Annotated in this window: 45 protein-coding genes and 1 tRNA gene (1 of these 46 running past the window's edge); 27 read left to right on the forward strand and 19 right to left on the reverse strand. The window is 71.9% G+C overall.

All coding sequences use genetic code 11. The features are described from left to right. The 4 genes from MUE36_13505 to MUE36_13520 form a co-directional block, all read left to right on the forward strand. Positions 1–438 (forward strand): hypothetical protein (locus tag MUE36_13505; protein ID MCU0311948.1); only part of this gene is annotated, 438 nt, incomplete at its 5' end. 171 nt (positions 439–609) lie between these two features. Then, on the forward strand, positions 610–2,640 hold the full coding sequence (locus MUE36_13510; protein ID MCU0311949.1) for a hypothetical protein: 2,031 nt from the start codon (positions 610–612) through the stop codon (positions 2,638–2,640). Between the two features lie 155 nt (positions 2,641–2,795). Further along, complete coding sequence (locus tag MUE36_13515; GenBank protein ID MCU0311950.1) at positions 2,796–3,890, forward strand: DUF916 domain-containing protein; 1,095 nt, start codon at positions 2,796–2,798, stop codon at positions 3,888–3,890. Continuing rightward, positions 3,887–4,921 (forward strand): hypothetical protein, encoded by a 1,035-nt coding sequence (locus MUE36_13520; GenBank protein MCU0311951.1) that lies wholly within the window; start codon positions 3,887–3,889, stop codon positions 4,919–4,921. The genes MUE36_13515 and MUE36_13520 overlap by 4 nt, the downstream gene beginning before the upstream one ends. A 43-nt stretch (positions 4,922–4,964) precedes the next feature. On the opposite strand, the gene MUE36_13525 is transcribed toward MUE36_13520, so the two are convergent. Next, entirely contained in the window at positions 4,965–6,344 is a 1,380-nt protein-coding gene (locus MUE36_13525) for a wax ester/triacylglycerol synthase family O-acyltransferase (protein ID MCU0311952.1), read from the reverse strand. A 132-nt stretch (positions 6,345–6,476) separates the two neighbouring features. Here MUE36_13525 and MUE36_13530 point away from each other — a divergent pair, with 132 nt between their 5' ends. Then, positions 6,477–9,149 (forward strand): AMP-binding protein, encoded by a 2,673-nt coding sequence (locus MUE36_13530; GenBank protein ID MCU0311953.1) that lies wholly within the window; start codon positions 6,477–6,479, stop codon positions 9,147–9,149. On the opposite strand, the gene MUE36_13535 is transcribed toward MUE36_13530, so the two are convergent. The 4 genes from MUE36_13535 to MUE36_13550 form a co-directional block, all read right to left on the reverse strand. Further along, positions 9,142–11,061 carry an ABC transporter ATP-binding protein/permease gene (locus tag MUE36_13535; protein ID MCU0311954.1) on the reverse strand — a complete coding sequence of 640 codons (1,920 nt, stop codon included), beginning with the start codon at positions 11,059–11,061 and terminating at the stop codon, positions 9,142–9,144. The genes MUE36_13530 and MUE36_13535 overlap by 8 nt on opposite strands. Continuing rightward, the gene (locus tag MUE36_13540; GenBank protein ID MCU0311955.1) at positions 11,058–12,791 is read right to left on the reverse strand and encodes an ABC transporter ATP-binding protein/permease; all 1,734 of its coding nucleotides are present in this window, start codon (positions 12,789–12,791) and stop codon (positions 11,058–11,060) included. Before MUE36_13540 ends, MUE36_13535 begins: the two co-directional genes overlap by 4 nt. Before the next feature lie 116 nt (positions 12,792–12,907). Then, complete coding sequence (locus MUE36_13545) at positions 12,908–13,789, reverse strand: polysaccharide deacetylase family protein (GenBank protein ID MCU0311956.1); 882 nt, start codon at positions 13,787–13,789, stop codon at positions 12,908–12,910. Between the two features lie 178 nt (positions 13,790–13,967). Then, on the reverse strand, positions 13,968–15,584 hold the full coding sequence (locus MUE36_13550) for an MFS transporter (protein ID MCU0311957.1): 1,617 nt from the start codon (positions 15,582–15,584) through the stop codon (positions 13,968–13,970). Between the two features lie 15 nt (positions 15,585–15,599). Here MUE36_13550 and MUE36_13555 point away from each other — a divergent pair, with 15 nt between their 5' ends. After that, positions 15,600–16,616, forward strand: a complete 1,017-nt coding sequence (locus MUE36_13555) for a hypothetical protein (protein ID MCU0311958.1) — start codon at positions 15,600–15,602, stop codon at positions 16,614–16,616. Between the two features lie 61 nt (positions 16,617–16,677). On the opposite strand, the gene MUE36_13560 is transcribed toward MUE36_13555, so the two are convergent. Both MUE36_13560 and MUE36_13565 read right to left on the reverse strand, forming a co-directional pair. Further along, positions 16,678–17,523 (reverse strand): hypothetical protein, encoded by an 846-nt coding sequence (locus MUE36_13560; protein MCU0311959.1) that lies wholly within the window; start codon positions 17,521–17,523, stop codon positions 16,678–16,680. A 190-nt stretch (positions 17,524–17,713) separates the two neighbouring features. Then, positions 17,714–18,553, reverse strand: a complete 840-nt coding sequence (locus tag MUE36_13565; protein MCU0311960.1) for a DUF4397 domain-containing protein — start codon at positions 18,551–18,553, stop codon at positions 17,714–17,716. A 244-nt stretch (positions 18,554–18,797) separates the two neighbouring features. On the opposite strand from MUE36_13565, the gene MUE36_13570 reads away from it, so the two are divergent. Both MUE36_13570 and MUE36_13575 read left to right on the forward strand, forming a co-directional pair. Beyond that, positions 18,798–19,724, forward strand: a complete 927-nt coding sequence (locus tag MUE36_13570) for an ABC transporter ATP-binding protein (GenBank protein ID MCU0311961.1) — start codon at positions 18,798–18,800, stop codon at positions 19,722–19,724. Beyond that, a complete protein-coding gene (locus tag MUE36_13575; GenBank protein MCU0311962.1) occupies positions 19,721–21,379 on the forward strand; it encodes a hypothetical protein in 1,659 nt (552 codons plus the stop codon). The genes MUE36_13570 and MUE36_13575 overlap by 4 nt, the downstream gene beginning before the upstream one ends. Positions 21,380–21,404: 25 nt before the next feature. On the opposite strand, the gene MUE36_13580 is transcribed toward MUE36_13575, so the two are convergent. Further along, positions 21,405–22,070, reverse strand: coding sequence for a TetR/AcrR family transcriptional regulator (locus tag MUE36_13580; GenBank protein ID MCU0311963.1), 666 nt, complete (start codon positions 22,068–22,070; stop codon positions 21,405–21,407). A gap of 86 nt (positions 22,071–22,156) precedes the next feature. On the opposite strand from MUE36_13580, the gene MUE36_13585 reads away from it, so the two are divergent. From MUE36_13585 to MUE36_13595, 3 genes are all read left to right on the forward strand, one after another. Beyond that, positions 22,157–23,194, forward strand: coding sequence for an NAD(P)-dependent alcohol dehydrogenase (locus tag MUE36_13585; protein ID MCU0311964.1), 1,038 nt, complete (start codon positions 22,157–22,159; stop codon positions 23,192–23,194). Positions 23,195–23,304: 110 nt separating this feature from the next. Beyond that, entirely contained in the window at positions 23,305–24,255 is a 951-nt protein-coding gene (locus MUE36_13590; protein MCU0311965.1) for an ATP-binding cassette domain-containing protein, read from the forward strand. Continuing rightward, entirely contained in the window at positions 24,252–25,085 is an 834-nt protein-coding gene (locus MUE36_13595; protein ID MCU0311966.1) for an ABC transporter permease, read from the forward strand. The genes MUE36_13590 and MUE36_13595 overlap by 4 nt, the downstream gene beginning before the upstream one ends. A gap of 7 nt (positions 25,086–25,092) precedes the next feature. Here the strand turns inward: MUE36_13595 and MUE36_13600 are convergent, their stop codons facing one another. Together MUE36_13600 and MUE36_13605 are read right to left on the reverse strand one after the other, a co-directional pair. Next, complete coding sequence (locus MUE36_13600) at positions 25,093–25,974, reverse strand: flippase-like domain-containing protein (protein ID MCU0311967.1); 882 nt, start codon at positions 25,972–25,974, stop codon at positions 25,093–25,095. 261 nt (positions 25,975–26,235) lie between these two features. After that, positions 26,236–26,309: transfer RNA gene (locus MUE36_13605), tRNA-Gly, on the reverse strand. A 116-nt stretch (positions 26,310–26,425) separates the two neighbouring features. Here MUE36_13605 and MUE36_13610 point away from each other — a divergent pair. The 3 genes from MUE36_13610 to dcd all read left to right on the forward strand — a co-directional run bounded on the left by MUE36_13610 (position 26,426) and on the right by dcd (position 28,484). After that, positions 26,426–26,872, forward strand: a complete 447-nt coding sequence (locus tag MUE36_13610) for a nuclear transport factor 2 family protein (GenBank protein MCU0311968.1) — start codon at positions 26,426–26,428, stop codon at positions 26,870–26,872. Positions 26,873–26,897: 25 nt separating this feature from the next. Next, the gene (locus MUE36_13615) at positions 26,898–27,839 is read left to right on the forward strand and encodes a hypothetical protein (protein ID MCU0311969.1); all 942 of its coding nucleotides are present in this window, start codon (positions 26,898–26,900) and stop codon (positions 27,837–27,839) included. A 78-nt stretch (positions 27,840–27,917) separates the two neighbouring features. Further along, positions 27,918–28,484 (forward strand): dCTP deaminase, encoded by a 567-nt coding sequence (gene dcd, locus MUE36_13620; GenBank protein MCU0311970.1) that lies wholly within the window; start codon positions 27,918–27,920, stop codon positions 28,482–28,484. 28 nt (positions 28,485–28,512) lie between these two features. Here dcd and MUE36_13625 read toward each other — a convergent pair whose 3' ends face one another. The 3 genes from MUE36_13625 to MUE36_13635 all read right to left on the reverse strand — a co-directional run bounded on the left by MUE36_13625 (position 28,513) and on the right by MUE36_13635 (position 31,665). Continuing rightward, positions 28,513–28,977, reverse strand: a complete 465-nt coding sequence (locus MUE36_13625) for a response regulator (GenBank protein ID MCU0311971.1) — start codon at positions 28,975–28,977, stop codon at positions 28,513–28,515. Beyond that, positions 28,955–31,168, reverse strand: a complete 2,214-nt coding sequence (locus MUE36_13630) for a heterodisulfide reductase-related iron-sulfur binding cluster (protein ID MCU0311972.1) — start codon at positions 31,166–31,168, stop codon at positions 28,955–28,957. The genes MUE36_13625 and MUE36_13630 overlap by 23 nt, the downstream gene beginning before the upstream one ends. A gap of 74 nt (positions 31,169–31,242) precedes the next feature. Beyond that, positions 31,243–31,665 (reverse strand): cyclic nucleotide-binding domain-containing protein, encoded by a 423-nt coding sequence (locus MUE36_13635; protein ID MCU0311973.1) that lies wholly within the window; start codon positions 31,663–31,665, stop codon positions 31,243–31,245. 141 nt (positions 31,666–31,806) lie between these two features. Between MUE36_13635 and MUE36_13640 the strand changes: the two genes are divergently transcribed. The 3 genes from MUE36_13640 (at position 31,807) to MUE36_13650 (ending at position 34,343) form a co-directional block, all read left to right on the forward strand. Further along, positions 31,807–32,349: a winged helix-turn-helix domain-containing protein gene (locus tag MUE36_13640; GenBank protein MCU0311974.1), complete on the forward strand. Its 543-nt coding sequence runs from the start codon at positions 31,807–31,809 to the stop codon at positions 32,347–32,349. Positions 32,350–32,549: 200 nt separating this feature from the next. Continuing rightward, positions 32,550–33,992, forward strand: a complete 1,443-nt coding sequence (locus tag MUE36_13645) for an ammonium transporter (protein MCU0311975.1) — start codon at positions 32,550–32,552, stop codon at positions 33,990–33,992. Positions 33,993–34,001: 9 nt separating this feature from the next. Continuing rightward, positions 34,002–34,343 (forward strand): P-II family nitrogen regulator, encoded by a 342-nt coding sequence (locus tag MUE36_13650; protein ID MCU0311976.1) that lies wholly within the window; start codon positions 34,002–34,004, stop codon positions 34,341–34,343. Between the two features lie 110 nt (positions 34,344–34,453). On the opposite strand, the gene MUE36_13655 is transcribed toward MUE36_13650, so the two are convergent. Continuing rightward, entirely contained in the window at positions 34,454–35,212 is a 759-nt protein-coding gene (locus MUE36_13655; GenBank protein MCU0311977.1) for a phosphoglyceromutase, read from the reverse strand. Positions 35,213–35,455: 243 nt separating this feature from the next. On the opposite strand from MUE36_13655, the gene dnaK reads away from it, so the two are divergent. From dnaK to MUE36_13675, 4 genes are all read left to right on the forward strand, one after another. Further along, complete coding sequence (gene dnaK / locus MUE36_13660) at positions 35,456–37,297, forward strand: molecular chaperone DnaK (protein MCU0311978.1); 1,842 nt, start codon at positions 35,456–35,458, stop codon at positions 37,295–37,297. Then, complete coding sequence (locus MUE36_13665) at positions 37,294–37,851, forward strand: nucleotide exchange factor GrpE (protein ID MCU0311979.1); 558 nt, start codon at positions 37,294–37,296, stop codon at positions 37,849–37,851. Before dnaK ends, MUE36_13665 begins: the two co-directional genes overlap by 4 nt. 65 nt (positions 37,852–37,916) lie before the next feature. Continuing rightward, the gene (dnaJ, locus tag MUE36_13670; GenBank protein MCU0311980.1) at positions 37,917–39,053 is read left to right on the forward strand and encodes a molecular chaperone DnaJ; all 1,137 of its coding nucleotides are present in this window, start codon (positions 37,917–37,919) and stop codon (positions 39,051–39,053) included. A gap of 2 nt (positions 39,054–39,055) precedes the next feature. Then, positions 39,056–39,466, forward strand: a complete 411-nt coding sequence (locus tag MUE36_13675; protein ID MCU0311981.1) for a MerR family transcriptional regulator — start codon at positions 39,056–39,058, stop codon at positions 39,464–39,466. On the opposite strand, the gene egtD is transcribed toward MUE36_13675, so the two are convergent. Beyond that, positions 39,467–40,459, reverse strand: a complete 993-nt coding sequence (egtD, locus tag MUE36_13680; GenBank protein ID MCU0311982.1) for an L-histidine N(alpha)-methyltransferase — start codon at positions 40,457–40,459, stop codon at positions 39,467–39,469. It abuts the gene before it with no gap. Beyond that, on the reverse strand, positions 40,452–41,705 hold the full coding sequence (gene egtB, locus MUE36_13685; GenBank protein ID MCU0311983.1) for an ergothioneine biosynthesis protein EgtB: 1,254 nt from the start codon (positions 41,703–41,705) through the stop codon (positions 40,452–40,454). Before egtB ends, egtD begins: the two co-directional genes overlap by 8 nt. A 166-nt stretch (positions 41,706–41,871) precedes the next feature. Here egtB and MUE36_13690 point away from each other — a divergent pair, with 166 nt between their 5' ends. The 5 genes from MUE36_13690 to MUE36_13710 all read left to right on the forward strand — a co-directional run bounded on the left by MUE36_13690 (position 41,872) and on the right by MUE36_13710 (position 50,908). Then, a complete protein-coding gene (locus MUE36_13690) occupies positions 41,872–44,361 on the forward strand; it encodes an AAA family ATPase (protein MCU0311984.1) in 2,490 nt (829 codons plus the stop codon). 232 nt (positions 44,362–44,593) lie between these two features. After that, positions 44,594–46,069: a hypothetical protein gene (locus tag MUE36_13695; GenBank protein ID MCU0311985.1), complete on the forward strand. Its 1,476-nt coding sequence runs from the start codon at positions 44,594–44,596 to the stop codon at positions 46,067–46,069. A 75-nt stretch (positions 46,070–46,144) separates the two neighbouring features. After that, the gene (locus MUE36_13700; protein MCU0311986.1) at positions 46,145–47,131 is read left to right on the forward strand and encodes an LPXTG cell wall anchor domain-containing protein; all 987 of its coding nucleotides are present in this window, start codon (positions 46,145–46,147) and stop codon (positions 47,129–47,131) included. A 169-nt stretch (positions 47,132–47,300) separates the two neighbouring features. Further along, positions 47,301–49,415 (forward strand): acyltransferase, encoded by a 2,115-nt coding sequence (locus MUE36_13705; protein MCU0311987.1) that lies wholly within the window; start codon positions 47,301–47,303, stop codon positions 49,413–49,415. A gap of 44 nt (positions 49,416–49,459) precedes the next feature. Further along, positions 49,460–50,908, forward strand: a complete 1,449-nt coding sequence (locus MUE36_13710) for a glycosyltransferase family 39 protein (protein ID MCU0311988.1) — start codon at positions 49,460–49,462, stop codon at positions 50,906–50,908. Here MUE36_13710 and MUE36_13715 read toward each other — a convergent pair. Both MUE36_13715 and MUE36_13720 read right to left on the reverse strand, forming a co-directional pair. Next, complete coding sequence (locus MUE36_13715) at positions 50,815–52,866, reverse strand: acyltransferase (GenBank protein MCU0311989.1); 2,052 nt, start codon at positions 52,864–52,866, stop codon at positions 50,815–50,817. The genes MUE36_13710 and MUE36_13715 overlap by 94 nt on opposite strands. Before the next feature lie 84 nt (positions 52,867–52,950). Then, positions 52,951–54,564 carry a DUF2142 domain-containing protein gene (locus tag MUE36_13720; GenBank protein MCU0311990.1) on the reverse strand — a complete coding sequence of 538 codons (1,614 nt, stop codon included), beginning with the start codon at positions 54,562–54,564 and terminating at the stop codon, positions 52,951–52,953. A gap of 205 nt (positions 54,565–54,769) precedes the next feature. On the opposite strand from MUE36_13720, the gene MUE36_13725 reads away from it, so the two are divergent. Continuing rightward, positions 54,770–56,779, forward strand: a complete 2,010-nt coding sequence (locus MUE36_13725; protein MCU0311991.1) for a hypothetical protein — start codon at positions 54,770–54,772, stop codon at positions 56,777–56,779. On the opposite strand, the gene MUE36_13730 is transcribed toward MUE36_13725, so the two are convergent. After that, a protein-coding gene (locus MUE36_13730) for a bifunctional glycosyltransferase/class I SAM-dependent methyltransferase (protein ID MCU0311992.1) crosses the window boundary here: on the reverse strand, positions 56,694–57,671 show its 3' portion. 549 nt of this gene lie beyond the right edge of the window; 978 of the gene's 1,527 nt are visible here — the last part of the coding sequence; its start codon lies off the right edge, out of view; the stop codon is at positions 56,694–56,696. The two genes, MUE36_13725 and MUE36_13730, sit on opposite strands and share 86 nt — an antisense overlap.

Below are 57,671 nucleotides of genomic sequence, written 5' to 3' on the forward strand. Positions count from 1 at the left end.
ATGGTGATCATCGGGTACTCGGCGGCGAACTTCATCTCGTCGTCGAACCAGGTGACCAAGTCCACCCTGGTCCCCGGGGTCCAGATGGGCAACATCAGCACCATCGTGCCCAACAACGACCCGAACCGCCTCCCGGTGGTGGGTACCGCCCCGAACCTGACCCCGAACACCGCGTACTACGCCAATGCGACCTTCGGGCGTGACGTGTACAACGTGTTCGACGCGTCGCTGTTCGACCCCCTCTTCCCGAGCGCCAACCAGGACATCAAGACGATCTTCGGGGTCGGGGGAGCGATCTGCAACGTGGGCACCGGCACCTTCGCCAACCCGCAGGCCGGAACGCCGCAGGCGACCAGGGCCACCTTCGGCTTCGGTCCGTCGGTGGACACGTGTGGCGGCACCACGAACACGTCGGCCTTCGGCACCGGCACCGTCTAGGCACTCTCTTCTGGCTCTTCGAGCCACGCCGCTGCGACCCGGGGAGCCGCCCGGCTCCCCGGGTCCACGGCAGACCACGAGGTCGCCGGGCGCATCCCCGACTGACTCGACCATGCAGTAGCCGCCGTCCAGGCGGAGTCCATCAATGAACGAACCTTCGAAAGGATTCGAATGAGATTCAATCTCAAGAAGACCCTGGCGGGAGCGGCAGCCATCGCTGTCGTCGCCACGGTCGCCCCCTTCGTGAGCCCGGGCGTCGCCTCGGCCGCGACCAACAACGGCGGAGCCGTCGTGAACCCTCCAGGTGGGGGCGCAGCGGCGACGACGCCCTTCCAGATCGTACTCCCCCCCGGAGCTGCCTGCCCGGGTGACTCGGCGAGTGCGTCCGCCTGGCGGGTGCACAGCTTCATCGCCCCGGCGTCGGCCAACCTCGATGCCGACCTCTCCTTCTTGGGCACGGGCTCGCCGGCACCAGTGGCCGGCCAGATCCGGGCGAACCTCTTCAGAGCAGACACGCTGGGGTTCGCGCGGAACTTCTCCACCGACCTCGCCGTCCCGCCAGCGGTGACCGGGCAGATCTCGGGCCTCCCGAGCTTCACCCTTTCTCCGTTCGCGCCCGGCTTCTTCCCTGACGGTGCCTACCGGGTGGGCCTCGCCTGTGTCCCCACCGGTGGCACCCCGCCCAACACCACGGCCAACACCTTCTACTGGTCGAAGCTGATCACCCTCACCAACCCCGGTGGGAACCTCACCTGGGCCAACGGTGCGGCTGCGGTGGCACCGACGGTGATCGCACCGACGCTGGGCGGACCCAGCCTGAACGGCAACGGGCAGGTCACGGTGGCCTTCACCCCGGGGGCGTCTGACCCGGCGGTGCCGGCTGGTGGCTTCACGGCCACCGCCACCCCGCCGGTCGGTCCGGCCATCACCGCGACGGGCTCCGGCTCGCCGATCGTGATCCCCGGCCTGACCAACGGCACGACCTACGCGGTGACCGTCAGCGCCAACAACGGCGTGGGCTCTCCCGCCGTCAGCGCGCCGGTCAACTTCACCCCGACGCTGCCCCTCGCTCCTCCGGTCACCAACCTCAACGCGGTTGGCAGCCCGGCGGGCGTGACGGTGACGTGGACGCCGGCCGCCTCGGGTCCCACCCCGACCGGCTACAGCGTGGCCGTCACCTCCGGTGCCCTCCCGGGCACCCCGGTGGCCGGCTCGCCGTTCACCGTGCCGTTCGGCACCAACACCTTCACCCAGACCGGCCCGGCCGGGACGGCGTTCAACTTCACGGTGACGCCGACCTTCCCCGCTCCCCAGCTCGGCACCTCGGCCGGTCCGGTGAGCGGCGCCGTGCAGTCGGCCCAGGTGCTCAACCAGGTCATCACCACGACCCGTCCCAACGGTGCGCTCGTGCTGACCCAGGTGTGCGGCCGCTACGGCACCCTCGACGCCGAGCCGGCGCAGCTGGGCTTCCCGACCGGCATCCCTCTTGCGGGTCCGGTCAACGACGGTGACAACCCCAACCCCGTGCTGGGCACCGCCCCGTACCTCACCCAGAGCGGCGTGCCGCTGACCTTCCCGGGTGCCAACCCCGACGTCGCGACGTCGCCGGCCGGCCCCCAGGACGGGCAGTTCCCCGGCTACCCGTACCCGGACGACCCCACCACCGGTGAGGCCACCCCGACGTACCCGACGTGGTGCGGCATCGAGCTGGGCGCCGCCCGGTTCGTGGGTACCGGCGACCCGGCGTTCGGTCAGGGCCAGTTCTACGCCGCTGCTGGGCGCATGAACCAGGTCACCGTCGTCGACACCCGTGACACCGACCCCGGCTTCAACATCGCCGGCCAGGTCACCGACTTCACCGCTCCCGGCGGCAAGGTCTTCTCCGGCAACCAGCTGGGGTGGACGCCGCGGGTGAACCGTGACACCGGTCCCTTCACCGACGCCCTGGGCAACACCTACAACCAGACGGTCGTGGCCGGTCCCGGCTCCGTCCAGAACAACCCGGTGGGCCTCACGGCCATCCCGGCCCCGGGTGCGGCCAACGCCAACACCCTGGTCACCGCGGCCGCCCGTGCGGGCACGGCGCCCACCTTCACCGGCGGCCTCGGCATCGCCGTGATGGACGCCCGCCTCAAGCTGGCCATCCCGGTCACCGCCCTGTCGGGCAACTACACCGCAGTCCTCACCATCTCGGCCATCTGATCCGAGACGGTTCGCACCACCTCCCGGGAGGGAGCGGGACCCGTCCCGCCTCCTCCCGGGAGCACCACCCGCAGTAGCGTCGGCGAGCGGTACCGGGCAGTTCCGTCCGGTACCGCTCCCGTCGTTTCCCTCCCCCTTCGCACGGAGTCCTCCCGATGACCACCTGGCGCCGAGCTCTCGCCGTCACCACCCTGCTCGCCACCGTCGTGCTCGCTCCCGCGGCCCCCGGTCAGGCCCAGGAGCAACCCCCCCTGCCGGCGCCGCCGGCCCCCGAGGACCAGATCGTGCAGAGCTGGGCGCTGTTCCCCACCGGCTCCGACGACCCCGACCAGCCGAGCAACCGGCCCAACCTCTCCTACGAGGTCCCGGCCGGTGAGACCATCGAGGACTCCGTCACCGTCGCCAACTACGGCAGCGTGCCCCTGACGCTGCGTATCTACGCCTCCGACGCCTTCAACAACCCCGAAGGCGGCTTCGACGTCCTCTCCGGTGACGAGGTCCCCACCGGCGCAGGCTCCTGGGTGAGCGTGCTCACCGAGTTCGTCACCGTCCCGGCCGGTACGCAGTCCATCGTGCCGATCACGATCACCGTCCCGATCGACGCCTCGCCCGGCGACCACGTCGGCGCCGTGCTGGCCTCCCTGCGGGTCCCCGGCACCGCCCCCGACGGCAACACCGTCACCCTCGACCAGCGCACCGGCACCCGGCTCTACATGCGCGTGGACGGGCCGCTGAACCCCGAGCTGGCCGTCGAGAACCTCCAGACCGACTACAACCCCACCGCCAACCCGCTGTCGGGCAGCGCCGACGTGAGCTACCGGATCGTGAACCGGGGCAACGTGCGCCTCCAGGGCACCCAGCAGCTCAGCGTCGGCGGGCCCTTCGGCATCGGGCGCACCACCCTGCCCGCCGAGGACATCCCCGAGCTGCTCCCCGGCGAGGGCTACGACGTCACCGCCACCGTCGAGGGCGTCCCCGCCACCGTCGCCGCGTTCACCGAGGTGACGCTCACCCCCGAGGCCCTCGGTCCGGACGTGGGCGAGCTCTCCGAGTCGAAGGGCACGTCGATCAGCCTGGCCCTCCCGGTCACCGTGCTGGCGATCCTCCTCGCCCTGGGCCTGGCCTGGTACGCCCGGCGGGCCTACCTCCGCCACCGCCGTGAGGGCACCCCGCCGTCCGGTCCGCCCCGCGGCGACACCCTGCCGCCCGCCCCCGCCCCGCCGCCCACCCCGGTGGGCCAGTCGTCGTGATCCGCACCGTCGTCCGGGTGGCGGTCCTCGCCGCCGTGATCGCCCTCCTCGCCGGCCTCGGTCCCGGCGCGTCGGCCCAGGAGCCGGCCTCCGCCGACGCCCCCCGCACGCCCACCGCCGGCCAGGTCTCGGGCGAGTCGATCACCCTCGAGACCAACGTCGTCCAACCCGGTCAGCGCATCCTCATCACCTTCAACGACTGGCAGGCCCGCACCGCCAGCATCGTGGTGTGCGCCAACCTCGCCAAGCGCGGCTCGGCGGACTGCAACCAGGTGCAGGGCCAGGGCGTCACCATCTCCGGGCTCGGCAAGACCGGCCCGGTGGCGTCCTTCGTCGTCAACCCGCCCGCCGGCACCTGCCCGTGCCTCATCAAGGCCACCGGGCTCGACAGCGACGAGTCGGCCGTGGCCCCCATCGAGATCATCGGTCACCCGACCGGCCCGATCGTCGACCCGTTCACCGGCGACCTGATCGCCGTGACCATGGAACCGGAACGGGCCGCCGTCGGACTGCTGGCCGCGTTGCGTTCCGAGCTGGGCGGCCCCACCGAGTACGACGTCACCGTCACCGTCGAGAACCTCACCACCGAGACCCTCCTCGCCGTCGACATCTTCGGCTCGGTCGGGCGCAGCGCCACCGAGGACCTCGACATCTTCGAGATGGTCCCCGGCGAGCTCGGACCGGGGCTCACCTGGACCGGCGAGGCCCGGGTCACGCTGCCCTCCCCCGTCTACGGCGACTACCGCTGGGAGGTCGTCGCCTCCGGGGCCGGACCCGTGGTGCGCGCCGAGGAGACCATCCGAGTGGTCCCGTGGCTGTTGTTGCTGTTGATCCTCGTCCTGGTCGGCGACCTCACCATGATCCTCGTGCGCTACCTGCAACGCCGCCGCCGACGCGCCGACGACCAGCTCCTCGCCGACGCCGATCCCCCCGACGACGGCGACTGGGCCGACGAGGAGCAGTGGGTCCCGGTGCCCGGCGCGTCGGTTCCCCACGCCGACCTGCCGCCTCCGCCCGTGCCGGTGCGCTGAGCACGTTTCCGGTCGACCGGGCCCGGCCGCGGACGGCGGGTGATCAGCGGGCCGCGAGCTCGTCGAAGGCCCGCTCGATGCCGGCCACCAGCACGTCGGCGTCGGGGCAGGCGTCGGGGTCCACGGTGATGCCGAGGTCGAGCCGGCCGTCATAGGACAGGATGGCGATGCCGACGGTGGTGTTGCCGCTCAGCGGCACGTACGGCAGGCACTCGGTCATCCGGGCCCCCAGCAGGTAGAGCGGCGCCTGCACCCCCGGGACGTTGGTGATCACCAGGTTCACGAGCGGCTGGTGGTTCACGGTGGCGTCGCTCAGCACGGACAGCACCCCCGGTGGCAGCCAGTCGGCCGACCCCAACAGCGCAGCCACGAGCTCGGTCTCGTGGCTGCCCTTGTGGCGGGCCATCTGGTCGGCCACCGACCGCAGGGCGGCGGCCGGGTCGTCCAGGTCGACGGGCAACGACGCCAGGATGGCGCTCACCTTGTTGCCGAGCCCCAGGTGCTCGTCGTCGCCCCGGGTCGACACCGGCACCAGCGCCACCAGGTGGTCGAGGTGGCCCAGCTCGCCCCGTTCGGCCATCAGGTCGTGCAGGCCCCCGGTCACGGCGGCCAGCACCACGTCGTTCACCTTCGTGCCGGTGGCGTGGGCCACGGCCTTCACGTCGTCGAGGGCGAGGCGGATCGGCCGGTAGTCGCGGCGGGGCCCGACGGCGACGTTGAGCGAGCACCGGGGCGCGGTGCGCTCGGCGCGGAGGGCGTGGGCGGCGCTGCGCACCACGTCGACGAGATCGCCGGGCGCCCGGGCGAGCCCGGCGAGGCCCCGGGCGGCCGCGCCGGGCAGGTGGGCCAGCGCACCGAGGGCCTCGGCCACCTGGTGCACGGCGTCGGGCCCGGCCTCGGGCTCCCACCCCACCGGCTCGGGGATCGGTGCGGCGGGGTCGGGGTCGAGCATCGCGACCAGTGACTCCGAGCCCGAGACCCCGTCGACCAGGGCGTGGTGGGCGCGGTCGACGAGGACCACCGACCCGTCGGCGAGCCCGTCGAGGAACGTGAGGTCCCAGAGCGGGCGGCGGCGGTCGAGGGCCTCGCGCTGGATGCCCATCACCGTGGCCCACACCTCGGCGTCGCCGCCCGGGTCGGGCACGGTCACGGCGTGCACGTGGGCGGCGATGTCGAAGTGCTCGTCGTCGACCCACAGCGGGAGCGTGGCGTTGAGCGGCGTCGACTGGAGGCGTCGTCGGAAGCGGGGGATCGCGGCCAGGTGGGCCTCCACCACCCGGCGGATCTCGTCGATGCGCACCCGCCCGTCGCCGTCGAGCAGCGGGCCCCCCTCGAAGCGGGCGATGCCCCCGATGTGCAGCGGCACCCCCGGCCGCTCGGCGGCGAGGAAGCTGGCGTCGAGGGCGCTGAGGTGCTCGCTCATGGGAGAGCATCGTCCTACCGGGGCGGCCGTCCGTCCAGCGCCGCCCGCCGACGGCCACCCGGATCCGACGCGCCCACCGGGTGGCGGTCAGTCCTCTTGCCGAACAATGTTAGGTCTGCCTAACATCGCGCCGTGACACCGCCCCCCCCGACCTCGGCCGGGACGACCCTGCCGCCGCTCGCCACTCCCGGTCCCACGGCCCCTTCCGGTCCGGGTGATCCCACCCCCGGGCGTCGGGTCGTCGGCTTCGCCGCCGGGTTGGCGGGCCACGGTGGGCGTCCCGCCTTCGTCGACCTCGACGGCCGGACGATCACCTACGCCGAGCTCGCCGGGCTCGTGGCCGCGGCCCGCGAGGCGCTCGGCCCGACCCGCCGCCTCGTGATGGTCGAGGGGGCCAGCACCGTCGACGCCGTCGTCGCCTACCTCGGGGCGCTGGCCGGCGGGCACCCCGTCCTCCTCGTCCCCCCGGGCGACGACCGGCCGTGGCGAGACGTCTACGCCCCCGACGTCGTGTCCGACGCGGGCGGCGGCTGGGCCTACGACGAGCTGCGCCCCGGCACGGCCCACGACCTGCACCCCGAGCTGGCGCTGCTGCTCACCACCTCCGGCAGCACCGGGTCGCCCAAGCTGGTCCGGCTCTCCCACACCAACCTCGAGTCCAACGCCGCGGCCATCGCCGAGTACCTGGGGCTGCACCCCGGCGACCGTGCGATCACCAGCCTCCCGCTGCACTACTGCTACGGCCTCTCCCAGCTCCACAGCCACCTCACCGTCGGCGCGACCGTCGTGCTCACCGACCTCTCGGTCACCGATCCGTGCTTCTGGACCCGGGTCCGCGACACCGGCGTCACCGGCCTCGCCGGGGTGCCCTACACCTTCGAGCTCCTCGACCGCGTCGGCTTCGCCGAGATGGACCTGCCCCACCTGCGCTACGTCACCCAGGCCGGCGGGCGCCTCCGCCCCGACCGGGTCCGCCGGTGGGCCGAGGTCGGCGCCCGTCACGGCTGGGACCTCTACGTCATGTACGGCCAGACCGAGGCCACGGCCCGCATGGCCTACCTGCCCCCCGACCAGGCCCTCGTCCGGCCCGGGTCCGTCGGCCGAGCCGTCCCCGGCGGCGAGCTGCGCGTCGACCGCGCCCCCGGCGCCGGCCCCCACGATCCCGGCGAGGTCGTCTACCGCGGTCCCAACGTGATGCTCGGCTACGCCGAGCGCCCCGCTGACCTCGCCCTCGGCCGCACCGTCACCGAGCTGCGCACCGGCGACCTCGGCCGCCTCGACGACGACGGCCACCTCCACCTCGTCGGGCGGGCCCACCGCTTCGTGAAGCTGTTCGGGCTGCGCATCGACCTCGACGCCGCCGAGGCCCTCCTCGCCGAGCACGGCACCGAGGCCGTGTGCACCGGCGACGACGAGGTCCTCGTCGTCGGCGTCGAACGCACCCCGGGTGCGCCCGCACCCGACCCCGACCGGATCCGGACCACCCTGGCCGGCGCCCTCGGCCTCCCCCGTGCCGCTGTGGCCGTGTGGGTGACCGACGAGCTCCCCCGCCTCCCCGGCGGCAAGCCCGACCTCCTCGCCCTGCGCAGGAGCGCCGTCCCCGAGCCGGCCCTGCACGTCCCCGCCCCCACGGGCTCGGCGCCCGGCTCCGTCGCCGCCGCCTTCGCCGAGGTGCTCGACCGGCCCCTCGCCGACGTCACCCCCGACGCCACCTTCGTCGCCCTCGGCGGCGACTCGCTCTCCTACGTCGAGGTGTCGCTGCTGCTCGACGGGCTCCTCACCCGGGTGCCCGACGCCTGGCACCTCACCCCCGTCGCCGACCTCCAGGCCCTCGCCGTCACCCCGTCGGACACCGCCGCCACCGGCGGGGTGCGCCACGTCCCCCGGACCATGGAGACCGGGGTGGTGCTGCGGGCGGTGGCCATCACCCTCGTCGTCGGCACCCACAGCGGCGCGTTCCTCCTGCAGGGCGGTGCTCACGTGCTGCTGGCGGTGGCCGGCTACAACTTCGCCCGGTTCCGCCTCTTCGCCACCTCCACCGCCGAGCACCTCCGCGCCGCCGGCGCCGCCGTCGCCCGCATCGCCGTGCCCACGGCGATCTGGCTGGCCGTGCAGTTCACCTACGCCGAGCCGTTCACCCTCTCCCGGGTGCTGTTCGCCAACAACTACCTGGGCACCGGCCTCTGGGAGTACTGGTACCTCGAGGCGCTGCTCCAGATCCTGGTGGTGTTCACCCTCGTCTTCGCCGTCCCGGCGGTGCGGGCCGTCGAACGGCGCCACCCCTTCGGCGTGGCGCTCGGGGTGCTGGTCGCGGCCACGCTGCTGCGCCACGACGCCCTCGGCATCGCCGACGCCACCCACCCCATGTACATGCCCGACACGCTGGTGTGGTGCTTCGCCCTCGGGTGGGCCGCCCAGCGGGCCACCACCTGGCCGCGCCGGGCCGTGGTCAGCGCTGTCGGGCTGGTGGCCCTGCTCGACTTCTTCGACACCACCCCCCGGGGGGTCCTCGTCGGTGTCGGGCTGGCCGCCCTGGTGTGGCTGCCGCGGCTCCCCGTCCCGACCTTCCTGCGACCGGTCGTGGCGGGCCTCGCCGCCGCCTCGCTGTGGATCTACCTCACCCACTGGGCGGTGCTGTCCCCGTTGCGGGGCGTCCTCCCGCCCGTCGCCGTGGCGGCGGTGGCGCTCGGGGTCGGCGTGGTCGCCGCCCTGCTGGCCGCCCGGGTCGAGCGGGCCCTCGTCGGGTGGTGGCGGGCGCGATCGGCGTCGCCCTCCCGGCCGGCGGACGCCGTCGACGTCAGCTGACCTCGGTGGCGGCGGCTGCGAATTGGGCCATGTACAGCGCCGCGTAGGCCCCGCCCCGGGCCAACAGCTCCTCGTGGTCGCCCTGCTCGACGATGCGGCCGTCCTCCATCACCAGGATGATGTCGGCGTCGCGGATCGTGGAGAGGCGGTGGGCGATCACGAAGCTCGTCCGGTCGGAGCGCAGCGCGGCCATCGCCCGCTGGATCAACACCTCGGTGCGGGTGTCGACCGAGCTGGTGGCCTCGTCGAGGATGAGGATCGCCGGGTCGGCCAGGAACGCCCGGGCGATGGTCAACAGCTGCTTCTCGCCGGCGCTCACCGCCGTGCCGTCGTCGTCGAGCACCGTGTCGTAGCCGTCGGGCAGCGAGTGCACGAAACGGTCGACGTAGGTGGCCCGGGCGGCGGTCCGGATCTCGTCCTCGGTGGCCCCGGGCCGCCCGTAGGCGATGTTCTCGCGGATCGTGCCCCCGAAGAGCCAGGTGTCCTGGAGCACCATCCCCATCATCGAGCGCAGGTCGCGTCGGCGCATGGTGGCGATGTCCCGCCCGTCGACGGTGATGCGCCCCGCGTCGAGCTCGTAGAACCGCATGAGCAGGTTGACGAGCGTGGTCTTGCCGGCCCCGGTGGGCCCGACGATGGCGATCGTCTGCCCGGGCTCGGCCACCAGCGACAGCTCGGTGATGAGGGTCCGGTCGGGGTCGTAGGAGAAGGTCACGTCCTCGAAGGCCACCCGGCCGAGGACGGTCCCGTCGAGCGGGGCGTGGTCGTCGTCGGGCTCCTGCTCCTCGGCGTCGAGCAGGTCGAAGACCCGCTCGGCCGACGCGATGCCCGACTGGAACACGTTGAACATCGACGCCACCTGGGTGAGCGGCATCGAGAACTGGCGGGAGTACTGGATGAACGCCTGCACGTCGCCAAGGCTCATCTGCCCCGACGCCACCCGCAGCCCGCCGAGCACGGCGATGATGACGAAGTTCAGGTTGCCGAGCAGGAACATCAGCGGCTGGATGATGCCCGACACGAACTGGGCGCCGAAGCTGGCGCGGTAGAGTTTCTCGTTGTCGTCGCGGAACCGGGCCTCGACCTCCGGCGCCTGGCCGAAGGCCTTGACGATGGCGTGACCGGTGATGGCCTCCTCGACGAGGGCGTTCAGGGAACCGGTGTGGTTCCACTGGGCCACGAACCGCTTCTTCGAGTGGCTGGCCACGAGCTTCACCATCAGCAACGAGAGGGGGATGGTGACGAGCGCGACGAGCGACAGCAGCGGCGAGATGACGACCATCATCGTGACGACGCCGATGAGGGTGAGCGTCGCGGTGAGCATCTGGCTGAGGGTCTGTTGGAGGCTCTGGGCGATGTTGTCGATGTCGTTGGTGACCCGGCTCAACAGATCGCCGCGGGGGGTGCGGTCGACGTAGCTGAGCGGGAGCCGGTCGAGCTTCTCCTCGACGTCGGTGCGCAGCTGGTGCATGGCGCCCTGCACCATGCCGGCGAGCAGCCACGCCTGGAGGTAGGTGAGCGCCGACGCCCCGACGTACAGCCCGAGGGCCAGGAGCAGCCACCGGTGCAGCGTGGTGAAGTCGATCCCCGCGGCGGGGTCGGTGACCCCGGCGTAGAGCACGTTCGTGGCGTTGCCGAGCACCTTGGGCCCCACCACCTGCATGCTGACGGCCACCACCGTGAGCGCCACGATCAGCACCAGGCTGCCGCGCCGGCGTTGCAGGCGCCCGAGCATGCGCCGCCACGTGGCCCGGAAGTCACGGGTCCGCTCGACCGGCATGCCCGGACCGCCGAAGCGGCCGACGCCGCCCATGCTCGTCGTCGGGGGCGTCGGGGTCCCGTCGTCGTCGCTCGCCGCACCGGTGTCGTCGGCGCGGCCCAGGGGCTCGGCGGGGCGGGTGGGGGCGCTCATCCGGCCACCCCGGCAGTGGTCTGCGACGCCACGATCTCGGCGTAGGTCGGGCAGCGCTCCAGCAGCTCCTCGTGACGCCCGAGGCCGACCACCCGGCCGTCCTCGAGCACGATGATCTGGTCGGCCTCCGCGATGGTCGACACCCGCTGGGCGACGACGACCACCGTGGCGTCCTCGGTCCAGGGCTTCAGCGCGGCCCGCAGGCGGGCGTCGGTGGCCAGGTCGAGAGCCGAGAACGAGTCGTCGAACAGGTAGATCTCGGGTCGGCGGACCAGGGCCCGGGCGATGGCGAGGCGCTGGCGCTGCCCGCCGGACACGTTGCTGCCGCCCTGGGCGATGCGGGCGTCGAGCCCACCGGGCATGGCGGCCACGAACTCGTCGGCCTGGGCGACGCGCAGCGCCGCCCACAGCTCGTCGTCGGTGGCGTCGCTGCGCCCGTAGCGCAGGTTGGTGGCCACCGTCCCCGTGAACAGGTACGGCTTCTGGGGCACGAGGCCCACCCGGCTCCACAGGGCCTGGGGCTCGAGGTCGCGCACGTCGACCCCGTCGACGAGCACCGACCCCGAGGTGGCGTCGAACAGGCGGGGGACGAGGTTCAACAGCGTCGTCTTGCCCGAGCCGGTGCTCCCGATGACGGCCGTGGTCTGCCCGGCGAGGGAGGTGAAGGAGACGTCGGCGAGGACCGGGGCCTCGGCGCCCGGGTACGCGAAGCCCACGCCGCGCAGCTCGAGCGCACCGTGGGTGGTGACGTGGGTGACCGGGTCGGCGGCGATGACCACCGAGGTCTCGGTGTCGAGCACCTCCACGATCCGGTCGGCGCTCACCGCCGCCCGCGGGGCCATCATGGCCACGAAGGTGGCCATCATGATCGACATCAGGATGATGGTGAAGTAGCTGATGAACGCGACCATCGTGCCGATCGTGAGCTCGCCGTCGGACACGAGGTTCGAGCCGAACCAGATCACCCCGACGCTCGACGCGTTGACGACGAGCAGCACCACCGGGAAGAGCAGCGCCATCAGGCGCCCCGCGGTGAGGGAGGTGTCGGTGAGATCGCGGTTCACGGCCTCGAAGCGCACGGCCTCCTCGGGCTGGCGCACGAAGGCCCGCACGACGCGCATGCCGGTGATCTGCTCGCGCAGCACCCGGTTGACGTTGTCGATGCGCTCCTGCATCAGGCGGAACTGGGGGATCATGCGCCGGATGATGATCGTGAGCACGAGCATCAGCGTGGGGATGCTCACCACCAGCAGCAGCGAGAGCTGGAGGTCGGCGTTGACCGCCATGATGATCCCGCCGACCGCCGTGATCGGGGCGGCGACGGCCATCGTCATGCCCATCACGACGAGCATCTGCACCTGTTGCACGTCGTTGGTGATCCGGGTGATCAGCGACGGGGTGCCGAGGAGGTTGACCTCCTTCTGCGAGAACGAGGTCACCTGGTGGAACAGGTCGCTGCGCACGTCGCGCCCGAACGCCATGGCCGTCTTCGCCCCGAAGTAGACCGCCGTGATCGAGAACGCGATCTGCAGCAGCGTGACCCCCAACATGAGGGCACCGGTGCGCCAGATGTAGGCCGTGTCGCCGGTCAGCACGCCGTTGTCGATGATCTTGGCGTTCAGGTTGGGCAGGTAGAGGTTGGCCGCGGCCTGACCGGTCTGGAGCACCAGCACGGCGACGAGCAGCCGCCGGTACGGCCTGAGGTGCGTGCGGAGGAGGCGGAGGAGCAAGGGGGACTCTCGGAGGGACGGCCCGACGGGCAATTACGAAACGACGTAGTTTCGATTCTGCCCCACCGGACCCGCAAATGCACCACCCGACCGATCGACCGGTGCCGGTCGGTCCGTCAGGCGGGGAGGTAGTCGTCCAGGCGGGCGATGCGCAGCCCGGCGGCGTCGGCCTGGCGCTTGAGCTCCTGGAGGCTGACCAGCAGGTCGGGCGTGAAGTGGGTGACGATCACGTCGCCGGGCTTCAACGGCGGCTCCTGGAGGGTGACCACGCCGTCGGCGAGCGTGCCGGTCCACTGGACCGTGGCCCGCAGCCCGCAGCTGGCGGCCTGCTGGCGCACGCCCAGGTTGTACCGGCCGAACGGCGCCCGGAACAGCCCGCCGCTGGTGCCGTAGGTCTCGTTCAACAGGTCGACCATCCCGCAGATCTCGGCGCGCTGCTGCTCGGGGGACAGCGCCGGCAGGCTCTTGTGGCCGAGGGTGTGGCTGTTGACCGTGTTGCCCATCTGGCGCAGCGCCTCGAAGAACTCCGGGTGGGTGCGCACCGGCCCCTCGTTCAGGAACATGGTGATCGGCATGCCCGTGGTGCGCAGGTACTCGAGCACCGCGGGGTCGGCGACGGTGCCGTCGTCGATCGTCACGAAGATGACCGGGTCCGTGGTGTCGATGCCGAAGACCTCGGGCGCGGCGCCGTCGACGGCGGCGATCGGCGCCACCGTGGCGCTCGGGCCGGGGACCATGGGAGCCGGCGCGGCGGTGGTCGTCGTTTCGGGGGGCAGCGTGGTGGTCTCGAGCATCGACTCGGTGACCGCGGCGAGGGTGGTGTCGGTGGCGGCGCTGGCCGTCTCGGCGGTCACGGGCCCGTCGTCGGGGTTGGCGAGGGCGAAGGCCCCGACGCCCACGAGGACGACGAACACCGCGATCAACGGCCAGGCCCGCCAGGTCGGACGGGGTTCGGGCGCGTCGGGAGTCCGCTCCGGGGCCCCGCTCCCTTCGTCCACCATCGGTACCTCGAGATCTCGTCGTCGGGGCCCACCCCGATCCGGGCGCCTCCCGGACCGACCCGGAGAGGATACTCCCCGAGGCGGAGCTCGCGACCTCAGGGACCGGGCCGGCGATGCCGCGGCTGGTGAGGTGGGATCGGCGATGACCCGGTGCGGCGGGCCGGGTCGGTCCGCATTACGCGCTGCTGCTCGGCACCGGACCGGCGACGGCCTCGGTGTCGTCGGCGACGGTGCTCGGGAGGCCCCGGGTCGAGGCCAGCGAGACGAGGGCCAGCCCCGCCGCGGCCAGGAGGCCCGCCTTGAGCGCACGGAGCTGGGCTTCCTCGTAGTCGTCGACGATGGCGTCGGCGGTGGCGTCGTCGAGCCCGGCGTCGCGGGCCAGGGCACCGATCTGGTCGGAATCGACGAAGTCGACGCCCGTGCCGGCGGCGACGCCCACCTGGGCGGCGACCTCGGGGGCGATGCGCTCGTCGGCCTCGATCCCCTGCACGAACGCGGCCGTCAGCCCGCCGAGCACGATGGCGCCGATGAGGGCCACGCCCAGGGAGGACCCGAGCTGCTGGCCCGTGTACTGGAGTCCGCCGGCCTCGCCGCGCCCCGAGGCGTCGACCGACGACTGCACCACGTTGCCGAGCTGGGACACGATGAGGCCCATCCCGACCCCGAGCACCCCCATGCCGACCGCGAAGGCGGCGTCGTCGAGCGTCGGTTCCACGTTGGCCAACAGGACCAGGACGCCGGCGATGGTGATCCACAGGCCGGTGCGGACCAGCGATCGGACGGAGAAGCGGGTCGACAGCCGGGAGCCGATGGCGGAGAACGCGAACATCGTGATCGAGACCGGGATCATCTTGATCCCCGTCTCCAGCGCGTCGAGGCCGAGCACCAGCTGCAGGTAGAGCGGGATGGTGAAGAAGACGCCCATGAGGATCAGGTTCTGGGTGAGCAGCCCGGCCAGTCCCGAGCGCAGCGGCGCGACCCTCAACAGGCTCAGGTGCACGAGGGGGTCGCGCCCGGTGGCCTCCCGGTGGCCCTGCCAGCGCACGAAGCCCCACAGCAGCACCGCACCGCCGCCGATCACGAAGAGCGTGAGGGAGAAGCCCAGCGGTTCCAGCGGGGAGTCCTTCGGCTCGACCCACCCCCAGGTGCTCGACTGGAGGACCCCGAGCACGACGGCGCCGAGGCCCGCCGCCGACAACGCGGCGCCCACCCCGTCGAGCCTGGGCTGGGGCCCGGTCCTCACGGCGTCGGCGACGAAGCGGGTCATCACCAGGATGAACGCCACGAGGACGACCTCACCCACGAACACCACCCGCCAGGTCAGCTCGGTGGTGGCCCAGCCGCCGAGGATCGGGCCGAGGGCGATGCCGGCGCCGGCCACGCCCCCGATCACCGCGTAGGCGACCTTGCGTTCGGTGCCCTCGAAGTTCCCGGCGATCAGCGCGGCCATGGCCGGGAGGACCATCGCTGCGCCGAGCCCCTCCAGCACCGACCAGCCCAGCGCCAGCACCGCAACGGTGGGCGCCACCGCGGTCAACGCCGAGCCGCATGCGTAGACGACCAGTCCGACGACGAAGGTCCGTCGACGCCCGACGATGTCGCCGATCTTGCCGCCGGTGAGCATGAACATGGCCATGACCAGGCAGTACAAGGTGATGACGGCCTGGATCGTCGAGACGGTCGTGTCGAAGTCCTCGACGAGCTGGGTGATCGAGACGTTCATGACCGACTGGTCGAGGACCATCACGAACTGGGCGGTGCCCAACGCCACCAACGGCCACCACTTCCTCATCGGTCGGGTCCCTCCGTGGCCGGCATCGCCGGGTCAGCATTGCACGGCGTCGACACCGCGCCCGGTGATGTCGACGAGACTGCGTCGATGGGATCGGTCGTCGTCAACATGGGCCGCTTCACCGAGGCCTTCCTCCCCGTCCTGCGTGAGCGGCTGCCCGGGGAGCGGGTGGTCGGCTGGCCGGCGCCCCCGGACGACGTGGGCGACGCCGAGGTCCTCGCCACCCTCGCCATCGCCGGGGAGACCGAGGTCGCCGACGCCGTGCTGCCCACGGTGCGGTGGGTGCACGTCCTCGGGGCGGGCATCGACGGGTTCCCGCTGGGCGTCCTCGGCGACCGGGTGCTCACCTGCTCGAAGGGGGCGACGTCGACGGCCATCGCCGAGTACGTGCTGGCCGTGATGCTGGCCTTCGAGAAGCGGCTGCCCGAGCAGTGGCTCACGGCGCCGCCGGCGGCCTGGAACGTGCCCACCGGCGGTCAGCTCGGTGGGCTGGAGGGACGCACGCTCTCGCTCGTGGGCATCGGTGCCATCGGCGAGGCGGTGGCCCGGCGGGCGCTCGCCTTCGACATGCGGGTCGTGGCCCACCGACGGTCCGACACGGCGATGCCGCTGCCCGGTGTCGAGCGGGCGGCGTCGTTGGAGGAGGCCTTCGGGGTGGCCGACCACCTGGTGGTCACCGCCCCCTCGACGCCCGAGACCCACCACCTCGTCGACGCCTCCTCGCTCGGCTGGGTTCGCCCTGGTGTGCACCTCGTGAACGTCGCCCGCGGCGAGCTGGTCGACTCCGCGGCCCTCGTCCGCGCGCTCGACGACGGCCGGGTGGCCCGGGCGTCGCTCGACGTCGCCGAGGGCGAACCGCTCGGCGCCGGTGATCCCCTCTTCGCCCACCCCGGCGTCCGCCTCACCCCGCACATCTCGAACAGCTCGGCGGTCGCCGCCCGGCGCACGGTCGATCTGTTCGTCGCCAACCTGACGCGGTGGCGGGCCGGCGACGCCCTCGTCGGGGTCGTCGACCCGGTACTCGGCTACTGAGACGCGCAACGGCCCGGGGCGGGAGCCCCGGGCCGTCGTCGAATGCTCGGATCGTGGTCGCTCAGCCGGTGAAGGCGGGCCGGGCGGTCACCGCGGCCGCGGCGGGCGGCTCGGTGGGCGTGACCGGCTCGGGCCCGGCGATCGGCTGGTTGCCGACCACGTACACCACGGTCAGGGTGCAGTCGTCGAGGGTGAGGTCGACCGGGCCGACGATCGGCGTGCCGCCCAGCTTCACCGTCACCTCATAGGTGTCCGGCGGCACGGCGGCGAAGAGCGATTCGCCGAACGCCAGGGAGCTCTCGGCCGTGGTTCCGTCGATGACCACCTCGACGGGGCCGGCGTTGGCAGCGTGCACCGCGCCGAGCGTGGCGCTGTCGGGCAGTACCGCCAGACCCTGCGGGGTGGAGTTGATCCCGTTGAAGCACACCTCGTCGGCCTCCACGTCGAGGACGACGGGGAGGAGCTGGAGCTCGCCGTCGGGGCCGGCGGTGGCGACGAGGGCTGCGGCGATCACATCGGGCACGGTGACCATCTGGCTGATGACCGGGTCGGTGCCCGCGCAGTCGGCGTCGGCACCCAGGAACACCGTGAGATCGATCTCGCGGCCGACTTCCAGCGCCAGCGGTTCGGCGATCTCGCCGAACTGGAAGTCCGTGAGCAGAGAGGCGCCGTCGGCACAGACGGTGACGGCGGTGCCACCATCGGTCTGGGCGGTCTGCCCGTCGAGGTTCAGGCCGTGTACGGCGTAGACGAGGGCGCCGGGTGCCTTGGGTGTGGGCAGGTCGATGGTCTGCACGATGGGCACGACCGGGGTGCTGGTGGCCTGCGCGCCGGCGGAGCCGGTGGAGACGGCGCCGGCGACCACGACGAGGGCGGTGGCTGCGAGCAGCCCGATGACACGCTTCATGGGGTGACCTCTCCGAGGGGGTTCGGGAACCAAGCGATGCTAGTCGACGAACGGTGGCGCTGTCCCGCTCCTGGGGATCGCGACCCGGGGCGTCGTCCTGCCGGCTTCGTCCCCTGCGCCCCGAGCGGGGCGCGCAACGGCCCGGGGCGGGTGCCCCGGGCCGTCGTCGAGCAGTGCGGTGGTGGGTCGCTCAGCCGGTGAAGGCGGGGCGGGCGGCCACCGCGGCCGCGGCGGGCGGCTCGGTGGGCGTGACCGGCTCGGGCCCGGCGATCGGCTGGTTGCCGACCACGTACACGGTGGTCAGCGTGCACTCGTCGACCGGGATGTCGGCGGGGCCCACGATCGGGGTGCCGCCGAGGGTGACCTCGACGCTGTAAGAGCCGCCGGGAACGTCGGCGAAGAGCGACTCGCCGAAGCTGAGCTCTCCGGCCGTCGTCCCGTCCACGCTCACGGCCACCTGGCCGGCGTTGGCGGCGTGCACGGCGCCGAGGCGAGCGTCGGCGATCGGCTCACCCTGCGCGGTGTTGGCGCCGGCCGGAACGGGGAAGCAGACCCGGGGGGTCTCGGTCTCGAGCACCACCGGCAGCAGCGCCAGGGCGCCGTCGGGACCGGCGGTGGCCACCAGCGAGGCGGCGGCGACGTCGGGCACGGTGACGGTCTGGGTGATGGCCGGGGTGCCGGTCCCGCAGGGGACGTCGGCGCCGACGGTGACGGTGATGGGCACCTCGGTGCCGGCGGGGAGGCTGAGCGGACCGGCGATGTCACCGAACTGGAAGTCGGTGAGGAGCTGGTCGGGCCCGGCGCAGACGGTGACGGCGGTGCCGCCGTCACCCTGGGCGGACTGGCCGTCGAGGTTCAGGCCGTGGACGACGTAGACCTGCACCGGTGCCCCGTTGAGGGGGAGGTCGATCGTCTGGATGAGGGGGACCACCGGGGTGCTGGTGGCCTGGGCGCCGGCCGAGGTGGTGCCCAGGAGGGCTCCGCCGGTGAGAAGGGCGCCGGCGGTGGCCAGGCCGATGAGTCGCTTCATGACGCTTCGTGCTCCTTGGGGTGTACAGGGGCGCGAACGGTCGCGCACCCCGATCATAGTCGGTCGAGGCCCGGTGGTGGTCGCTCGGCCCCGGACAGGCGGTCACCGCGGCCGCGGCGGGCGACTCGGCGGGCGTGACCGGCGCGGGCCCGTCGAACGGTTCGGGTCCTTCGGCGATGGCCCGTCGAGCGGCGGCGCGCGAGCATCGTTGTCGTCGGCAGGTCCGTTCCGGGAGGGCGCCACCGTGGCGAACGCCATCGAGGTCAACGGTCTGGTCAAGACGTTCGGGTCCACCCGTGCGCTCGACGGCCTCGACCTGCGCGTCGGCACCGGTGAGGTGCACGGCTTCCTCGGCCCCAACGGGTCGGGCAAGACGGTCACCATCCGCATCCTGTTGGGGCTCCTCCGCGCCGACGGCGGCTCCGCCCGGCTCCTCGGTGGCGACCCGTGGCACGACGCCGTGGAGCTCCACCGTCGCCTGGCCTACGTGCCCGGCGACGTGAGCCTGTGGCCGAACCTCTCGGGCGGCGAGGTCATCGACCTGCTGTCCCGCCTCCGCGGTGGCATCGACCGCCGGCGCCGCGACGACCTCATCGAGCGCCTCGAGCTCGACCCCCGCAAGAAGAGCCGCACCTACTCGAAGGGGAACCGCCAGAAGGTGGCGCTGGTCGCCGGCCTGTCCTCCGACGCGGAGCTGCTCCTCCTCGACGAGCCCACCTCGGGTCTGGACCCCCTCATGGAGTCCGTCTTCCAGGACTGCATCCTCGAGGCCAAGGCCGAGGGGCGCACCGTGCTGCTCTCCAGCCACATCCTCGCCGAGGTCGAGACCCTCTGCGACCGGGTCACCATCATCCGTGACGGGGTCGCGGTCGAGGAGGGGACCCTCGCCGAGCTGCGCCACCTCACCCGCACCACCGTCGTGCTCACCACCCGCGTGCCGGTGGACGGCCTGGGGTCCCTCGACGGCGTCCACGACCTCGTGGTCGACGGCTCGACCGCCACGTTCGAGGTCGACGGCCACGCGCTCGACCACGTGGTCCGCCACGTCGCGCCCTACGGGGTGCAGGAGCTGGTGAGCCAGCCGCCCACCCTCGAGCAGCTGTTCCTCCGCCACTACGGCGGCTCGGCCACCACTGCGCCGGGCGCCGGGCCGGGATCGGTCGCCGGGTGACCTCCACGGTCGTCCGCAACGCGCCGAGCGAGGTGCCGGTCGAGCCCCTCCCGGGCCGCGACGTCGCACTCGGTGGCACCGGCCGCCTGCTCGGTCTGGTCCTTCGCCGTGACCGGCTCCGCCTCGTGCTGTGGGTCCTCGGCATCGTGGTGCTCGTGGGCGTGTCCGCCGGCAGCGTGGAGGGCCTCTACGACACCCCGGAGGACCTGGCCGGCTACGCCGCCATCGTCGAGGACAACGCCGCCATGATCATCCAGGCCGGTCCCGGCTACGGCCTGGAGTCGCCCACCGTCGGTGCGGTGCTCATGAACGAGACGTCGCTGTGGGCGATCATCGGGGTGGCGCTGATGAGCATCTTCATGACCGTGCGCCACACCCGGGCCGAGGAGGAGAGCGAGCGGGCCGAGCTCCTCCGGTCCGGCCCGGTCGGTCGCTACGCCGGGGCGACGGCGGCCGTGCTCGGCGTGGCGATGGCCAACGTGGCGGTGGCCGTCGGGGTCGTCGCCGTGCTGGTGCTCTACGGGTTCGAGGCTTCGGGCAGCGTGGCCTTCGGGGCCGCGCTGGTGGGTGCGGGGATGGTGTTCTGCGGCGTCGCCCTGGTGACCGCCCAGGTCGCCGCGTCCTCCCGGGCCGCGCTCGGCCTGGCCGTCGTCGTGCTCGGCCTGTCCTTCGTGGTGCGCGCCGTCGGTGACGTCGCCGAGAACGGCCTCTCGTGGCTCTCGCCCATCGGGGTGGCCCAGGGGATCCGGGCCTTCGCCGACGAGCGCTGGTGGGTGCTCGCCGTCCCGGTGCTGTCCGCGCTCGCCCTCTTCGCTCTCGCCGGGGTGCTGGCCGGGCACCGTGACTTCGGCGGGGGTCTGTTGGTCGAGCGGGCCGGGAGGGCCGAGGCCCGGCCGTCGCTGGCCTCGCCGCTGGCGCTGTCGTGGCGGCTCCAGCGGGCGTCGATCCTGGGCTGGGCGGCGGGGGTCGCCGTCCTCGGCTTCTTCTACGGGTTCGTGGCCGATCAGGCCGAGAAGATGCTCGAGGAGAACCCCGAGATCGCCGACTACCTGGCCCTGGTCGGCCAGGCCTCGATCACCGACGTGTTCCTGGCCACCTCGATCCTCATGGCGGGGCTGTTGGCGTCGGGCTTCACCATCGCCGCCGTCCTGCGGATGCGCAGCGAGGAGACCGCCGGTCGCGCCGATCCCGTCCTGGCCACACCTGTCTCGCGTGGCGCCTGGGCCGCCGGTCACCTGGGCGTCGTCCTGGCCGGGGCCGCGATCGTCATGGTCGCCGGCGGTGCCGCGACCGGGTTGGGGGCGGCGGTCAGCATCGGCGGTGCCACCTACGTCACCGAACTGGTGGGAGCGGCGCTGGCCATGCTCCCGGCGGTGACGGTGCTCGGCGCGCTGGCCTTCCTGCTCGTCGCTCTCGTCCCCCGCTGGTCGCTGTTGGCCTGGGCGGGGCTCGTGGTGGTCTCCGTGGTCGGGCTGCTCGGGCCGGTGCTGGGCCTCCCGGACTGGTCGTTCAACCTCTCGCCCTTCGACCACGTGCCGGCCGTGCCGGCCGAGGCGTTCACCGTCCTCCCCGTCGCCCTGTTGGCGTCGGTCACCGTGGTGCTGGTCGCCGTCGGCCTCGTGGGCCTGCGCCACCGCGATCTCGACACCGCGTGAACGGCGCCCCCGTGACGGCGTCGCCTCAGCGGGCGCGCTCGAGGGCGTCGAGCACCAGTTCGAGTCCGTAGGCGAACTCGTCGCCGAAGTCGTAGCCCGGCGACAGGACGTGGTCGCGGGCCATCTCGGTCAGGTGGGGGTGTTCGTCGGTCGGTATCTCGGTGAGCATGGACGCCGCCACCTCCGCGGTCTCCTCCGGGGTGTCGAAGGGGAGCGAGGTCTCCTGGAGGGCGAAGCCGTACACGTAGCTGTCGAGCAGTGCGAAGGCGTGGGCCGCCATCGCCACGGTGAAGCCGTGGGCCCGGAGGCACCCGAGGACGGCGTCGTGGTGGCGCAGCGTCGCCGGCCCGGGGCTGGTGCGTGAGTCCATGAGACCGATCGCCCACCGGTGGCGGGCGAGGGCGGCGCGGGCGGAGTGGCAGCGGGCGCGCATCTCCTCCATCCAGCCGCGCTCGGCACGGGGCACGGCGATCTCGGCGAAGACGGCGTCGACCATCGCGTCGAGCACGGCGTCCTTGTCGGCCACGTGGTTGTAGAGCGACATGGCCTCGACACCGAGCTCCCGGCCCAGGCGCCGCATCGTCAGTGCCTCGATCCCGTCACGATCGGCCAGCGCGACGGCGGCGGCGACCACGCGGTCGCGGTTCAGGGGCGTGCGGCCGCCGGGTTGGGTGTCGCGGGGCGGGGCCATGGTCGAGCTCTCCTCGGGGGTAGGGGTTGACATCGTCGGTGGTTCCTGGTGAAACTTACATCGTAAGTCCAGCCAGGAGGAAGCCCATGCCCCACGATCCGCGCCCCTCCCCCGACGCCTCCCGGATCGCCGATCCCGAGGCCGGAACCATGGTGGCCGCCGTCCAGGACCGCTACGGCACCGATCCCGATGCCGTGCTCCGGATCGAACGGGTCGCCCGGCCGGTCGTCGGTGCGGGGGAGGTGCTGGTGCGGGTCCGGGCCGCCGCCGTGGACCAGGGCACCGTCCACCTGATGACCGGGCTCCCCTACCTGGTGCGGCTCGGGTTCGGGCTCCGGGGCCCGAAGCGCCGCGTCCCCGGTCTCGACCTCGCCGGGATCGTCGAGGAGGTCGGCGCCGGTGTGACCGACCTGGCGCCCGGCGAGGAGGTCTTCGGGACCAGCCACGGCTCCTTCGCCGAGCTCGCCCCGGCCCCCGCCGACCACCTCGCCCCCAAGCCCCCGTCGCTCACGTTCGAACAGGCCGCCGCCATGCCCGTGTCCGGTCTGACCGCGCTGCAGGCCGTGCGCGACCGGGCCGGGGTCACCGCTGGGGAGTCCGTCCTGGTGCTCGGCGCCTCCGGCGGCGTCGGGTCCTACGTCGTGCAGATCGCGAAGGCCTTCGGGGCCGAGGTGACCGGGGTGTGCCGCACCGAGAAGGTCGACCTGGTGCGCTCCCTCGGCGCCGACCACGTCGTCGACCACACCGTCGACGACGTGACCGCCGGGGAACGCCGCTTCGACGTCGTCATCGACTCCGGTGGCAACACCCGGGTGTCGCGCCTGCGGCGTATCCTCGCCCCTGCCGGACGCCTCGTCATCGTCGGCGGCGAGAACGGCGGACGCTGGACGGGCGGGATCCAGCGCCAGGCCGGCGCCATGGCGCTCTCCCCGTTCGTCGGGCAGACCCTGACCACGTTCGTCTCGTCGGAGAACGCCGACGACCTGCGGGCGCTGACCGAACTCGTCGAGGCCGGGCAGCTCCGCCCCGCGGTCGACCGGACCTACCCCCTCCGCGAGGCCGCCGCCGCCCTGCGCCACGTGAGCGAGGGACGGGTCCGGGGCAAGGTCGTCATCACCGTCTGAGGCCCGTCGCTCCGCCGGGCCCCGCCGGTAGCGTTCCCCCGACGGTCGCGCGAGCGCCGTGGTGAGGAGACCAGACGTGCCTGACGGTTGCACCAGGGGCGGTCGGCGTCGTGGGTGAGGGCCCCATCGTCGTCGTCGACGACGTCCATCTGGCCTTCGGCGACGTGAAGGCCCTCGACGGGGTCAGCCTCTGCCTCGAGCGGGGCTCCGTCTACGGGCTCCTCGGCGCGAACGGCGCCGGCAAGACGACGCTCATCAACGTGCTCTCGACGCTGCTCGTCCCCGACCGCGGCCGGGCCACCGTCGGGGGCGACGACGTCGTGACCTGTTCTCGCGACGTGCGCCGCCGCATCGGTCTCGCCGGGCAGTTCGCGGCCGTCGACGACTACCTCACCGGGCGCGAGACGGTGGCCATGGTCGGCGAGCTGTACGGGCTCGACCGGGCCGAGGCGAACCGCCGGGCCGTCGAGGTGCTCGACCGGTTCGACCTCACCGACGCCGCCGACCGCCGAGCCGCCGGCTACTCGGGCGGGATGCGCCGCCGCCTCGACCTGGCCGCCTCGCTCGTGGGACGCCCGGAGATCCTCTTCCTCGACGAGCCCACCACCGGCATCGATCCGGGGAGCCGCCTCGACATCTGGCGCCTCGTCCGGGAGCTGGTGGCCGACGGCACGACGGTCCTGCTCACCACCCAGTACCTCGAGGAGGCCGACGAGCTGGCCGACCTCATCGGGGTCATCGACAAGGGCCGCCTGGTCTCGGAGGGCACCGCCGACGAGCTCAAGGACGCCCTCGGCGACAACCGGATCCACCTGCGGGTGCGCGGCGCCGATCTCGACGCGGTTCGTCGGGTCACCGCCGGGTTCGTCGGTCGCGAGGAGCACGCCGGGGGCGAGTTCACGTTCCCGGCCACCGACGGGACGGGCTCGCTGATGGTCATGGTGCGCACCCTCGACGCCGAGGGCGTCGAGCCGCTGGGGCTGAGCTTCGAGCGGCCCACCCTCGACGAGGTGTTCCTCTCGCTCACCGGATCCGCCCCGGCCGACGAGGAGGCCCCGTGACCGCCGTCGAGCGTCCCGTCGACGTCCGACCCGGTCGGATCGGCCGTGACACCTGGGTCATGACGCGCCGCAACCTGCTGCGCTACGTGCGCCTCCCGCAGCTGCTGGCCTTCTCGGTGATCCAGCCGATCATGTTCCTCTTGTTGTTCACCTACGTGTTCGGCGGGGCGATCGGTTCGGAGATCCCGCCCGCCGCAGGCGGCGAGTACATCAACTTCCTCCTCCCCGGCCTCCTGGTGCAGATCTCGATGTTCGGGGCGACCCAGACCGCGGTGGGCCTCACCGACGACCTGTCCCGAGGTGTGGTCGACCGGTTCCGGTCGCTGCCCATGACCCGCTCGGCGGTCCTCACCGGGCGCACCGCCGCCGACCTGCTCCGCAACGCGGTCGTGCTCGGGCTCATGTTCGTGGTCGCCTTCGTGATCGGCTTCCGCTACCAGACCACGTTCCTCGGGTTCCTCGCCGGGGTGGGCGTCGTCCTGCTGTTCGCCTACGCGGTGTCGTGGGTCATGGCGGCGATCGGGCTCAAGGTCGTCAACCCCGAGGCCACGCAGACCGCGGTGTTCCTCATCGTCTTCCCGTTCGTGTTCGCCAGCGCCGTGTTCGTGCCCGTCTCGACGATGCCCGACTGGCTCCAGCCCTTCGCCGAGCACCAGCCGGTGACCGTGATGGTGGAGGCGGCGCGCGGTCTGATGCTCGGGCAGGGCGCATTGCCGCCGGGTCGCAGCGTCGCCCAGGCCGTCCTCCTCGCCGTCGGTTGGTGTGCGGTCATCACCGCTGTCGCCGCACCGCTGGCGGTGCGCATCTACCGCCGGACGGCCAAGCGGTGAGCGCGCGTCAGAGGTAGCCGTTGCGCTCGAGCGAGCGGAAGGCGAAGAAGCCCCAGACGGGGGGCAGGTAGAACGACGCCAGCCGGTAGAGCAGCACCGCCGCGAAGGCCGGTCCCTCGGGCATGCCTGCTGCCACCAGACCGAAGGTGAGGCCGCCTTCCACGACGCCGATGCCCCCCGGTATCGGGAGCAGGCCGGCCAGCAGCGAGACGCCGATGATGATCACGACGAGGTCCGCGAACGAGACGGATGTCCCCAGTGACCGGGCGAAGAGGCCGAGCGCGAGCGAGAAGAGCAGGACCGACGCCAGGTTCCCGCCCACGAGCAGGCCGATCCGTCGGCCCGACAGGCCCCGGAGGGTGTCGCGCCCGTCGGTGGCGAGGTTGCGCGCCCACCCGGTGAACTGTCGCCGGTGGTCCGGCAGCAGCAACGAGACGGTCCCCAGCACCACGGCCAGCACGGTGAGCCAGAGCAGGACCGTTCCCCAGTCCGGGAGCGAGGGGGCGTCGAGGTCGAAGTCGAGTGACGGGGGCTTCAGCAGGAGCAGGCCCGTCAGCAGTGTCGCCTCGACGAGGAAGCCGGCGAAGCTGTCGAGACCCCCGATGCCGAGCGAGGATCCGGCGCTGAACCCCTGCTTCTGGAAGAAGCGGACGCTCATGGCGATGCGGGCCGCGCTCGTGGGCACGGCCAGGCCGATGTAGCTCTGGGCGAGCTGGAGCAGGTAGAGCGGACGCAGGGCGATCGGGTGGGTTGCCGCGCCGAGCGTGGAGAGGGCCTGCGCGAGACGGGGGGCCTGGGCGACGACGAACCCGACGGCGGCCAGCCACCATGTCGCATCGGCGAGCTCGTCGCTCAACTCCTCGAGGTCGAGGTCGGTGATCTGGTTCACGAGGACGAGACGGCGAGGACGAGGACGACGACCTGGAGGACCGACCGCCACGACACCCGCTTGAGGTGCTGCAGGCCCTTGTCGCGGATCACCGCGGCTCTGGAGGGGTCCTCGGGCGCTCTCGAGTTGCTCGCTCCGGGCTGCATTCCTCACCGCCTCGGATCGAACCGGGCCGTGCCGTTGGACGACGTCCGGACGCTAGCGCCCCTGTTCGGCGGTACGGGAGGACCTCAAGCCCGGAGCTCGGCGATCGGGGTCACATGGAGCGGGTGACGGGAATCGAACCCGCGTTCTCAGCTTGGGAAGCTGATGTTCTGCCTCTGAACTACACCCGCAGGGGCCACCCGGGGGCGGCGTGCTGCGGGGGCGACTGTAGACGAACGCCCCGACGGACGACCACCGACGACGAACCTAGAGTTGCGCCGACCGCGACTCGCCCCGGGGGGCCACCATGACCATGACGCTGCAGGAGATCTCCGACCGGATGGAGATCCAGGACCTGCTCGTGAAGTACAGCTACGCCATCGACACCCGTGACTTCGAGGCCCTCGACGACGTGTTCACGCCGGACGCGTGGATCGACTACACGGTCTTCGGCGGCACCGCCGGCAACCTGACCGACACCAAGAAGTTCCTCACCGACACGATGCCGATGTTCCGGTCCTTCCAGCACATGGTGTCCACCAGCCAGATCACCATCGACGGCGACACCGCCCGGGTCAAGACGATCTGCCACAACCCGATGGTCATGCCGGTCGGCGAGGACGAGGTGCAGGTCTTCTACTGCGGCCTCTGGTACGTCGACGACATGGTTCGCACGGCCGACGGGTGGCGCATCACGAAGCGCGTCGAGGAGAAGTCCTACGTGCACAACATGCCGGGGATCGGCGACTCCTGACCCGTACCGAGGACCCGCCGGAGCGGTGAGCGGCGCGACGGCCGGGGCGCGGTTGGCCCTCCCGGCACCGTTGGACCTCGCCGACACCCTCGGGCCCATGCGCCGCGGCCGCGGCGACCCGACGCTGCGCCTCACCGGCACCGAGGCGTGGCGAGCCACCGCCACCCCCGAGGGCCCGGTGACGATGCACCTGGTCGTCGATCCCCCCACCCGGACCGTCGAGGTGGATGGGTGGGGTCCCGGGGCGACGTGGGCGGTGGAGCATGCCCGCGACCTGGTCGGCGAGGACGACGACACGACCGGCTTCGCCGGCCTCCTCGCCCGCGTCGACGCGCCGGGGGCGGACTTCCTCCGCACGGTCGCGCGACGTCACCCGGGACTGCGCATCCCGCGATCCCGGGCCCTCGCCGAGGCCCTCGTGCCCACCGTGCTCGAACAGAAGGTGATCGGCAAGGACGCGTGGGCGTCCTACCGGGCCCTCGTCGCCGGTCACGGCTCGCCGGCTCCCGGACCCGGTGAACCCGCCCTGCGCCTGCCGCCGACCCCCGGCGGGCTCGTCGCCCTCCCCTCGTGGGAGTACCACCGGGCCGGCATCGAGCGGAAGCGGGCCGACACCCTGCGGCGGGTGGCCCACGTCGCCCCTCGTCTCGACGAGGCCGTCGACGATCTCCCCGTCGTCCGCCGCCGGCTGGCGGCCATCCCCGGCGTGGGGGAGTGGACCGTCGCCGAGGTGGCCCGCGTCGCGCTCGGCGACGCCGACGCGGTGAGCGTCGGCGACTTCCACCTCCCCCACCAGGTGGCCTGGTGTTTCCTGGGTGAGCGGCGGGGCGACGATGCGCTGATGCTCGAGTTGCTCGACCCGTACCGTCCCCACCGCGGGCGGGTCCTGCGCCTCGTCACCCTGAGCGGCGAAGGCCCGCCCCGACGCGGACCCCGGCTGGCCCGTCGCTCGATCCGCGGCCTCTGACCGACCGACCTGGCCCCCGACGGCCCCCGCCCGGCGGCCCGGTGGCTGTCCCCGCCGCCGGCACTACTGTGCCCGGCTGTGATCCTCTCCGACCGCACCATCCGCGAAGAGCTCGCCGCCGGCCGCATCGTCATCGAACCCTTCGACGAATCGTGCATCCAGCCGTCGTCGGTCGACCTCCACATCGACCGCTACTTCCGCGTCTTCCGCAACCACACGATGGGCTACATCGACGTGAAGCAGAACCTCGAGGAGCTCACCGAGCTCGTCGAGATCGGCGAGGACGACGTGTTCATCCTCCACCCCGGCGAGTTCGTGCTCGGCTCGACCAGCGAGCGCGTGCAACTCCCCGCCGACCTCGTCGCCCGACTCGAGGGCAAGTCGAGCCTCGGCCGCCTGGGCCTGCTGATCCACTCCACCGCCGGGTTCGTCGACGCCGGATGGGACGGCCAGCTCACCCTCGAGCTCTCCAACGTGGCCACTCTCCCCATCACGCTCTACCCCGGGATGAAGATCGGACAGATCAGCTTCCTGCGCATGACCACCGAGGCCGACAACCCCTACGGCTCGGCGGCGGTGGGCTCGAAGTACCAGGGCCAGGTCGGCCCCCGCCCCAGCCGCTACTGGGAGAACTTCACGTCGTAGCGGCCGCGGGAGTCGGTGACCGCCGCCCTCATCGGCCCGGCTTGGCTCCCGGCAGGCCGAGCTGGCGCTTGCGGTGCTCCTCGCGGTCCGCCTCGGGCCGGGCGACCGCTTCGGCGAGCAGGTCCTGGAGCTCCTTGGCGGCGAAGGGGCGGACCAGGTAGCCGTCGACCCCGGTCATCCATGCCTGCGGCCGGGTGTCGTCGTCCCAGCTGCACACGACGACCGGCACCTGGCCGGCCGGGCCGGGCAGGCGGCGGATGTCGGCCAGGGCCCGGAGGCTGCTGACGCCGTTGCGCAGCTCGAGGTCCAGGAGGACCGCGACGAACGGCGTCTCGGCGTCCTCGAGGTCGATGAGCGCCGCCTCTGGGGAGGCCGCCACCTCGGCGCGGAAGCCGCCACCGGCGACGAGGCGGACCAGCAGCTCACCCGCGTTCGTGTCGTCGGCGACGACGAGGACGCGATGGGCGTCGTCAGTCGTCGAACGCTCCGGCACCGACCTGGCCCCCCTCACGCTCGCCCTGCTCGATGGCGTCGAGGATGTGCATCGAGATGTCGGCCACCCGCACCTCGTCCTCCTCGAGGCCCTGCCCCTTCACCCCGTCGTCGATCATGATGTAGCAGAAGGGGCAGGCCACCGCGATCTTGCTGGCCCCGGTCGCCACGAGTTCCTGGGAGCGCTCGACGTTCACCTGCTTGCCGGTGTGCTCCTCCATCCACATGCGGGCCCCGCCGGCGCCGCAGCACATCCCCTTCGTGCCGTTGCGCTCGGCCTCCACGATCTCGATCCCGGCCAGCGAGCCGATCACGTTGCGCGGCGCCATGTAGACGTCGTTGTGGCGGCCCAGGTAGCACGAGTCGTGGTACACGACGCGCTCGTCGAGCCGCGCGTTGGACAGGTCGAGCTTGCCCTGGTCGATCAGCCACTCGATGAACTGGCTGTGGTGCACGACCTCGTAGTGCCCGCCGAGCTGGGGGTACTCGTTGGCCAGGGTGTTGAAGCAGTGCGGGCACTGGGTGACGATCTTCTTCACCCCCATGCCGTTGAGCACCTCGACGTTCTGCATGGCGAGCATCTGGAAGATGTACTCGTTGCCCGACCGTCGGGCCGGGTCGCCGGTGCACATCTCCGACGGGCCGAGGATGGCGAACGACACCCCGGCGCGCTGCATGAGCTGCGCCATCGCCTGGGTGACCTTCTTGTTCTTGTCGTCGAAGGAGCCCGCGCAGCCGACCCAGTAGAGGTAGTCGGCCTCGAGGGGGCTGGTGCCGTCGAGGATCTCGATGCCCTCGATCTTGTCGGCCCAGTCGGCCCGCTCGTTCTGGCTCATGCCCCACGGGTTCCCGGAGTTCTCCATCGAGCGGTAGGCGTTGCCCAGCTCGGTGGGGAAGTTCGACTCCATGAGCGACAGGTAGCGGCGCATGTCGAGGATCTTGTCGAGGATCTCGATGTTCACCGGGCAGTTCTCGTCGCAGGCCTTGCAGGTGGTGCACGCCCAGATCTCCTCGGGCGTGATGCGCTCGAACACCGAGTTCGCCGAGATCGTGATGTCGGGGTCGACGCCGATCGGGGGCGACACCTGCGGCGAGCCGGTGGCGGCCATCACCTCGCCGGTCTTGAGCACGATCTCCCGGGGGTCGAGCGGCTTGCCCGTGTTCTGGGCCGGGCACACCGCCGTGCACCGGCCGCACATCGTGCAGGCGTCGGTGTCGAGGAGCTGCTTCCAGGTGAAGTCCTCGATGGTGGAGGCCCCGAAGCTCTCGAGCTCGGTCTCCATGAGGTTCGGCATCGGCTTCATCGCGCCCTTCGGGCGGTCGCGGTCCTTCAGGTACATGTTCAGCGGCGACGTGAACATGTGGCGCAGCATGGTGACCGGCAGGATGACCAGGAACGCCATGAAGGTCACGACGTGGGCGATCCACCAGAACTGGTGCCAGCCGGCGAGGCTGCTCCCGCCGTCGACGAGCAGGGCGATCGGATAGCCGACGAACGACCACTTCTCGAACGACGGCGTGCCCTCCTCGGCGATGCGGTACGCCTCGGCCATGAAGCCGGTGACGGCGAGGGACAGGAAGACGCCGAGGATGACCACGTGCTCGGGCTTGGACTTGATCCGGATGCGGTAAGGGCGCTGCACGTACCGGCGCACGATGGCCCAGACCACGCCCACGAGGAGCGCCAGCCCGGCGGCGTCGCCGATGAACGAGTAGCCCTGGTACACCCGCCCGCTCAGGAACTTGAGCCCCTCCGGCAGCTGGTGGTTGATCTCGAGCACCGTCGTGACGGCGAGCAGCACCAGGAACGAGAAGTAGATCAGCGAGTGCATGATCCCGGCGGCGGGATCGCGCAGCAACGTCTGCATGTACACGCCGGCGCGGAAGTCCGACAGCCGACGCTTGACGTTCTTCGAGGTCGTGGCCCGGTTGTCCGGCTTGCCCCTCGTCCAGTTGGCGACCCGCTGGCTGAACATGACGGCGCCGTACATCAACAGCACCGGGATGATCGTGTAGAACGCGATCTTCAGCGGCGTGGGGATGCCGCCGAAGACCTCCCGCGTGACCGGGTTGTCCTCGGTCTGGTGGAACACGGCCGACGCGATGCCGGACAGGCCCGTGAAGACCGCGATGGCGAGGCCGAGGAGGAGGACCAGTTGGGGTGCCGAGAGGCGCTTCTTCGTGGCGTCCATACAGTCGCCAAACGTACTCGCGGGCGCCGCCCGCCCCCCACTCCGCGGGGCTCAGCGCCTCTGTGTGCGGACGCTCAGCTGTTCACCCGCTCGTCGAGCTCCACGTAGCGCTTGGCGAGGTCGTGGAGGATGCGGTTGGCGAAGCCGGGGATCTCGTCGAGCAGGGCGGCGAACTCGCGCTGACCGATGACGAGGAGGGTGACCGGCCCCTTGGCGGTCACCGTGGCGGTGCGTTGCCCGCCGGTGAGGGGCGCGAGCTCGCCCACGACGTCGGCGGGGCCGATGGTGGCGACGACCTCGCCCTTGCGGGCCACGGTCGCCTCGCCCTCGATCACGATGAAGCACTCGTGGCCGGGCTCGCCCTCACGCGCCAGGACGCGACCGTCGGGCGCCGAGACCTCCATCGTGGCCTGCGCCACCTGCTGGAGCTCCTTCTTGGAGCAGTGGGCGAACATCGGGACCTGCGCCAGATGGGTGAGCCATGCGTCTCGTGCCATCGGGCCAGCTTACGGAGCGCGGCTCCCGGGTGCGCTGCTCTTCGCGAGGGCCGGGACGAGGTCTGCCCAGGGGGGATGTGGCACCTGTCTCTTCACTTGCGGGAAATGTGCTCGAAACAGCGCCTTCGTACGGTCGGTCGGGTGGACGTCGTACTCCTGCGCTGGCCCCAGGAGCAGGAGCGTCGCGATGCCCTCGCCCGCCAGGAGCATCCCCGGCTCCTGCTCCTCGACCAGGACACCCCTCCTCCCCCCCTCGCCGACTGCTTCGAGGACTGGGTGCGCCTGCCCGTCAGCAACGATGACCTCGAGGCCCGTTCGCTCGGCCTGCTCCAGAGGGTGCGCAGCCACCAGCCCGACCGACCGGTGCTCGACCCCGACGGCGTGCTGCGCCGGGGCGGGACGTGGGTCTCGCTCCCGCCCGTCGAGGCCCGCCTGATGGGGGCGCTGCTCGAGCGCTTCGGGGCGGTGGTGAGCCGGGAGCACCTGGCCCGCGCCGGATGGCCCCAGGGCGCGCCGGGGCGCAACGCCCTCGACGTCCACATGCTCCGGGTCCGCCGTCGGATCGCCCCACTGGCCCTCGTCATCAAGACCGTGCGCTCGCGGGGCTACCTGCTCGAGCAGGTGCACGACGGAGCCGACGAGGAGTCCGGCGGCGATGTCCCCGAGCTCCGGGGGACGGCCTGACGCCCGGCGCGACCGCTCGTGTGACCGGCGAAACACGCCCGTCACACGAGGGACCACGAGCCGTAACGACCGAGAGACTCTCCGGAAACCACCCTCTCCTAAGGTCAGGATCTGTTCAGACGGACGACCGCCGATGACGTTCCCCGGAGCGCCCCGGACGTCTCGTCCGACCCGATGAACCACACCGAAAGGATCGAAGTATGCGTTTGAAGATGCTCCTGGGAGGGGGTCTCGTGGCAGCGGTGCTGCTGCTCGGTGCCCTCCCCGCCCTTGCCCAGGACGGAGGTGCCGACGTCGACGTCACCGTCGTGGAGGTCGAGCTCACCGACCGGTTCACCGGGACGGCCGCCGACATCGCGCAGACCGTCATCATCGACAACATCTTCATCTTCATCGCCGGCGTGCTGGTCTTCTTCATGCAGGCCGGCTTCGCGCTCCTCGCCGCAGGTCTCACCCGGGCGAAGAACTCGTCGAACATGATGATGAAGAGCCTCATGGACGCCGCGCTCGGTGTGCTGGTCTTCGGCCTCGTCGGCTGGGGCCTCGCCTACCCGGGCGGCGACGGCGGTGGCTTCCTCGGCTTCGCCGGCTGGGGCGTGCCGGGTCTGATGGACCCCCTGCCGGACCTCAGCGCCCTCGGGCCGGACTTCTACCCGCTCAGCGTGTCCACCGACTTCTTCTTCCAGGCCGCGTTCGCCGCCACCGCCGCCACGATCGTGGCCGGGGCCGTCGCCGAGCGGACGAAGTTCATCGCCTACCTGATCTACACGGTCCTCATCACCGGCCTCATCTACCCGGTCGTGGTGAGCTGGCAGTGGGGCGGCGGTTGGCTCGCCGAGCGGGGGTTCGTCGACTTCGCCGGCTCCGGGCTGGTGCACCTCACCGGTGGGATCGCGGCGCTCATGGGCGCCATCATCCTCGGCCCCCGGCTCGGCAAGTTCGGCCCGGACGGCAAGCCCCGGGCCATCCCCGCCCACTCGATCCCGCTGGCCCTCACCGGCGTGATGATCCTGTTCATCGGCTTCTTCGGGTTCAACCCGGGCTCCGCCCTCCAGGCCGACATGAGCGTCCCGATCATCGCCGTGCTCACGCTGTTCGCAGCCTGTGCCGGCGCCGTCGGCGCCCTCATCAGCGGCTGGGCGCTGCTCAAGAAGCCGGACACCTCGATGGCCGGCAACGGCCTCCTGGCCGGTCTCGTCGCCATCTGCGCCGGTGTGGGCAGCATGGACGTGGTCCCGGCCCTCGTCACCGGCTTCATCGCCGGCATCATCGTGGTCCCCGCCGTGCTCGTCATCGAGCGGGTCTTCAAGGTGGACGACCCGGTCGGTGCCGTGTCGGTGCACGCCGTCTCCGGCTTCTGGGGCCTCATCGCCACCGGCCTGTTCGCCATCGACGACGGTCTCTTCGACGGTGGCGGCGCAGGCCTCCTCGGCGATCAGGCCCTCGGGGCGCTCGCCATCATCGTGTGGGTGGCCGTGACCAGCGGCATCCTGTTCGGGGTCCTCAGGGCCGTCGGCATCCTCCGGGTCAGCCCCGCCGAGGAGCTCGAGGGGCTCGACATCACCGAGCACGGTGCCCCGGGCTACTCCGACGACGTCCTGGCCGGCATGGGCGAGGAACTCCTCGCCTCCACGAAGGGTTAGGAGATCCTCATGGCCACCATCATCACCGCAGTCATCCGACCCCATTCCCTCGATTCCGTGAAGGACGCCCTCAAGGCGGCCGGCGTGACGGGGATGACCATCACCGAGGTGAAGGGTTTCGGCCGCCAGGGCGGACACACCGAGACCTACCGCGGTGCGGAGTACACCGTCGACTTCCTGCCGAAGATCAAGCTCGAGGCCATCGTCGCCGACGGCGACGTCGCCTCGACGGTCGAGGCGATCACCGGTGCCGCCAACACGGGCAACATCGGCGACGGGAAGATCTGGACCCTGCCGGTCGGGACGCTCACGCGGATCCGCACCGGCGAGCTCGGGGACGACGCCGTGTGACCCGGGTGTCGGGAACGACCGAGTGACAGGAGGGGCCCGGTCGCGAGACCGGGCCCCTCCCGCGTCCGGGTGGTCCCGGTGGTCGGCCGCGGAGGTCGGCGCGGGTCCGGTCAGCCGGCCTGGCGGGCCACCGCTTCGGCGGCCGCCGCGGCCGCCGCCACGTCGCCGAGGTAGCGCTCGACGAGCGGGCGTGGCGTGGCGGGCATCATGTCGTCGCCCATCTCGTAGAGGATCGGGACCCCCGTGGGCAGGTTGACCTCGGCGATGTCGGCGTCGGAGATCCCGTCGAGGTGCTTGATGAGGGCCCGCAGGCTGTTGCCGTGGGCCACGACGAGCACGGTGCGCCCGGCGCGCAGGTCACCGACGATGCCGTCGTACCAGTAGGGGAGCATCCGGGCCACGACGTCGGCGAGGCACTCCGACGCCGGCAGCACGTCGGGCGGCAGCTCGGCGTAGCGGGGGTCGAACCGGGGGTGGCGGGGGTCGTCGGGGGTGAGCTTCGGCGGGGGCGTGTCGTAGCTGCGCCGCCACTCGAACACCTGGTCCTTGCCGTGCTCCTCGGTGGCCTTCTTCTTGTCCATCCCCTGCAGGGCCCCGTAGTGGCGCTCGTTGAGCCGCCACGACCGGCGCACCGGGATCCAGAGCCGGTCGAGCGCGTCGAGGGCGAGGTCGGCGGTCCGGATGGCGCGCACCTGCAGCGACGTGTGCACCACGTCGGGGAGGACGCCCGCCTCGGCCATGGCCGGCCCGGCGGCCACCGCTTCGGCCCGGCCCTGCTCGGTGAGGTCGGCGTCGTACCAACCGGTGAAGAGGTTCTCCAGGTTCCAGGTGCTCTGGCCGTGGCGCAGGAGGACGAGTCGCGTGGTCATGGCGCCAGTCTGCCTCAGGGCCGCCCCGGCGCTCGGCGCCTCGCTCGTCGTCGTGCAGGTCGTCGGTCGGCGGCACCGGCGGAACAGGGCGAGACGGAAACGGTGGGACGGGGAATGAGGGAGCGCCGGATGAAGTTGGTACGGTGGCACTCAACTTTCCTGGTGGTCTCGTGTGGGCTCTACCCGGACCCCCGGAACGACCGCACCAGTCCCCCTACCCCCGCCCGATCACAGGAGCACGAAATGCCCAAGGCAGTCGGTATCGACCTCGGTACCACCAACTCGGTCGTCGCCGTCCTCGAGGGTGGCGACCCCGTCGTCATCCCCAACGCCGAGGGGAGCCGCACCACCCCCTCGGTCGTCGCCTTCGCCAAGAACGGCGAGGTCCTCGTCGGCGAGGTGGCCAAGCGCCAGGCGATCACCAACCCCGATCGCACCATCCGATCGGTGAAGCGCCACATGGGCACGTCGTGGAAGCTCGACGTGGACGGCAAGGACTACACCTCCCAGGAGATCTCGGCGCGCACGCTGATGAAGCTCAAGCGCGACGCCGAGGCCTACCTCGGTGACACCGTCACCCAGGCGGTGATCACCGTCCCGGCGTACTTCGACGACGCCCAGCGCACCGCCACCAAGGAGGCCGGCCAGATCGCCGGCCTCGAGGTGCTGCGCATCATCAACGAGCCGACCGCGGCCGCCCTGGCCTACGGGCTCGACAAGGACGCCGCCGACCAGACGATCCTCGTGTTCGACCTCGGCGGTGGCACCTTCGACGTGTCCGTGCTCGAGATCGGTGACGGGGTCTTCGAGGTGAAGTCCACCCACGGTGACACCCACCTCGGCGGCGACGACTGGGACCAGCGCGTCATCGACTGGCTCGTCGACAGCTTCAAGACCGCCCACGGCGTCGACCTCTCCAAGGACAACATGGCCGTGCAGCGCCTCAAGGAGGCCGCCGAGAAGGCCAAGGTCGAGCTGTCCCAGGTCCAGCAGACCCAGATCAACCTGCCGTTCATCACCGCCACCCAGGACGGCCCGCTCCACCTCGACGAGCAGCTCACCCGGGCCAAGTTCCAGGAGCTCACGGCCGACCTCCTCGAGCGCTGCAAGGGCCCCTTCGAGCAGGCCATCAAGGACGCCGGGCTCACCCAGGGCGACATCGAGCACGTCGTGCTCGTCGGCGGCTCCACCCGCATGCCCGCGGTCGTCGACCTGGTCAAGGAGATGACCGGCAACGAGCCGCACAAGGGCGTCAACCCCGACGAGGTCGTCGCCGTCGGCGCCGCCGTCCAGGCCGGCGTGCTCAAGGGCGAGGTCAAGGACGTGCTGCTCCTCGACGTCACCCCCCTCTCGCTCGGCATCGAGACCAAGGGCAGCGTCATGACCCGGCTCATCGAGCGCAACACCACCATCCCCACCCGTCGCACCGAGGTCTTCACCACGGCCGAGGACAACCAGCCGTCGGTCGAGATCCACGTGCTCCAGGGCGAGCGCGAGATGGCCAACTACAACAAGACGCTCGGCAAGTTCCAGCTCGTCGACCTGCCGCCTGCCCCCCGGGGCGTCCCGCAGATCGAGGTCACGTTCGACATCGACGCCAACGGCATCGTGCACGTCTCCGCCAAGGACCGTGCGACCAACAAGGAGCAGTCGATGACCATCACCGGTCAGTCGTCGCTCTCCAAGGACGCCATCGACCAGATGGTGAAGGACGCCGAGGCGCACGCCGAGGAGGACCGTCAGCGCCGCGAGGAGGCCGACGTGCGCAACTCCGCGGACACCCTCGTGTACCAGACCGAGAAGCTCCTGAAGGACCAGGGCGACAAGATCTCCGCCGAGGAGCGGGCCAACGTGGAGACCAAGCTCGCCGACCTCAAGACGGCCGTCGCCGGGTCCGACCTCGAGGCCATCAAGACCTCGACCGAGGCGCTCATGACGGCCAGCCAGGAGTTCACCCAGAAGCTCTACCAGCAGGCCGCCGCCGAGGAGTCCGCGGCCGGCGGGTCGGCTGGTTCCTCGTCGGGCTCGGCGCCGAACGACGACGACGTCGTGGACGCCGAGATCGTCGACGACGAGGGCAAGTGAGCGCGGCCGACGAGGCGGCGGGTGCCGATCCCGCCGCCTCCGACGTCGTCGACGACGAGCTCCTCGAGGCCGCGGCGGTGGCCGAGGGCGGGTTCGACGCCGACCCGGCCGATGGCGACGACGGGTCCGGCGACCTGGTCGACCCCGAGGCGCTGGCCGCCGAGCGTGACGAGTACCGCGACACGCTCCTGCGCCTCAAGGCCGAGTTCGACAACTTCCGCAAGCGGGCGGCCCGCGAGGAGGCCGAGGTCCGGGAACGGGCCGCCACCGCGTTGGTCGACAAGCTGCTCGTGGTGCTCGACGCCTGCGACGCGGCGATCGGCCACGGCGCCGCCGACGTGGAACCGATCGCCAAGATGCTCGTCGAGGTCCTCGAGCGCGACGGGCTCGAGCGGATGGCCCCGGAGGGGACGCCGTTCGATCCCAACCAGCACGACGCCGTGCTCCACGAGGCCGGCGACGGAGGTGAGTCCGTCGTCGTCGAGGTCCTGCGGACCGGCTACGCCTGGAAGGGTCGGGTCCTGCGCCCGGCGATGGTCAAGGTACGAGGATGATCCCGGGCGCCCGGGCCGATCACGACGTCGCCGTCGGCGACGGGAAGGGACGACGGTGATGCACTGTGGCCCCGCAGCGTGAGTGGTTCGAGAAGGACTACTACAAGGTGCTCGGCGTGTCGGAGACGGCGACGGCGAAGGAGATCACCCGGGCCTACCGGAAGCTGGCCCGCGAGCTGCATCCCGACGCCAACCCCGGCGACACGGCGGCCGAGGACCGCTTCAAGGAGGTCTCCGCGGCCTACGAGGTCGTCGGCGACGAGACCAAGCGCAAGGAGTACGACGAGGCCCGCAAGCTCGGGCCCATGGGCGGCTTCCCCGGTGGGGGCGGCGGCTTCCCGCCCGGCGGCTTCGGCGGCCCGGGCGGGGCGACCTTCGACGCCGGCGACCTGGGCGACCTCCTCGGCGGGCTCTTCGGCCGCCGAGGGCGGGGCCCGGCAGGCTCGCGAGGCCCCGGTCCCCAGCGCGGCGCCGACCTCGAGGCCGAGCTGCATCTGCCCTTCCGAGAGGCCGTCGTCGGGGTCACCACGTCGCTCCACCTCACGTCCGACGCGGCCTGCTCCACCTGCCACGGCACCGGCGCCCGCCCGGGCACGATGCCGAGCGAGTGCAGCGCGTGCCACGGTCGCGGCGTGCTCGACGACAACCAGGGCCTCTTTTCGTTCTCCACGCCGTGCGCGGTGTGCGGGGGCAGCGGCACGGTGGTGGTCGACCCCTGCGACGCCTGTCGGGGCAGCGGGGTCGAACGACGCGCTCGTGAGGTCAAGGTCCGCATCCCCGCCGGCGTCGACGACGGCCAGCGCATCAGGCTGAAGGGACGAGGGGGCGCCGGTCGTCACGGTGGCCCGGCCGGCGACCTGTTCGTCCTCGTCCATGTCGACCCGGACCCGCTGTTCGGGCGCGACGGCGACAACCTCACTCTCGTCGCACCCGTCACCCTGGCGGAGGCCGTGCTCGGCAGTCGACTCACGGTTCCGACGCTCGACGGCTCCACGGTCACCCTGAAGCTCCCCGAGGGCACCCCGTCGGGCAAGGTGCTGAGGGTGAAGGGCCGGGGGGTGGCCACCAAGAAGCACGTCGGGGACCTTCTCGTCACCGTCCAGGTGGCGGTGCCGACCGCCCTCAACGACGAGCAGCGCCACGCCGTCGAGGCCCTGGCCGACGCCTTCCCCGACTCGCCCCGGACCCACCTCGGAGTCTGACGATGAGCGACGCACGCCTCCCGTCCGAGCGGCCCTCCCGTGCCGTCTACGTCATCTCCGTCGCCGCCGAGATGACCGGCGTCCACCCGCAGACACTGCGCATCTACGAACGCAAGGGCCTGGTGGCGCCGGCGCGCACCGAGGGTGGGAGCCGCCGCTACAGCGACGAGGACATCCGCCTGCTGCGCCGCATCCAGGACCTCACCGACACCGGTCTCAACCTGGCGGGCGTCAAGCGGGTCCTCGAGCTCGAGCGCGAGCTCGAGCGGCTCCGCGCCGAGCTCGACCGGACCCTGGCGGAGGCCGATCGGGCCGTCGAGCGCACCCACAAGCAGTACCGGCGCGACCTCGTGCCGGTCCGCCAGTCCCTGGCCCGGTTCGGCGAGGGTCGTCGCCTGTTCGAGCGCGACTGATCAGGCCTGGCCCGCAGGATGGGCGAGGGTCAGGGCGAAGTCCCCGGCGGGGTCGAGCCACTGTTCGTCCACCACCAGCCCGGCCCGGTCGAGCTCGGCGGTCACCTGTTGCGTCGTGAACTTGGCGCTGATCTCGGTGCGCAGCCACTCGCCCGGCGCGAACGCCACCTCGAGGTCGTCGAGCCCTCCGACCACGACCCGCTGGGCTTCGGTCGCCACGAGGCGCATCTCGATCCAGCGGTTCCGGTCGTCCCAGCAGGCGCGGTGGGTGAACCCCTCCGGGTCGAAGTCGGCGCCGAGCTCCCGGTTGAGGACGTGGAGGGCGTTGAGGTTGAACGCCGCGGTGACCCCGGCGGCGTCGTCGTAGGCGGATTCGAGCCGTGCCGGGTCCTTCACCAGGTCGGTGCCGAGGAGGAACGCGTCGCCGGGGGTCAGGGTCGCCTCGACGTCGGCGTAGAAACGGGTGCGCTCGTCGGGTGTGAGGTTCCCGACGGTCGACCCGAGGAAGGCGATCAGGCGTCGGCCGCCGGTGGGCAGCTCGCCGAGGTGCCGGTGGAAGTCGCCGACCACCGGGTGGACCCGGAGGCCCGGGCGGGCACCGGCGGTGGCTTCGGCCGAGGACCGCAGCACCCCTTCGCTGCAGTCGAACGGGACGAACGTCGACAGGGTGCCGTGCGCGGTGAAGGCGTCGAGCAGCAGCTGGGTCTTCTCCGAGGTGCCGGACCCGAGCTCGATGAGCGTCTCGGCGGCGGTGCGCCTCGCGATCTCGGCGGCCGTCTCCTCGAGGATGGTGCGCTCGGCGCGAGTTGGGTAGTACTCGTCGAGGCGGGTGATCTCGTCGAACAGCACCGACCCCGCATCGTCGTAGAACCACACCGGAGGGATGGTGGGCGGGCACCGGCGGAGGCCCGCTCTCGTCTGCTCGGCGAGCTGGTTGGCCCAGTCGGCCGGGTCCAGGTGGACGTCGATGACCAGCTGGCCGGGCTCAGGCATCGTGAGCCAGGCGCACGCTGGTGAACGGCCAGCGCGAGGGCGGGGGATAGAAGTTGCGGTACGTGGCGCGTGCATGGCCGCCGGGCGTCACGCAGGCGCCCCCCCGGAGGACGTGCTGGTTCACCATGAACTTCCCGTTGTACTCGCCGACCGCGCCGTCGGCGACCCGGAAGCGCGGGTAGGCGGCGTAGGCGCTGGCCGTCCACTGCCACCCGGCCGAGTAGAGGGCCATCGGGTCGTCCCGGTCGGGGCGCGGGTGCAGGTCGGACGTGGCCCGCGGGGGAGGGGCGACGTCGTCGAAGGCGGCCTCCCACTCGAACTCGGTGGGGAGACGGGCACCGGCCCAGCGCGCGTAGGCGTCGGCCTCGTAGTAGCTGACGTGGGTGACCGGCTCGTGGGGGTCGAGCGGACGGGCGCCGGTGAGCGCGAACACCGTCGGCGGGTCGAGGTCCCAGTAGAGGGGGGCGGTCCACTCCTCCGCGGCGACCGTCGCCCACCCGTCGGACAGCCAGAGCTCGGCGCGGCGGTAGCCGCCGTCGTCGACGAACTCCGCCCACTCGCCGCAGGTGACGAGGCGATCGGCGATGCGGAAGGGCTCGAGGTGCACGGTGTGGCGCGGCCCCTCGTTGTCGAACGAGAACCCGTTTGCCGCCGCGCCGACCTCGACCGTGCCCCCGGGGTGCTCGATCCATCCGAGCGGGGAGGGATCCCACCGCCGGGGCTCGGGGTCGGCGCGGTACGCCGGTCGGAACGGGTTCTGGGCGAGGAGGTGCTTGGCGTCCATCAACAGCAACTCCTGGTGCTGCTGCTCGTGGTGCAGGCCGAGGTCCACCAGCTCGGCGACGCCGGGCCCGAGACGGTCGAGGCCCTCGAGCAGCGCCTGCATGGCGTCGTCGACGCGTCGCCGGTAGTCGGCGACCTCGTCGACGGTCGGCCGGGTGATGAGGCCTCGCCGGGGCCGCGCGTGGCGGGGGCCGGCGGCCTCGTAGTAGCTGTTGAACAGGTAGGCGTAGGACGGGTCGACCGGGGTGTGGCCGGCGAGGTTCGGGGCCAGCAGGAACGTCTCGAAGAACCAGGTGGTGTGGGCCCGGTGCCACTTCGTGGGGCTGGCGTCGGGCATCGACTGCACGACCTGGTCCTCGGGGCCGAGTGGTGCGGCCAGCGCCTCGGTGTGGCCGCGGACCCTGCGATAGACGTCGGGGTCGACGCGGACCGGGGGGAGCTGGTGGTCCTGCTCGGTGCGCATGATGGGACCCCCGCGGCGCTCGGCGTCGGCCGACAAGCTACCGACCCGGCCAGGTGTTGCCACCTCCAGAACTTGATACACTAGCCATCAACTTTCTTGAACGAACGGGTTTGGGCACCTCGACGGGGAGCCTGTGCCGTTCCCCGAGCCAGGAGCGAGCCGACGCATGGCGCTGGACCCCAACCGCTGGACGCTGAAGACCCAGGACGCCGTCAACACGGCCATCGCCGCGGCGCGGTCGGCCAGCAACCCCGAGGTGACGCCGACCCATCTCCTCCTGGCCCTGCTCGGCCAGGAGGAGGGCGTCGTGCTCCCGGTGCTGCAGAAGGTGGGCGTGGCGCCGGCGCAGCTCAAGCAGCGGCTCGAGGAGGACCTGGCCAAGCTCCCGAGCGCCTACGGCGGCGAGTCCCGGGTGGGTCGCGAGCTCACCGCACTCATCGACCGCGCCGACGAGTTCCGCCGAGAGCTCACCGACGAGTACCTGTCAACCGAGCACCTCCTCGTCGCGCTCGCCGACCTCGTCGGCGTCGACCGCGAGACCCTCCTGGCCGCACTCGCCGAGGTGCGGGGCAGCCACCGGGTCACCAGCCAGAACCCCGAGGACCAGTACCAGGCGCTCGAGAAGTACGGCCTCGACCTCACCGAGGCCGCTCGTGAGGGCAAGATCGACCCGGTCATCGGGCGCGACGACGAGATCCGTCGCGTGATCCAGGTGCTGTCGCGTCGCACGAAGAACAACCCCGTCCTCATCGGCGAGCCCGGCGTGGGCAAGACGGCGATCGTCGAGGGGTTGGCCCGCCGCATCGTCGAGGGCGACGTGCCCGAGAGCCTGCGCAACAAGCGGCTCATCTCCCTCGATCTCAGCTCGATGGTCGCCGGCGCCAAGTACCGGGGCGAGTTCGAGGAGCGCCTCAAGGCGGTCCTGAAGGAGATCACCGATGCCGAGGGCGAGGTGGTGACCTTCATCGACGAGATGCACACCGTGGTCGGCGCCGGTGCCGCGGAGGGCTCCATGGACGCCGGCAACATGCTCAAGCCCCTGCTGGCCCGGGGCCAGCTGCGCATGATCGGCGCCACGACGCTCGACGAGTTCCGCAAGCACATCGAGAAGGACCCCGCCCTGGAGCGGCGCTTCCAGCAGGTCTTCGTCGACCAGCCCTCCGTCGAGGACACGATCGCCATCCTGCGTGGTCTGAAGGAGCGCTACGAGGTGCACCACGGTGTGCGCATCCAGGACGCCGCCCTCGTGGCCGCGGCGGTGCTCTCCGATCGCTACCTCACCGGGCGCTTCCTGCCCGACAAGGCCATCGACCTCGTCGACGAGGCGGCCTCCAAGCTGCGCATCGAGATCGATTCGATGCCCACCGAGATCGACGTGGTCGAGCGCCGCATCCGTCAACTCGAGATCGAGCGGGTGGCCCTGGCCAAGGAGACCGACCAGGCCTCCGCCGACCGCCTCGCGACGCTCGACGGCGAGCTGGCCAACCTCGAGGAGCAGATCACGGGCATGAAGGCCCACTGGCAGTCCGAGCGCGACGCCATCGACCGGATCCGCGGGCTGAAGGAGCAGCTCGAGACCAAGCGCCTCGAGCTCGAGCGCGAAGTGGATCTCGAGAAGGCGGCCGAGATCCGCTACGGCCAGCTCCCCGAGGTCGAGCGCCAGGTGGCGCTCGCGTCGGCGGCCCTCGACGAGCTCCAGGCGACCCAGAAGATGTTGAAGGAGGAGGTCGACGAGGAGGACATCGCCGAGGTCGTCGGCAAGTGGACCGGGGTGCCCGTGAGCCGGCTCATGGAAGGGGAGATGGCCAAGCTCGTTCGCCTCGAGGACGTGCTGCACGACCGGGTGGTCGGCCAGGACGAGGCGGTGGTGGCGGTCGCGAACGCCATCCGGCGGAGCCGGGCCGGCCTGTCCGACCCCGACCGTCCGATCGGATCGTTCCTGTTCCTCGGGCCCACGGGCGTCGGCAAGACCGAGCTGGCCCGTTCGCTCGCCGACTTCCTCTTCGACGACGAGCGGGCGATGGTGCGCATCGACATGAGCGAGTACATGGAGAAGTTCTCCGTGAGCCGGCTCATCGGTGCACCCCCGGGGTACGTGGGCTACGACGAAGGCGGTCAGCTCACCGAGGCCGTCCGGCGCCGACCCTACGCGGTGGTGCTGCTCGACGAGATCGAGAAGGCCCATCCCGACGTGTTCAACGTGTTGCTCCAGCTCCTCGATGACGGCCGTCTCACCGACGGCCAGGGTCGGACGGTGGACTTCACCAACGTGGTCCTGATCATGACCTCCAACCTGCCCGGTGATCCCCGGGAGTTCTTCAAGCCGGAGTTCGTGAACCGCATCGACGACATCGTCCGGTTCCGGGCGCTGACCGAGGACGACCTCACCCGCATCGTGCGCATCCAGCTCCAGTCGTTGCGACGTCGACTGGCACAGCGGCGCATCGGGCTCGACGTGACCCCCGCCGCCGAGGCGGCCCTGGCCACCGAGGGCTTCGATCCCGCCTACGGGGCGCGGCCGTTGAAGCGGGTCATCCAGCGAGAGATCGGGGACGCCCTGGCCCTCGCGCTGCTCGAGGGCAGCTTCGCCGAGGGCGACACCGTGGTGGTCGACGTCGACGACGACGGGGCCGTGGTCCTCGGCTCGTCGGGGTAGGTCGATCGGCTCATTGTGACGAAGGGTGGCAAGCCGGCCTTTCCGGCGACCACAGAGGGTGGTACCTTGACCTCCGTCGTTCCAGAGCGACGACAGGGGAAGCAACGATCCGCCGGCCTTCATTGGTCGCTTCGGCCGGCGAGGAGCTAGAGCGAACCCGGCCCCGACGCACCACTCGAAGTGTGCGCCCGGGGCTCACCCGTGTGCGCACGACGCCGACGGGAGAGGGCTCATGGCTCAGTTGTCCACGACGCAGAAGAAGCGAGGCGGGGCGATCTTCGCCGTCTTCGCGATCGTCGCGTCCATCGTGATCGGCTTCGCCGCCCCGGCGTTCGCCCACCACTCCGAGATCGAGGCGGGGGCCGACTGCGACGGCCTGGTCTCCTGGACCGCCGAGGCGTGGATCGACTCGACGCCCACGCAGCAGGAGCGCACCAACCAGAACGTGCGGGTCTGGTACCGCGTCGGCAACGTCGCAGTCCCGAGCGGGAACCCGGTGGCCCCGGCCGCCGGCGACGTCGAGGTCGCCACCGGGGCGTTCAACATCGGCAACGGCTACTCGTTCGGCGGCACCTTCCCGATGCCCGCCGACCAGACCACCATCACGGTGTTCGTCCAGGAGCAGGGCAAGTGGGGGACGGCCACCCCGCCGACGGGAGCCGGCGTGGCCCAGGCCCGGCGGGCCGTGGTCACCCTGCCGACCGACTGCCCGACACCGGACATCACCATCGAGGTGGAGTGCGAGAAGATCATCATCAGGTCCACCAAGGACCTCTCCAACATCATCTGGCAGAGCGGCGACGACCCCTCCCAACGCGTCGAGGGCCTCACCGGCACCTACTACGAGCTCCCCAACGATCCGGCCAACCCGATCACCGCGGTCTGGGTGAAGTCGGGCAACAACAAGGTCGAACCCGGCGACCCGCTGCCCAACCCGCCGTTCGGCAACAACCAGGGCATCGGCGCTTACTTCGCCGTCGCCGCCCCCACGGGTTGCGAGGGTGATCCGACCGCCACGGCGGAGGTGGAGTGCACCGACGAGGGCGGCACCATCACCGTGACGCTGGACAACGAAGGAGGGTCGCTGCCGGCCACCTTCGAGGTCACCAACCCGGCCGATCCCACCGACGTGCGCACCGTCGTCGTGGCGGTGGACGAGACGGACGAGGTCAGCTTCACCGCCGTCCCCGACGGGACCTACGAGGTTCCGGTCTCGGTCACGTACCCCGGCGGTGAGCCGATCGACAAGACCATCACCGGCGTGGTCGTGGCGTGTGACGGCGTTCCCGTGGTGCAGGGTTCGGCCGAGTGCTCGACCACGGGCGGCGTCGTGACCCTGACGCTGTCCAACGACGCCCCGGCGGGCGGCAAGTCCGTGGAGTTCGTGGTGTCGGGTCCGGGCACGCCCGACGGTCCGACGACGGTGAGCGTGGCCGCCGGTGACTCGACGACGCTGGTGTTCAGCGGTGTCGCCGACGGTACGGCGACCTATGAGATCACCCGGCGTGGCGTTGCCCGACGAGACCTTCGAGATCGACTGCGCCGGTGTGCCGGCGGTGTCGGCGTCGTCGGAGTGCTCGGCGACGGGTGGTGTCGTGACCCTGGAGCTGTCGAACACCGCCCCGGTCGGCTTCAAGGCCGTGGAGTTCGTGGTGTCGGGTCCGGGTACGCCCGACGGTCCGACGACGGTGAGCGTGGCCGCCGGTGACTCGACGACGCTGGTGTTCAGCGGTGTCGCCGACGGTACGGCGACCTATGAGATCACCTCGACAACGACGGCACCGTGACCATCACCGTGTCCAACACCTCGCCGGCCGGGAGCGCGCTCCCCGTCGAGTTCGTGGTGTCGGGCCCGGGCACGGCGACGACGCCGACCACCGTCTCGGTGGCCGCCGGTAGCTCGGCCCAGGTCGTCTTCACCGGGGTCGCCGACGGTGAGGTCACCTACACCGTGACCGCCGACGGTGTCGAGATCGACAGCTTCACCTTCGAGGTGGAGTGCGACGATCCCGGGGTGCCCGAGGTCGACGGGTTCGTGGAGTGCACCGGACTCGGTGGCGACGTCGTCCTCGTGCTCGGCAACGACGGCGTCCCCGGCAAGAACCTGCCCATCACGTTCCGGGTGACCGCCCCCGTCGGGGGTGAGGTCGCCGACTACACGGTCGACCCGGGCGAGACGGTGAACGTCGTCTTCCCGAACGTGCCCGACGGCAGCTACACCATCGGGGTCAGCGTGATCGATCCCGCAACGGTCACGAGTGCGTTCCTGGCCCAGGACGCCGGGTTCACCCCGGCGGCCGAGATCTCCTTCGACCAGGAGCTCACGGTGGCGTGCACGCCGATCGCCGAGATCGAGTGCGCCGAGGGCGGCTTCGACGTGATCCTCAACAACGGTGGCGACACCGAGGTCGAGATGTCGGTGCTGAAGAACGGCTCGGTCGTGGAGACCGTGACGATCCCCGCCTTCGGCGGCGTCGTCCCGGTGTTCGTGCCTGCCGAGGAGGGCGAGACGCTCTCCATCTCGGTCTCGGTCGACGGGGAGGTGGCGATCACGGAGACGATCACCCGTGACTGCGACGCTCCGCCGCCCGATGTGCCGCCCGGGCCCGAGGTCCTCGGCGTCACCCAGGCCCAGCCCCCCGCCGCGGTGGTGACCCCGGCCGGGGCGCTGCCCTACACCGGCGGTGAGGTGATGCGGACCGTGCTGCTCGGCCTGGGCCTCGCCCTCGCCGGGATCGGACTGGTGGCCTTCGCCCGGCGACGGGCCTAGCCCCGACACGGTCGGGGGTGCCCCGGCCGTGACCGAACCGTGACCGGAGGGGAGCCCGTGCGGCTCCCCTCCGGCGCGTCCGGGATCGGCGCGCGGACCCCAGGCTCTCCGGGTGAACGGGCCGTGTCGCGAAGCTGACCTGGGGATGGTCCGAAGTACGCTGGGACGCGTGCGGTCAGGTGTCACACTCGCCGAGCTCGGCATCGATCACCCGGTCCGGCGCAGCGAGGAACCCCCGCCGGTCGCCGCGCCGCCGAGGTTCGCCTTCCAGCCCGGGCTGGAAGGGCTGCGCGGTCTCGCCGTCGCCGCGGTGCTGCTCTTCCACGGCGGCTTCTCCTGGGCCTCGGGCGGCTTCCTGGGGGTGTCCACCTTCTTCACCCTCTCCGGCTTCCTGATCACCACCCTGTTGCTCTCCGAACGGGCCCGCGCGGGGGCCATCGGTCTCAAGCGGTTCTGGGCCCGCCGCTTCCGCCGCCTCATGCCGGCGTCGCTGCTGTGCCTGGCCGGGGTGCTCGTCTTCGCCGCCACGGTGGCCACTCCGGCGCAGCTCGTGGACCTCCGCGGCGACATGCTGGCCGCCCTGCTCTACGTGGCCAATTGGCGCTTCATCGCCGATGGCTCGTCCTACGCCGACCTGTTCGTCGCCCCGTCGCCGGTGCTGCACTTCTGGTCCCTCGCCATCGAGGAGCAGTTCTACCTGTTCTTCCCGCTCGTCGTCGCCGGGCTCCTGGCGCTGGCCCGAGGGTCCCGACGGGTGCTCGCCGTGGTGCTGGCGGTCGCGGCCACCGCATCGGTGGCGTACTCGGCGGTGCTGGCGAGCGGCAACATCGACACCGCCTACTACAACACCTTCTCCCGAGCGGCCGAGCTGCTGGTCGGCGCCCTCCTGGCCATCGCCCTGCTGCGGCCCTCGGTGCAGCGCTCCGTCGAGCGCGCCCATGCCCGCCACCTCGTCACCGCCGGGGGGATCGCCGCGCTCGCGGCGTGCGTCTGGCTCTGGCACGTCGCGCTCCAGACCGACCTGTGGCTCTACCGGGGCGGACTCGCCGCGCACGCCCTGCTGACTGCGGTGATCATCGTCGCCCTGCTCCAGCCCGGTCCGGTTCGAGCGGCCTTCTCGACCCCGGTGCTGCGCTGGCTCGGCCGCTACTCCTACGGGATCTACCTGTACCACTGGCCGATCTTCCTGTGGCTCACGCCGCTGCGCACCGGTCTGTCCGAGTGGCCGCTGTTCGGGTTGCGCATGGTGGTCACCCTCGCCGCCGCCGTGGCGTCCTACCACCTCGTCGAGGAGCCCATCCGTTCGGGGCGGCGGATCACCGGCGTCCAACCGCTCGTCGTGGTCCCGGTGGCCGTGGCGGTGCTGGTGCTCGGCATCGTCAGGATCGCGACACCTCCCCCGGCCGATGACCTCATCTCCTTCACCGCCTCCGAGCAGCCGGAGGTCCCGGACTTCGTCGCCGCCGAGGCCGTGGTCGCCACCGTTCCCATCACCGCGCCCCCGGACCTCTCGGCGTTCGAGACCCCACCCGCCCCGGAGCTCCCCCCGATGCCCGCCCTGCGCCCGGGCGAGAAGCCCCGCTTCCTCCTCGTCGGTGACTCGGCGATGTTCACGCTCGGCGAGGGAGTCGCCAACTGGTCACAGACCACCGGCGAGGGCCTGGTCTGGAACGCCGGCAAACTGGGCTGCGGGACGGGTCGAGGCGGCTCTTACCGGCACCTCGACGTCGAGTACCCCACCTCGCCCATCTGCGACGCGATGGGCTACTCCTGGATCGAGGACCTCGCCCGCCTTCGGCCCCACATGGTGGTGCTGATGTCCGGGCTCTGGGACGTCGTCGACCGCAAGATCCCCGGCGACGACCAGTGGCGATCCCTCGGCGACCCCGTGTACGACCAGTTCATGCGCCGTGAGATCACCCAGGCCATCGACGTGCTCCAGAGCCAGGGCTCCATGGTCGTGCTGCTGACCCACCCGAGCGTCCAGGTAGGGGTCACCGAGCAGCTCCTCGGGCCGTTCCCGGAGTCCGACCCGGCCCGGATGGCCCGGCTCAACGCGATCCTCGTCGAGGCGGCCGCCACCCGGCCGCGCTCGGCCGTCGTCGACCTCGCGGGGTACATGGCCCAGCGCCCCCAGGGCGAGCTCGACCTGGCCGAGCGCCCAGACGGCATCCACTGGACCACCGCCTCGAGCCGACCGATGGGCGACTGGCTCGGCCCGCACCTCCTCGCCCTCGTCAGAGGTGAGCCCACCGCCCCCGGGGTCGTGCTCGTCCAGTCCTGAACCGGTCCGGCGACCGAGGCCACCCACCGTGCCACGATGGCTCGGTGGCACATCACCGAGACGGGTACGACGCAGGGCCGGGCGGGGTGAGTCGCGTCGTGGCGCCGCTCGACGGATCCGCCCGGGCCCGGCTCGTCGTCGTGGCGGCGGTCGTCGTCGGCTTCGTGCTCCGTGTCGCCTGGGCCGTGTGGGCCACCCGCCAACCCCAGGGGGTCAACGATCCCGTCCTGTACATCCTGCTCGCCGAGCGGTTCGCCGACGGCCAGGGCTACGTGGGCGCGACGGGCGCCCCGACCGCCTACTACCCGCCCGGGTACCCGGTGGCCCTGGGCACTCTCTTCTGGTTGGCCTCCTCGGTCGGGGTCGACCAGTGGCGCATCGGCCTCGTCTCCGGGTTCAACGTCGTGCTCGGCACCGCCACCGTCGCGCTGCTGGCCCTGCTCGCCGCCCGGCTCCTCGGCTGGCGGATCGCAGCGGTCGTGGCCGTCGTGGCGGCCTGTTTCCCCACCCTGATCGGCTACTCGTCGTTGGGGCTCAGCGAGCCGCTGTTCATCTTCCTCGTCGTCGCCGCGCTCGTACTCGCGCTGTGGCACCCTCTGGCCGAGCGTCGCGCGACGGGGGCGCGACTGGCCGGCGCCGCCGTCCTCCTCGGTCTGGCGCTGCTCGTCCGCCCGGTCGGGGCCCTGCTCGTCGTGGCGGTCCTCGTCGGCCTGTTCCTCGCCGTCCCGCGTCGTCGGGCGCTCGCCCTCTCGGGGATGCTGGTGGGGGTCGTGGCGGTGGTGCTCGTCCCCTGGGCGGTGCGCAACGCGGTGGTCCTCGACGCGGGCCTGACCCTGTCGACCAACACCGGCGACAACCTCTGCATCGGCAACAACCCCGAGGCCGGGGGCACGTTCTCGCTGTCCGGCTACTGCTTCGACGACCTCCCCGACCAGGACGGCCCCGCCGACGTGGCGGAGGTGGCTCGGGCGAGGGTCACCCAGGAACGAGCCCTCGACTGGATCGTGGACGACCCCGCCGCTCAACCCCGGCTCGTGCTGTTGCGCACCGCCGCGACCTTCCAGCACGGCCACGAGTTCCGATGGGCCGCGCAGTCCTACGGCGAGGACCTCTGGCTCGACGACTCGACCATCGTCCTCGTCGACTGGGTGGCCGACGTCGTGTGGTTCGCGCTGATCGCCCTCGGGCTGTGCGGGCTCCCGATCCTCTGGGACCGTTCGGATCCGCGCCGGATCGTCGTCCTCCTCGCCGTCGTCGGACTGTCCGTGGCGGCCTGGCCGTTCTTCGGCAACCCCCGCTTCGGGGTCCCGGCCGTGACCCTCATGATCCTGCCCGCCGCCCTCGTGCTCAGCGGCCTGCCCGCCCTGTGGGGCCGGTTCCGGGCCTCCGACGGCGATCCTCAGGACGGTGGCGGGTCGGCGGGCACCGGGACGGTGGCCACCGGCGACGGAGCCGACGGGGCCGGATCGCGACCGGCGATCGTCAGCAGCTGACCGGCGAGGAACTGGTCGAGCACCATCCGCCCGGTCTCCTCGGTGACGTGCACCCCGTCGGGGCGCAGCTCGGGCGGTTGCGTGGCGAACCAGCCGGCGATGTCGACCACCTTCAACACGTCGGGGCGCTGCCCGGCGGCCTCCGAGAGCAGTTGGTTGAAGATGTTGACCCGGCGACGGTTCAGCTCGCTGTCGACCTCGAGGTTCGGGGCGAGGGTGAGCCACACCACCTGACGGGCTCCGGCGGCGTGCAGTGCGTCGGTGAGGGCCACCATCTCGGATCTCACGTGAGCGGCCACGATCGGGTCCTCGACGGTCCGCCACCCGTCCCAGAGGAAGCCGTTCTGACGGGGCACCGTGTCCCACACCCCGCCGTAGACGATCGCGACCTCGGTGCCGACGGCGGCCACCGTGGCCGGCCAGCGTTCCGTCCAGTCGCAGCGCTCGGTCGACTGGGGGTAGCCCTGGTCGGTGTCGTACAGGCCTCGGACGGGGCCACCCCTCGTGAGCGTGCAGCCGATGTCCGACCATCCCGGGCGGACGTCGATGCGGGGGTCGGCGCCGGTGAGGGCCAGGCGTAGCTGCCAGGCCGTCGAGTCGCCGAAGAGCGAGATCGCCACCGGTCCGGTGGGGGTCGTCGGAATCGGGTCTGTCGGGACGCCGGAGGGCTCGCCGGGCGGGGCGAGGTCGGCCGCGGTGAGGTCCTCGATCCCCCGTTCACCGCTGAAGTCGAAGGTGGGCGTCGAAGAGCGCGAGCCGCTCCAGAGGGCGAGACTGCCGACGATCGCGGTCAGCGGCAACGCCACCGCCACCAGCCGGACCCGGTTCCAGGACCCCAACCGCACGGGGTTCTCGAGCAGGCGCAGCGACAGCTCGGCGAGGACCACCGAGGCCGTGACGGTGACGACACCGATCACCCACGAGCCCAGCTCGGTGGTGCGCAGCCCCACGAGGATCGGCCAGTGGAAGAGGTAGATCCCGTAGCTGAGCTCGCCGATCCGCACGAGCGGTCGGAGCGCGAGCGGTCGGCCGAGGAGCCCGGGTTGCGTGGCGCCCACCACGGCCGCCGCCGACAGCAGGGCCACCGCGGTGAGGCCGCCGTGGGCCCAGATCGGGTCCGTCAGACGGGTGGTGGCGCTCAGGGCCACGAAGGCGGCCAGGGCCAGCGCACCGACGAGGCCGAGCACCCAGCCCCGGGACGGGCGGCGCAGCCCGAGGGTCACGACGGCGAGCAGCGCCCCCACGATCACCTCCCCCGCCCGGGAGAAGGTCGAGAAGTAGACGGTCAGCGGCTCGCTCCCGGCCCAGACGGTGTAGGCGAGGCTGGCGGCGAGCAGGGCGGTGAGCAGGATGCCGAGCGTCCGGCGCGGGTGGCTCGTCCGGCGCAGCGCCACCCAGACGATGAGGGGATAGGCGAGGTAGAACTGCTCCTCGATGGCGAGCGACCAGAAGTGCAGGACGGGCGACGCCTCGGTGGCCGCCCCGTAGGTGGTGCCCGTGAACAGGAAGCGCCAGTTGGCGACCTGGGCCAACGACGCCACCACGTCGCCGCCGATGGCGGCGGTCATCCAGCTCGCCGACATCCACACCGCCGTCACCACACCGAGCGTGAGCAGCGCCGCCGGGGTCAGCCGGCGGTAGCGGCGCGACCAGAACCGTCGCAGGGCGAGGGACCCGGTGCGGAGGTGCTCGTCGAGCAGGAGGCGGGTGATGAGGAAGCCCGACAGCGTGAAGAACAGGCTCACGCCGAGGAAGCCGGCCGGCATCGCCGCGGGGGCGACGTGGTACACCACGACGAGTGCGACGGCCACGGCCCGGAGGCCGTCGAGGGCAGGAATCCGTTCCCGCGTCGACGGGAGCAGCGCGGGACCGGCGGGCGACGACGAGGTGGGACCGGCCGGGGGCGGCGTCGCCGGTAGGTCCGAGGGCCCGCCGGCGACGGGGATCGCGGTCGTCACGATGACCGTGTCCAGTGCGATCGGACGGGGAGCCCGGGGGACCCGGTCCGGTCGTCGCAGGGGGCCGTGGTGGCGCCCGCCGGCTCACTCACCGGGTGCTCCCGTCGTGACGAAGCTGTCGGAGGGCGGCGTGATCGTGTCGTCGCCCGTCGGGTCCTCGGTGCGTGCCGAGACCACGACCCAGGCGCCGAAGGCGACGGCGGTCACGGCCCCGAGGAGCCAGAGCAGAACCGGCGGCAACGGTGGTTCCCACCCGGTGCCGCCCACGAACGCGAACAGGTCGTTCTCGATGCCCACGACGTGTCGACGCAGGAGGGCGGCCAGACCGATCGACTGACCGAGCGCCCAGGCCACTGCGACGGCCACCGCCGTTCGACGCCACCCCGTTTGCCCGCTGCGGGCGCGGACGGCCACGATCCACGCCGCCAGGATCGGCACGCCCACCGCGACCGGTAGGGCGTAGCGCCCCTGGCCGATGAACCCCTGCCGGGACGCCGACAACGCCTCCGGGACCACGTGGATGGCGACGGCGAGGGCGACGAGGGCGAGGAGCACGCCTCGGTGGCGCCACGTGCCGACCGCGAGAGCGCCGACGACCAGGACGAGGATGAGGGCGGTCCACAGCACCAGCAGCGCACGGGGCGCCGGGACCTCGAGCCAGCCGAAGTACCCGAACATCTCGTGGAGCCGGTGCGGCAACCGGCTCCACGACTCCCTCAGGGCCGAACCGAGGGTGATCCCGACGGCCGGCGCCCCGGCCACGCTGTCGTAGGCCTTCGACCACAGCACCCAACCGCCGGCGGCGATCGCACCGACGGCCATCGTTGCCGCGGTGATGCGGGCATCGGTGCGCCGAGCGAGGCTCCCGAGGGTGTCGCGGTGGAGGCCGGCGAGGGCCACGGTGGCCAGGATGCCGACGGCGATGGCCGGTGACAGCGCCCGGGTGCCCGCGAGCAGGACGAAGGCGACGGCCAGCCGCGCCAGGTCGGCGGTGCGCGGTCCCGAGGGGGACCGCGGATCCGCCTCGGGGTCGCTTCGTCCGGTCACCACCACGAACGCCGTCGCCCACACGGCGATCGCCGCGGTGATCTCGAACCCGTTCGGGTTGATGACCGACGCGAGGTGCACGGTCACCGGGGTCAGTGCCACCAGGACGCCGGCGCCGAGCAAGCCGGAGCGCCCCATTCGCCGACACGCGGCTGCGGCGAGGCCGACCATGGCGGCCGAGGCCGCCACGCTGGCCAGACGCATCGCCCAGATGCCCTGCGGTGCGGGGAGGAACCGGGACGGCCAGCCCACGAGCACGTAGTAGGTGGGTGGGTAGGTGCCGACGTAGGTGATGGCGTCGACGAGGGTCTGGTCGTCGACCGGCTGAGGGGCGCACCCGGAGGGCGTGTCGGGCTGGAACACGAAGCAGGCGTTGAGCTCGTTCAGGTCGGCATACCCCGCGGGCACCGTCACCACCGTGTCGATCCAGGACGTGCGCAGCTCGTAGTCGGAGGTGCGTTGGATGTCCTCGCCGCGCCACTCGCCCCGGGCGACGGCGACGGCCTTCACCGTCTGGTCGGGTTCGTCGGGTCCGCCCATGAGGGGAGACGACATCGCCCACACCACGCCGAGCAACGCGAAGAGCGCGGCGGCCACCAGCCCCACCGTGCCGGCGGAGGGCGGATGGCGGCGGGGAGTTCGGGTGGGCATGTGTGCGTCGACGTGCCGATCGGCACATCAACGGTACCAGTCTCCCGGGGCGGTCCGGTGGTCGTCCACGGTCACAGGAGTCGACCGGTCCGGTGACCGCGCCGGCCGCCACCCCCAGCGGCGCCCTGCGTCCCGAGCACCGGACGACCCTGGTCCAGCCGATCGAACCGCGGACGTCCCCGGACGGAGCACTAGCGTCCGGATCGTGGACGACGCTGTGGGCCTGGCCGAACCGGGCCTGGTCGAACCCGTTGGACGTGCCTCGGGCACCGCCCTTCGGTCCTCCCGTGAGCGGCGGGCGGCGTGGCTCGGCACGGCTGTCGCTGTCGGGTTGTTCTGGTTGCTGGCGACGTCCGGACAGCCCTGGCGGCTGTTCGACGCAGGGCCCTTCACCGCCGACTTCTACGACGCGCAGGCCCATGCCCTGCTCTCGGGGCGTCTCGACGTGCCGGCCGACGTGGCGCTCATCGAGGGGTTCGACGTCGACGGGCGCACCTATCTCTACTTCGGGGTCGGGCCGGCGCTGCTCCGCCTTCCCGTCGCGGCGGTGACCGACGCCGCCGACGGTCGGCTCACGGTCCTCAGCATGCTCGTGGCGGTCGCCGTGCTCGGCACCGCGGCGGGCCGGCTGGCCCAGCGCGCCCGACGGGCGGGCGGCCCCGACCGTGAACGGCCGGTCGCCGTCGGGGTGTTCGCGGCGGGGGCGGCACTCGCCACCCCCGTCCTCTTCCTGGCGTCTCGGGGAGTCGTGTACCACGAGGCCGCGCTCTGGGGCGCGGCTGCCGCCCTCGTCGGGCTCGATCTTCTCCTCGGGTGGTGGTCCGCGCCGACGACGAGGCGCCTGCTCGGCGCGGTCGCGGTCGCGGCCTTCGCCCTGGCATGTCGACCCACCTCGGGACTGGCGCCGCTCCTCGCGCTGGGTCTGTTCGTCCTCGTGCTCCTGGTCCGCCGGCAGTGGCGCGTGGCCCTCCCCGGCGTCGCAGGGGGCGCCGTGGTGGTCGCGTCCTATGTGATCGTCAACTTCCTCCGTTTCGGTCAGCTCGCCACGGTGCCGTTCGGCGCTCAGCGCTACAGCGCGGTGGACGCCGCCCGCCAAGCCGCGCTGGCCGCCAACGGGGGGAACCTGTTCGGCGTCTCCTACGCCCCGACCACGCTGTGGCACTACCTCTCCCCCTTCTCGCTCAGCATGGACGTGCAGCGTCTCTTCCCGTTCGTCGAGTGGAACGGGCGGGCGACCGTGTTGGGGCGAGCCACGTTCGACACCATCGATCGTGCGAGCTCCATCTGGTTGGCCGCCCCCGTCGCCTGCCTGCTGGCGCTGATCGGGGTCTGGTGGATCGTGCGCCACGATCGCACCCAGGGCTGGCGGGTCCTGTTCGCCGCGTCGGTGGTGGCGACCGCCGGCATCTTCACCATCGGGTTCGTGGCGCACCGTTACCTCGTCGATCTCGTCCCCGTCCTCGTCGTGGCCGGCGCCCCGGGGCTCTGGGCGCTCGTGCGCTGGGCCGACTCGACGTCGGTGGCGTGGCGACGCCTGGTCGGCACGCTCCTCGTCGTCCTGGCCGTGGTGGGGGCCCTCGGGCAGGTGGCGCTGGCGGTACAGGCTCGTTACCTGTACGTGGTCCCGTCCGACGGTGACCGGCTCACCTTCCTGGACGTGCGGTACCGGATCGATGCGCTGCTCACCGACGGTGCCCCGGGGTCGGTGGTCGCGGTCGTCGACGAACTCCCCGCTCCGGATGACGGGACCGTGGCCATCGTCGGCGACTGTGCCGGGCTGTACGTGGCCGACGGGCTGCGGTGGTACGCCGTCGAGTGGGAGGCCGACGGAGGCCGACGGTTGGTCCTGACCCCCGAGGACTCCGTCAGGTCCGACCTCGGCGAGCGATCGGTGGTGGTGGCCGAGGGCGACGAGTGGCGGGTCGTCGCCGAGCCGGCGGGCGAGAGGCAGGTCGTCTTCGTGTACGACGGACGCACCGGCGCCGACCCGGTCGTGGTCCGGTCCGACCCCGTCGACGTGGGTGGGATCGACCTCGTCGACGTGATCGCCGATCCGGCGACGACCCAGCTCATCGTTCGCACCGGGTCGGACGAACCGCTCTCGCTCTTCTACGTCGCGACCGAAGGCCTCAGCCCGGGCCCGGGATGGAGTCCCGGTCCGGGACCTGCACCGCTGTGTGACGCGCTAGCGGCTCGCCTGCCTCCCACCGGCTGAACACCGCGACGAACTGGAAGGCGAAGAGGTTCGGCCACGTCCTGCACAGCCAGCGGTCGACACGACCCACCGACTGCCGAAGGCGTCCGGCCAGACCGGGTCGACCACCACGCTCGACGACCTCGAAGGGCAGCCCGACCGGCACGACCGTCTCGCAACGCCAACCCGAGCGGGCGGCCATCTTCAGCAGGCTGCGCCGGGTGAAGAAGCGCACGTGCTGGCTGTCGAGGATGCCCCGCCGGTCGTAGTCGAAGCGGCCGCTGGCCACCCGCACCCGCGGGTACCAGTGGGCGAAGTTCGGAATGCACACGATGAGCTCGACATCGGGAGTGGTGACGTCGGCCAGCTCGGTGAGGAGGTTGTCGGGACGGCGGACGTGTTCGAGCACGTTGGCGGCGACCACGACGCCGAAGGGCGGCCCGTCGCGCAGCTCCTTGGGCAGGCCGCCGTCGAGGTCGGCGACGAGGTAGTGGACACCGTCGTGCTCGCCCACCGCCGGCGGATGGGGGTCGATGGCCGTGACGTCGTGACCCCGTTGCGCGGCCAGCTCGGCCAGCTGGCCGTCGCCGCAGCCGAGATCGAGGATGCGGCCGGGGGTGCGTCGGGTGACCAGCTCGGTGAGGTGGAAGTGGCTGGAGTCCGGGACCGGCCGCCACTCGTAGTGCTCCTCGATGGTGCCCGGGTCGGGGGTCCCGAAGCCGATGCGGGCCAGCCGCGCACGGGTGACGTCGAGGGCCACGTCGCGCGCGTAGCCCAAGCCGTTCACGTAGCAGATCTCGTCGCCGTAGTAGGTGGGGATGGGGATCTCGGTGATGCGGGCTCCGCTGGCGGCGAACTGGAGCAGCACCTCGGTGTCGAAGTCGTAGAGGTCGCTGTTGCGCTCGAAGGGGAT

This window comes from Acidimicrobiales bacterium, assembly GCA_025455885.1.
In the GTDB taxonomy this organism is placed as follows: Bacteria; Actinomycetota; Acidimicrobiia; order Acidimicrobiales; family Acidimicrobilacustridaceae; genus Rhabdothermincola_A.

Bases quoted from the DNA above. Each gene is read 5' to 3' on its own strand.
- MUE36_13655 (MCU0311977.1), bottom strand. From the start codon at position 35,212: ATGACCACGCGACTCGTCCTCCTGCGCCACGGCCAGAGCACCTGGAAC.
- dnaK (MCU0311978.1), top strand. From the start codon at position 35,456: ATGCCCAAGGCAGTCGGTATCGACCTCGGTACCACCAACTCGGTCGTC.
- MUE36_13510 (MCU0311949.1), top strand. From the start codon at position 610: ATGAGATTCAATCTCAAGAAGACCCTGGCGGGAGCGGCAGCCATCGCT.
- MUE36_13675 (MCU0311981.1), top strand. From the start codon at position 39,056: ATGAGCGACGCACGCCTCCCGTCCGAGCGGCCCTCCCGTGCCGTCTAC.
- egtB (MCU0311983.1), bottom strand. From the start codon at position 41,705: ATGCGCACCGAGCAGGACCACCAGCTCCCCCCGGTCCGCGTCGACCCC.
- MUE36_13580 (MCU0311963.1), bottom strand. From the start codon at position 22,070: ATGGCCCCGCCCCGCGACACCCAACCCGGCGGCCGCACGCCCCTGAAC.
- egtD (MCU0311982.1), bottom strand. From the start codon at position 40,459: ATGCCTGAGCCCGGCCAGCTGGTCATCGACGTCCACCTGGACCCGGCC.
- MUE36_13645 (MCU0311975.1), top strand. From the start codon at position 32,550: ATGCGTTTGAAGATGCTCCTGGGAGGGGGTCTCGTGGCAGCGGTGCTG.
- MUE36_13560 (MCU0311959.1), bottom strand. From the start codon at position 17,523: ATGAAGCGTGTCATCGGGCTGCTCGCAGCCACCGCCCTCGTCGTGGTC.
- MUE36_13635 (MCU0311973.1), bottom strand. From the start codon at position 31,665: ATGGCACGAGACGCATGGCTCACCCATCTGGCGCAGGTCCCGATGTTC.
- MUE36_13690 (MCU0311984.1), top strand. From the start codon at position 41,872: ATGGCGCTGGACCCCAACCGCTGGACGCTGAAGACCCAGGACGCCGTC.
- MUE36_13550 (MCU0311957.1), bottom strand. From the start codon at position 15,584: ATGAGGAAGTGGTGGCCGTTGGTGGCGTTGGGCACCGCCCAGTTCGTG.
- MUE36_13525 (MCU0311952.1), bottom strand. From the start codon at position 6,344: ATGAGCGAGCACCTCAGCGCCCTCGACGCCAGCTTCCTCGCCGCCGAG.
- MUE36_13585 (MCU0311964.1), top strand. From the start codon at position 22,157: ATGCCCCACGATCCGCGCCCCTCCCCCGACGCCTCCCGGATCGCCGAT.
- MUE36_13610 (MCU0311968.1), top strand. From the start codon at position 26,426: ATGACCATGACGCTGCAGGAGATCTCCGACCGGATGGAGATCCAGGAC.
- MUE36_13630 (MCU0311972.1), bottom strand. From the start codon at position 31,168: ATGGACGCCACGAAGAAGCGCCTCTCGGCACCCCAACTGGTCCTCCTC.
- MUE36_13720 (MCU0311990.1), bottom strand. From the start codon at position 54,564: ATGCCCACCCGAACTCCCCGCCGCCATCCGCCCTCCGCCGGCACGGTG.
- MUE36_13565 (MCU0311960.1), bottom strand. From the start codon at position 18,553: ATGAAGCGACTCATCGGCCTGGCCACCGCCGGCGCCCTTCTCACCGGC.
- MUE36_13695 (MCU0311985.1), top strand. From the start codon at position 44,594: ATGGCTCAGTTGTCCACGACGCAGAAGAAGCGAGGCGGGGCGATCTTC.
- MUE36_13515 (MCU0311950.1), top strand. From the start codon at position 2,796: ATGACCACCTGGCGCCGAGCTCTCGCCGTCACCACCCTGCTCGCCACC.
- MUE36_13650 (MCU0311976.1), top strand. From the start codon at position 34,002: ATGGCCACCATCATCACCGCAGTCATCCGACCCCATTCCCTCGATTCC.
- MUE36_13535 (MCU0311954.1), bottom strand. From the start codon at position 11,061: ATGAGCGCCCCCACCCGCCCCGCCGAGCCCCTGGGCCGCGCCGACGAC.